Consider the following 40,470-nt stretch of genomic DNA (forward strand, 5'->3'; position numbering starts at 1 on the left):
GGGTCCCGCAGCGCGGCCCGCGCCCACGGCGACGCCAACGCCCACGGCTCCTGCTTCACCCGCGGCGCCAGCGGCCCGCCCCGGCTCGCCTGCGCCGGCAGCCACTCCCGCTCCGACAGCGACACCCACTCCAACGACGACACCTGCACCAACCGCAACGCCGGCTCCGGGCAGCACGCCGGGCGCACCGCCCGCTGGCCGTCCCGGCGCGCCTCCGCCCGCCGTACGTCCCGGCTCGCCTCCCGCGGCGGGATCGCCGGCCCCCGGAGCTGCGCCCGCCCCAACGGCAACGCCGGCCCCCGGCGGCACTCCGACGCCGCCGCCCGGCCGTCCGGGATCGGCGACCCCGGCTCCCGGCGCGGCCCCAGCTCCGACGGCTACGCCAACTCCTGGCCAACAGGGTGGAACGCCGCCCGCTGGCGCACCCGCTGCCGGAACTCCGGCTGCGCCGCCCCAGGCCGGCCTCCCGGCCCGGCCGACTGTCGTGCACGGCTCGCAGGCCGCAGCACCGCCGCCCGACAGGGCACAATACCAACCGCCGACGGTTACCCCGGCCTTCCAGGCCGCGCCGAGGGTCGCAGCACCGCTGCCGCCTCCGCCGCGTCCGGCGCAGCGTGACCTGACGCCGCTCGCGATCGGTGCAGGCGTGGTGGCCGGCGCCGTGATCGGTGCGACCATCGCCGACTACCGCAATCAGCGGCGGGAGGTCATCGAAGGCGGCCGCACCGTGTACACCGAGCCGGATCGCATCATCATCCGCGATCCAGGCGGGCAGGCCTACGTCCGCGGCAACGATCTCTATCGCTTCCGCTATGGCGCCCGCGACATCCGCACCGACACGGTCGGCGGCGAGACCCGCACCGTCGTGATCCGTCCCGACGGCAGCGAGGTGATCACCGTGGTCGGCCCGGACGGTTCGCTGCTGCGGCGTATCCGCAGGGACCCCGGCGGACGCGAGATCGTCATCATCGACAACAGCTACCGCGATCCGCGGTCGGTCGGCGGCTTCTATGTCGACGTGCCGCCGCCGGTCGTGAACATTCCCTACGATCGCTACATCGTCGACGCCCAGGAGGCCTCGCCGGACGTGATCTACCAGACCATGGTGGCACCGCCGGTCCAACGGATCGACCGGCGCTACACGCTCGACGAGATCCGCTACAGCCCCAATGTTCGCATGCAGATGCCGAGCATTGACCTCAACACGATCAACTTCGAGACGGGATCGTGGACCATCCCGCCGGATCAGGCGGCGAAGCTGCAGTCAATCGCCGACGGTCTCAACCGTGCGATCCAGGCCAACCCGCGCGTGGTGTTCCTGATCGAGGGTCACACCGACGCGGTCGGCAACGACGTCGACAATCTGTCATTGTCGGATCGCCGGGCGCAGTCAGCGGCTGAATTGCTGACGCAGCAGTTCAGCGTGCCCGCGGAGAACCTGACCTCGCAGGGTTACGGCGAACAGTATCTGAAGGAGCAGACGCAAGGGCCGAGCCTGATCAACCGGCGCGTGACCATCCGCAACATCACGCCGCTGCTCAATGGCGGTCAGGCCTCGCTGCCGCCGCCCCCGCCCGGCACCGCGCCGCCGCGCTGAGGCGAGATCACAAACGCAAATGGCCGGGAGCGATCCCGGCCATTTTTTTGTTTGTGTCGTCTCGTGCCCCGGACGCAGCGCAGCACGTTGCGCTGCTGAGCCGGGGCCCACAAACTATCGGCGCGATTCGATCGAGATTCTGGGTCCCGGCTCTGCGACGCACCGCTTCGCGCTGCATCGCGTCCGGGACACGAACAGCCTCACCCCTTGTCGTTCTCGAGCCGGAAGATCTGCGAGCCTTCGCTGCCCGACAGCAATCCCGTGTCGGTGTAGAGCTTCAGCTTGGTGCGCGTGTCGTTGATGTCGAGGTTGCGCATGGTGAGCTGGCCGATGCGGTCGGCCGGCGAAAAGGCGGCGTCCTCGACCTTCTCCATGCTGAGCCGCTCCGGCGCGTAGGTGAGGTTGGGGCTCTCGGTGTTGAGGATCGAATAGTCGTTGCCGCGGCGCAGCTCGAGCATCACCTCGCCGGTGACGGCACGCGCGACCCAGCGCTGCGCGGTCTCGCGCAGCATCAGGGCCTGCGAATCGAACCAGCGGCCCTGATAGAGCAGACGTCCCAGGCGCAGGCCGCTGATGCGGTACTGCTCGATGGTGTCCTCGTTGTGGATGCCGGTGACGAGGCGCTCATAGGCGATGTGCAGCAACGCCATGCCCGGCGCTTCATAGATGCCGCGGCTCTTGGCCTCGATGATGCGGTTCTCGATCTGGTCGCTCATGCCGAGGCCGTGACGGCCGCCGATGGCGTTGGCTTCGAGGAACAGCGCGACGGGATCGGAGAAGGTCTGGCCGTTCAGCGCGACCGGCTGGCCTTCCTCGAAACGCACCACGACCTTCTCGGCCTTGACGTTGCAGTCGTCCCGCCAGAACGGCACGCCCATGATCGGGTTGACGATCTTGATGCCGCTGTCGAGGCTTTCGAGATCCTTGGCCTCGTGCGTGGCGCCGAGCAGATTGCTGTCGGTCGAATACGCCTTTTCGGCGCTCATCTTGTAGGCAAAGCCCTGCGCCGTCATGAATGCCGACATCTCGGCGCGGCCGCCGAGCTCGTCGATGAACTGCTGGTCGAGCCAGGGCTTGTAGATCTTCAGGCCCGGATTGGTCAGCAGGCCGTAGCGATAGAAGCGCTCGATGTCGTTACCCTTGAAGGTCGAGCCGTCGCCCCAGATGTTGACGCCGTCCTCCTTCATCGCCGCGACCAGCATCGTGCCGGTGACGGCGCGCCCCAGAGGCGTAGTGTTGAAATAGGTGATGCCGCCGGTCGAGATGTGGAAGGCGCCGGACTGGATCGCAGCGATGCCTTCGTGAACGAGTTGCGTGCGGCAATCGACGAGGCGCGCCTTCTCGGCGCCGAACTCCATCGCCTTGCGCGGGATCTCGTTGTAGTCGGCCTCATCGGGCTGGCCGAGATTGGCGGTATAGGCGTAGCAGCGCGCGCCCTTCTGCTTCATCCAGAGCAGCGCCGCACTGGTGTCGAGGCCGCCCGAAAACGCGATGCCGACTTTCTCACCCTTGGGCAGGCTTTTCAGGATCGTGGTCATGGGGCTTCCAATCAGGGCTCAAAGGGCTGATGTCAGGACGGGTTTGACCGCGCGAATATCAAATTTCGCACGCCTCGGCACCCATTTAATGGCTCAAACGGACGGTTCAGCGCCCGTCTTGCGGCCAAACAGGCGCTGGCGGAGCCGGTAGCCGGGCCAGGCCAGCCGGGTCAGGGCGGCGTCGACCGCCTCGTCCGAGAACCGGGTTCGCGGCCAGCGGTAAATCAGCGCGTAGGCGAACCAGATCACGACGAAGCTGACGAGACCGGCGATCGCGACATCTGTGAAGAAGTGGCCGCCGAAGGCCATGCGCAGCCCGCTGGTGACGGCGCCGAACACCACCGCGCCGGCATAAGCGAGCGGCCGCCACGCCGGCGGCGCCAGCGCGGCCGGGGCCAGCGTCCAGAACGCGGTCGCGCCCTCGCCCGAGAAGAACGAGCAATTGCGCGCGCAGCCGCCGCGCGGATCCCACCACGGCACGAATTGCTGGTCGCCGGCGAACTGCGTCACCACCACTGGGCGCGGGCGACCCCAATAGGTCTTGAAGGTGAGATTGGTGAGAATGCCGGCTGACATGATGATCGTGACCAGCAGGAACACGATCGCGCGCCCCGACACCAACAAGGGACGGTCGGGTCTGATCATCTTGACCACCAGCGCCACAATCGAGGGCAACACGAAGGCCCAGGAAACCCACATCGCAGCGTCACGCGCAAAACCCGCCCAATCGTTCAGCTTGAGCGGAAAGGTCTTCGTCTGGGGATCGAAGAACAGCGACGCGAGCTTGAGATCGAGCTCGGGATAGAGGCCGAAAACGACGCCGATCACGAGCCACAGCGCCAGGGCGATGAAGAGTCCAGTCCGGTTCATGGCGCGCGGTTTAGCGGAGTGGGGCGGGGATGGAAACCCTCGCGACTGTCATTCCGGGGCGGTGCGCAGGACCAGACCCGGAAGCTCGAGATTCTCAGGTGCGCAATTGCGCGCCATAGTTCGGCTCTTCGAGCCACCCCGGAATGACCGTGCTAGCGCGCATCCGGCCGCGAATTCGACGGCAGCGGCGGGGGCGGCTTGCGCAAGGGCGGCGGAATGCGCCAGGCGCCGGCAGTGCGGCCGGCAATCAGCCAGTAGACGACACCGGCGACGATGCCCGCGCCGGTCATGATCTCGAGGTGCCGCCGCACGATACCTTCGAACTGCAAGGTGTCGGAGTGGAAGGGAACGAGGCCGAGATAGCAGGCGAGCCCGACAAGGCCACCGCCGACGGCGTAGGCCAGCGCGCTGCGAATGTAGAGCGCTTCGGTGATCGCGACGATCACCGCCGCCGGAACGAGCGCGAAGCCCGAGATGAAGATGAAGCCGAAGCCGAGCAGGATGTCGATCGCGCCCTGATCGACGGGACCGGCGCCGAGATCGGAAAATTCCGGAAACAGCAGCGCGACGACGACGATCATGCCGCCGACGAAGCAGGCGGCGAGAAAGCCGATGAAGATGACGACGAGGCGGCCGATCAGGGACATGAGACGGGCCTGTTGAATATCACCGTCATTCCGGGACGGTGCGTAGCACCGGACCCGGAATCTCGAGATTCCGGGTTCGCGCTTCGCGCGCCCCGGAATGACAGCCCATAAACATAGATGGCCGGGTCAAACCCGGCCACGACGCGCGTGGAGACCGTCGTCATCTCAATCCGTCATCGCCATGGCGCGCAGCGCCTGGCGCTCGCGGGCCGAGAGCTTTTCGGTCTCCGACTTGAGCTGGCCGCAGGCAGCGAGGATGTCGCGGCCGCGCGGGGTGCGCACCGGCGAGGAATAGCCGGCGTTGAAGATGTATTCGGAGAATTTTTCGATCTGGTCCCAGTCCGAGCATTCATAGGCGGTGCCGGGCCAGGGATTGAACGGGATCAGGTTGATCTTGGCGTGAATGCCCTTGAGCATCTTCACCAGCAGCTTTGCATCGTCGAGCGAATCGTTGACGCCCTTGAGCATCACATATTCGAAGGTGATGCGGCGCGCGTTCGAGGCGCCGGGATAGTCGCGGCAGGCCTGCAGCAGCTCCTTGATCGGGTATTTGCGGTTGAGCGGCACCAGCTCGTTGCGCAGCTCGTCGCGCACCGCATGCAGCGAGATCGCGAGCATGACGCCGATCTCCTCGCCGGCGCGCACGATGTTCGGCACCACGCCGGAGGTCGACAGGGTGATGCGGCGGCGGGAAATGCCGATGCCTTCGTTGTCGCCGACGATCAGCAGCGCATCGCGCACCGCGTCGAAATTGTAGAGCGGCTCGCCCATGCCCATCATCACGATGTTGGTGACGCGGCGCGTGCCGTCCTCGCGGTCGGCCCAGTCGTTCAGGCGATCCCGCGCGACCATGATCTGACCAACGATCTCGCCGGCGGTGAGATTGCGCACCAGCCGCTGCGTGCCGGTGTGGCAGAAGGAGCAATTCAGCGTGCAGCCGACCTGGGACGACACACACAGCGTGCCGCGATCGGTCTCGGGGATATAGACGCACTCGACTTCATGCGCCCTCTCGGCATTGTCGCCGCTCGGCAGGCGCAGCAGCCATTTGCGGGTGCCGTCGTTGGAGATCTGCTCGGCCACAACTTCGGGACGGTCGACGGTGAAGTGCTGCGCGAGCTCGCCGCGAATGCCCTTCGAGATCGAGGTCATGTCGTCGAAGCTCTGGGCGCCGCGGAAATAGAGCCAGTGCCACAGTTGCTGCACGCGCATCTTGCGCTGCGCCGGCGCGACACCGATCTCGCCGAGGCGGTCGGCAAGCTCGCTGCGCGACAGGCCGATGAGCGACGGCTTTGCCGGCGGCACATAGGTTTCGAGCGGAGTTTTCTCCACCAGGATTGCGTTGTGCGGCTCGGTCGTCGGTTGCATCTATGGACCTAATTGCTGTGGCCGTTTCGGCATGGTCCGAAGGACCAGACCTCAGGTGCGCAATTGCGCACCGGGGAACCTCGAGATTCCGGGTCGATGCTGCGCATCGCCCCCGGAACGACGGAAAAACGTGGAACCGGCCCTATATAGCAACCGGAACAGCCGATTGCGACCGTGGCTATCGCTTAGTCTTAAAGGCCTAAGCCTGCAGCCTTAACGCCGGCAGTCCTGCGCGATCTTGTCGAGCGCCTGGGCGAGGCCCTTCAGCGAGAACGTGTCGATCGTCTCCGTGCCCTTGGCCGAGACGCCCTTGACCACGAGATCGGCGGATTTGCGCATGGCTTCGACCATCCGCTCCTCCTCGGCCGCGTTCTTGATCCAGAGGCCGTCGCCCTGGGTGTACATCGCGAAGGCGGCGCCGCCGACCTCGACCGAGGATTCCGACCCCGGCTTCAGCGCGTAGCCGATCATGACCGAGACTTCGTTGTTCACCTTCTCCGCCGGCCGGGTCGAGACGAAGGCATAGGCGGGGTCACGCGGCCGATTCGGCGGATTGGTCTTCGACGACGAGGGTTTTGCCAGCGCGAAGCAGACCTTCTTGCCGTTGGGCGTCGCCGAATAGGCGCCCCAGGTGCCGAACTGGCCGATCAGGGTCGGCTCCGCGCCACCCGCAACAGCCGCAGCCGGGCTCGCTGGCTTGCTCTCGGGCTTTGCAGCGCTCTTTGCGGTCGTATTGGCCGCGGGCGCTGCCGCTTTCGGTGCGTTCTTCGGCGCCGGTTGCGCCGTCTGTGCCCGCGCGGAATCGGCGATTCCCCACGCTGCCACGCCCGTCATCAAAGCCAAAAATAGCACCCGCCACATGCTGGAGTGGTTCCCTCAATATTGTGACTGGAAGATGGCCCGGCCGCGCTTTGTCCCCGCGGCAGGGATAGCCGGGAAAGTCCAATTTGGGAAGGCAGTTAGCGCGTGGCGGCGACTAGGCCCGGGATCGCGCGGCGCGCTGGTCGGCCCATTGAGCGTCGGACCAGCCGAGCAGGTCCTCGGCACCGGAACTGCGCAAATGCGCGCCACCGTCGATCACCACCATCTCGCCATTAATGTAGCCGGCGCGGTCCGAGACCAGGAAGCTGGCGAGATCGGCCAGCTCGCCGTGCTCGCCGGTGCGCCCCATCGGATTGCGCGCGGTCCAGCCTTCGTCGCGGCCCTCGGGGCGGAGCTGCCCCGATGCACCGGCGGTCGGAAACGGCCCCGGCGCGATCGCGACGGTGCGGATGCCCTTCGGGCCCCACTCCACGGCAAGGCTCTTGGTCATCGCCAGCACCGCCGACTTCGCCATCGCTGAGGGAACAGTGAAGGCGCGGCCGGTGATGGTCGAGGTCGAGAGGATCGAGAGCACGACGCCGCCATGCTTGCCCTCGATCCAGCGCTTGCCGGCGGCGAGCGTGCAATACATCGCGCCATGCAGCGTCGGCGCCAGGATCGCATCCGCGGCACGGAAGGAGAGGTGCTCGCTCTGCGCGATGAAGGTCGCAGCCGCATTGTTGACGAGGATGTCGAGCGGCGCCTCGCGCCAGATCTGATCCATCATGTCGTCGACGGCAGCCCCGTCGCGGATGTCACACGCAATGGTGGTAACCTTGCCGCCGATCTGCCCGCGCATTTCAGCTGCCGTTGCCTCGAGCCGGTCGAGCTTGCGGCCGCAGATCACGAGTTCGGCGCCGAGCCCGAGGAAGCGCCGCCCCATCGCCGCGCCGAGGCCCGAACCACCACCAGTGATGAGGATGCGCTTGTCCCTGAGCAGGCCTGTTTCAAACATCGTTTGAATCCTTTCTCATCGAGCCGCACGACAACGAAGCAAAGACTCTCACCGCTCGTCGTCCTGGCGAAAGCCAGGACCCATTACCACAGCGAGGCGTTTGACGAAGATTATCCGTGCCGTGGCAAATGCGCAGTCCACTTCTATGCGCCTAACTTCGAGACGGGGTAATGGGTCCTGGCATTCGCCAGGACGACATCGGGGAAAGATCGGAGCGCAAGCAACAAAGAATCCGGATTGTCGGCCGTGCCTAAATCCGGCAAAACCGGACCAACTATAATTCCACTCGAAACGCTCTAGGTGCCGCCATGAAAGCCATTCTCTGCTCGCAATATTGCCAGCCTGACGATCTCGTTCTCGCTGACATACCGGATCCGGTGGCAGGCCCCGGCGAAGCGGTCATCGCGATCAAGGCGGCTGCGCTGAACTTCTTCGACATCCTGATGATCCAGGGCAAATACCAGATCAAGCCGCCGTTTCCGTTCTCGCCGGCCGCGGAAGTCGCCGGCGTGATCGAGAGCATCGGCCCCGGCGTCACTGATCTCAAAGTTGGCGATCGTGTCGTCGCGTCCTGCGGCCATAACGGCGCGCGCGAAAAGATCGCGCTGCCGGCGGCATCGATCGTGAAGATCCCCGACAATCTCGACTATGACCGCGCGGCCGGCATCATCATCATCTACGGCACCGCACTGCATGCGCTGGAAGACCGCGCCAGCCCGAAGCCCGGCGAGACGCTCGCGGTGCTGGGCGCGGCCGGCGGCACCGGCCTCGCCGCCTGCGAGCTCGGCAAGCTGATGGGCCTGAAAGTGATCGCCTGCGCCTCGTCGGACGAGAAGCTCGAATTCGCGAAGGCGCATGGCGCCGAGCTGACGCTGAACTACGGCAAGGAAGATCTGAAGGAAGGCCTGCGCAAGCTCACTGATGGCAAGGGCGTCGACATCATCTTCGATCCCGTGGGTGGCACTTACGCCGAGCAGGCGCTGCGTTCGATCGCCTGGGAAGGCCGTTTCCTGGTGATCGGCTTTGCCGCCGGTGACATTCCAAAAATGCCGCTGAACCTCGCGCTGCTGAAGGGCTGCGACATCCGCGGCGTGTTCTGGGGCGCATGGACCCGGCTCAACCCGGCCAAGAACCGCGCCAATCTCGAGAAGCTTGTGAAGTGGACTGCGGAAGGCAAGATTTCATCGCATGTCGACCGCACCTTCCCGCTGGCGCAAACGGCGGATGCGCTGAAGGTGCTCGCGGGCCGTCAGGCCATGGGCAAGGTGATCCTGCATCCGTGAGGATGTGGGCGTCGCCATCGCCATAGACACAACTGTCACCGCTCGAATCGCCGGCGTCGCTGAGGCTGCGCCGGCTTTTTCGTGCGCCATCGCCGGGTAAAGGGCCCTCAACCATTCCCGCCAAAATTGCGGTGCATTCCCCTGCCTCGCCGCAATCAAACCCAAATCTCTCCCGATTCGCGCAAACCGCCGTCGTTTTTTGGGCTGATTCAGACGGCGATTTACCGGCTCCAGTTTGCGGGGAACTTCTGGACAATAACAAAAAGACTGAAGCCGGGATTGCCCCTGCGTTGCGTTAGTTATGGGGAGCATCACCATGGAGACGACGGCGTACCGTCCGTCCGGGGAGTCGAGGGCGTTCGACTCCGACCGATCTGCATCACATCCGCCCACTGCGTCCTTTATCCGCGCGCGTGCCAAACGGGCCGATCTTCCGCAGGACGATCCAATTCCACTGTTCCTGTCCGATCCGCTCGGGGCGCCGAACCCACGCGAATATGCACCGCGCGAACTGCGCTCCCGATTTAGGATCGTCCCGCGCCTTTTCGCTGTAGTGCTGGCGACATCCGCCGTTGCGACCTTGGCCGTGTCGTTTCAGTCCGACCTGCGTAACTTCATGGCCGCCAACGCCGGCGGCGCAGCGTCCGAACAGGCCCCGGCTGCAACCACTCCAATTGCACGACAGACCCCGCTCAAGGATCCGGCCGGCGTGACCGACACGACGCTGGCGAGCGCCGACACACAGGACCTCCCTGCACCGCCGGTGCCAAGCCGCGAGGCGATAGCAACCGCCTATCAGGTTGCGCTGCAAGCGCAAGGACTGGTGCAGGCACCGGCGCCCGTCGCAGCACAACCTGCACCGCCTGAGCCGGTCAGGACGCTCGACGCCGACACGCTGGCAGGGTTGATGACGCGCGCGAAGAGCCTGTTGAGGGTCGGCGACATCGCCGCGGCGCGGCTGCTGCTCGAACGCGCGGCCAATGCGCAAGATGCGACGGCAGCACTTCTGCTGGCGCAGACCTATGATCCCACCGTGCTCGGCACCAGCGATGCGCGAAGTGTCATTGCCGACGCATCCGCCGCACGTGACTGGTACCAGCGGGCTGCATCACTCGGATCGGCGGAAGCGCGCCAGCGCCTCGTCCGGTTTCAGAACTAGAACTCTTCAGGGGACATCATGCGTAACGCTTTTGGAATGGCGCTTGCCGCCATCATGACGATCTATGCCTCCACCGCCGGCGCCGAGCAGGCCGAATACGATCCGGCCAAGGTCTCGGACAGCCTGAAGGCCATCTTCCAGTTCGGCTCGAGCTCGACCAAGCAGTCGCTGAACGCCAACACCGTCACGCTGATCACGGGCACGATCGGCGGCACCTATGTGCAATTCGGCGCCGACCTCGCCTCGGTGCTCGACGACGGCAACAAGATCCGCGTGCTGCCGATCGTTGGCCGCGGCTCGGTGCAGAGCGTCGCCGACATCCTGTTCCTGCAAGGCGTCGATCTCGGCGTCGTGCGGGCCGACACGCTCGACTATCTGGAGCGCAAGGGCTTTGCCAAGGACATCAAGAAGCAATTCACCTATGTGACGAAGCTCTACAACGAAGAGATGCAGGTGATCGCGCCGAAATCGATCGCGACGCTGAAGGATCTCGAAGGCAAGACGGTCAGCGTCGACCTGCCTAATGGCGGCACCTTCGTCACTGCCCTCACCGTGTTCGAGCGGCTCGGCATCAAGGCGAAGTTCGTCTATGTCGAGCAGCGCATCGCGATGGAAAAGCTGAAGGCCGGCGAGATCGACGCCGTCATCGTGGTCGGCGGCAAGCCGTACAAATCGGTCTCGACCTTCGGCAATGACGGCCGCTTCCATCTTGCGAAGGTCGACTATGCAAAGCCGCTCCAGAGCGACTATCTGCCGGCGACCCTGACGACCAAGGACTATCCGAACCTGATCAAGGAGGGCGAGAGCGTGGACACCATCGCGGTGCCTGCGGTGCTCGCGGCCTACAACTGGGCGCCCAACACCGAGCGCTATCGCAAGCTCGCGCTGTTCGTGGACGCGTTCTTCACCAAATTCCCCGCGCTCCAGAACACGCCTTTCCATCCCAAGTGGAAGGAGGTCTCGCTCGCGGCCCCCCTATCGGGCTGGAACAGATTGCCGGTGGCGCAGCAATGGCTCGACAAGCACGGTGTCGAGCCGGTGACACGGCAGCGATTCGAGGCGTTCCTGAAGCAGAGCCCCACGGCTGGCAACGTGTCCGACGCGGACAGGGAGACGCTGTTCAAGCAATTCCAGGCGTGGGACGCGGAGAAGGCGCGGGCGGAGGCGGGGAAGAAGTGAAAGGCGTCATTGCGAGGAGCGAAGCGACGAAGCAATCCAGACTGCCTCTGCGGAAACGTCTCTGGATTGCTTCGCTTCGCTCGCAATGACGAGCTTGAGGCAAGCGCCGTCCGCACACTCAGCCGTCATCGCCCGGCTTGACCGGGCGATCCAGTACTCCGTGACGCCGGTGATTAAATCGAGAAGCCGCGGCGTACTGGATGCCCCGGTCAAGCCGGGGCATGACAGCGGTGGATGTGGCTCAATCCGCTTCCCCCACCCCACGCTTCAGCGCGGCACGGGCGGCTTCGCGGTGCTCATTCGTGATGTGGCTGGCGACCATGCGGATGGCGGTGGCGAGCACGGCGGCATCGTCGGTGAAGCCGAGGATCGGCATGACGTCGGGGACGAAGTCGAACGGCAGGATGAAATAAGCGATCGCCCCGAGCAGCGAGGCCTGGACGTGGCGCGGCGTCTGCCGGTCGAACGCGCAGTAATAGGCCGCGAGCAGATCTTCCGCGAACGGCAGCTGCGCGGCGACACTCTTCAGCTTGCGCCAGAAGCGGCGGCGCACGCTCTCGCGATCCTCCGCGAGCCGATCGGCCGGCTCGAAGCCGACGCTGTGTTCGGCAGCCATGTTGGAAAACTCCCCGTCCCGCCGGGGCGGCAGATCGCCGCATCCGGTGCTGATCACAACATGGGGATGCGGCCGATCCCCGCAAGATCAGCCCGGCGTAAGCTTGGCCATGGCGTTCATCGCCTTGGCCAGCTCGATGTCCAGCGCGGTCACGCCGCCGGCGTCATGGGTCGACAGCACAATCTCCACCGTCTTGTAGACATTGCGCCATTCGGGGTGGTGATCCATCTTCTCGGCGACCAGCGCCGAGCGGGTCATGAAGCCGAACGCCTCGTTGAAATCCTTGAAGACAAAGGTTTTCCCGATGGCGTCCCGGCCCTGAACCTCGGTCCAGCCCGGTATCGCGCCCAGCGCCTGCTTGCGTGCTTCCGCCGTCAGCCGCTCTGCCATGATGGCCTCCGTTTTCAGGGGAACTTTACCCTAACACCGTGCTTACGCCCGGGTTCATGCGGAATTTGGTCCATCCGCTAACCATGACGGAGATGTAACCCCGCGGGACAAGAAATTTGCTACAATTGCGGGCGTAAATCGCCGGCCAAGATGAAACTGAGCCTGAAGCGTTTGTTTGGGAGATCGATGACCGGGGAATTGGACCTGGCCGGAACGCCCTCTCCGCCTTCGCCGCGATCCGCGGCGCGGAAGACGGCGCTCGTGTCTCTCGCGCTGGTGCTTGCAATCGTCGGCGCGCTCGTCGGCGGTTATTATTTCGCGATGCGGCCGGTGACGCTGAAGATCGCGGTCGGCCCCACCAACAGCGATGACGTCAAGGTCGTGCAGGCGCTCACGCAGGCATTCTCGCAGAACAAGAGCTATGTGCGGCTGCGGCCGGTCCAGACCGACGGCGCCACCGCCAGCGCCGAGGCGCTCGCAGCGGGCAAGGTCGATCTCGCCATCGTGCGCGGTGATCTCGACGTGCCGAAGAACGCGCAAGCCGTTGCGACCCTGCGCAAGAACGTCGTCGTGCTGTGGTCCGTGCCCGGCAAGGGCAAGAAGAAGGGCGCCAAGATCACCAAGATCGCGCAGCTCGCCGGCCATCGCATCGGCGTCGTCGGCCGCACCCAGGCCAACGTCAACCTGCTCAAGGTGATCCTCCAGCAATACGGCGTCGATCCCGCCAAGGTCGAGATCGTGCAATTCCCGGCCAATGAGGTTGCCGAAGCGATCAAGACGCAGAAGGTCGACATCTATCTCGCGGCCGGCCCGGTCAACAGCAAGATCACGGCGGACGCGATCGCGGCATCGGTCAGGGAGGGCGGCACGCCGACCTTCCTCGCCATCGATTCCGCCGACGCGATTGCGCAGAACCATCCGGTCTACGAATCCGCGGAGATCCCCGCCGGCACCTATGGCGGTTCACCCGATCGTCCGGACGATGAGGTCAAGACCATCAGCTTCTCGCACCACATCGTGGCGCGCAAAGGCGTGTCGGAAACCACCATCGCGGTGTTCACGCGCCAGCTTTTCGCCGTGCGCCAGCAGCTGGTGACGGAATTCCCGCTCGCGGCGAAGATCGAGACGCCCGACACCGACAAGGATGCGGTGATCCCCGTGCATCCGGGCGCGGCCGCCTTCGTCGACGGCGAGGAAAAGACCTTCCTTGACAGGTATAGCGATTACATCTGGTGGGGCCTGATGGCACTTTCGGCCATGGGATCGATCGGCGCCTGGTTCGCCGGCTACCTGAAGAAGGACGAGCGCGACAGCAACAGCCATCTGCGCGACCGCCTGCTCGACATGATCGTGGCGGCCCGCAAGAGCGAGACGACGGAAGAGCTCGACCAGATGCAGACCGAGGCTGACGACATCCTGCGCGATACGCTGCACTGCTACGACCACGGCGCGATCGACGAAGGATCGCTCACCGCCTTCAACATCGCGCTCGACCAGTTCCACGCCGCCGTCGCCGACCGAAAGACGGTGCTGCTGAGCCTGCCGCAGAACCTGCAACGCGCGGGCGCCCAATTCCGGGCCGCCGGCAACGCGTAACGCTTGCGCGCGTTATTGCTGCGTCACATTGTCTCAATATAGCGTTGGACTTCACCGTGGCGACCGCCTGGGCGGTCGTCTCACGCAATATCGAGACCGTCCCATGAACATCAAATTCTCCCGCCGCCGCTTCCTCGCCACCGGTGCCGGCGCGCTGGGCACGGTCGCGATGCCCTATCTCTCCCGCGCGGCCGACCGGCCGGTGGTGACCCACGGCGTGCAATCGGGCGATGTCACGGCCGACGGCGGCGTGGTCTGGGCACGCACCGACCGGCCCGCGCAGATGCTGGTCGACGTCGCGACGACCGAGTCATTCAAGGATGCCCGCGCGCTGCCGCCGATCGCGGCACTCCCCGAGAGCGACTTCACCGCGAAGATGCTGATCGAGAACCTGCCTGCTAGCCAGGACATCTTTTATCGCGTCCGCTTCCGCGATCTCTCGCACGGCGCGATCGAGGGCGAGGCGGTGACCGGTCGCTTCCGCACCGCGCCGGCCGATCGCCGCGACGTCAGCTTCGTCTGGGGCGGCGACGTCGCCGGCCAGGGCTGGGGTATCAATCCCGATGACGGCGGCATGTTCACCTTCTCCGCGATGCGCAAGCACCGTCCGGATTTCTTCCTGCACTCGGGCGACACCATCTACGCCGACGGCCCGATTCAATCCGAGGTGAAGCTCGCCGACGGCAAGATCTGGAAGAACGTCACGATCCCCGAGAAGGCCAAGGTCGCCGAGACGCTGGACGAGTACCGCGCCGCGCACAAATACAATCTCACCGACGAAAACCTCCGCGCCTTCAATGCCGAGGTGCCGATCTTCGTGCAGTGGGACGACCATGAGGTCACCAACAACTGGTCGCTGTCGAAGGAGCTGCCGGCCGCCTACAAGGTGCGCGACATTTCCCTGCTCGCCGCCCGCGCGGGCCGCGCCTTTCATGAGATGTATCCGATGCGCGAGAGCATCGTCGAGCCGGGCCGCGTCTATCGCCAGATCTCCTACGGCCCCCATCTCGACGTGTTCATGCTCGACGAGCGCAGCTATCGCGGTCCAAACGGCGCCAATCTCGAGACCGCTTACGGCCCGGCGAGCTACTTCCTCGGCCCGGACCAGATCGCCTGGCTCAAGCGCGGCCTGCTCAATTCGCGTGCGACCTGGAAGGTGATCGCCTCCGACATGCCGCTCAGCCTCGTCGTGTCGGACACGCCGAAGGGCGGCTCGGAGGCCTTCGCGCAGGGCGACGGCCCGGTGCGCGGCCGCGAGTTCGAGATCGCCGACATCCTGCGCTTCATCAAGATGGCGCCGATCAACAACACGGTGTGGCTGACCGCGGATGTGCACTACGCCGCCGCGCACTACTACGATCCGAACAAGGCGCAATTCCAGGATTTCGAGCCGTTCTGGGAATTCGTGTCGGGGCCGCTGCACGCCGGCACCTTTGGTCCGAACAAACTCGACAACACGTTTGGGCCCGAGGTGCGCTTCGTCAAGGCGCCGGGCAAGGACAACCAGAACCTGCCGCCGTCCGCCGGCATGCAGTTCTTCGGTCACGTCAAGATCGACGGCGCCTCCGGCCAGATGATCGTGACCTTGCGCGACCGCGCCGACGTCGCGCTATGGTCGACCACGCTCGATCCGAAGCAGGCCTGACCGCTATTTGGCGGCGCGCACCTTCAGCGCCGCCTCCAACGTGTCGCTCGAGCACGGCTTCTGCAAACGCGGCTGGCCGGCGAATTCGGGCGGAATACGCGCCTCCGCGCCGTAGCCGGTCACGAAGACGAACGGAATCTTCAGCGCGGCCAGCCGCTCGGCGATCGCAAAGCTCGTCTCGCGGATCAGCTCGACGTCGAGCAGCGCGAAATCGGGCACCTGCCGCGCGATGGCGTCCAGCGCCTGCGTCACCGACCCGACGGTCCGCACGCTCGTCACGCCAAATCCGAGCAGACGATCCTCGAAGTCGATCGCGATGATCGGATCGTCCTCGACGATCAGAACATCGGCAGGCCGGCCGGAGCCATTGGAAAGTGTCATGATCGCATCTTGTGTGTGGGGTTTCTGGGATCAGGACAGCCGCGACACGATGCCTGCGCGCAGCGCACCGGAGGGTTCCCGGAACGAAACCCACCACATCGGCGTTTTCCAGTCTGTCCACTTGTGCACACAGAGAATGGACGGAACTCGCTAATGTGGGAGGAGGATGGGAGTTCACGATGGATGCGCGTATCGGCAAGACAACCGAGGTCGAGAGCCGGCCGGCCAACAATCTGCTGAAGCGCTTGAGTCCGGCGGACTACGCCCTGCTCGCGCCGCACGTGACCGTCGAGGACTCCGCGGCGGGCGAGCTGCTCTATAATCCAGGCGATGACGTCCAGGTCGTCCACTTCCCCTGCGGACCGGCGCTCGCGACTTTTCTTGTCCCCAACGAGGATGGCCGCGACGTCGAGACCATCCTGGTCGGCCGTGAAGGCGCGGTCGGCGGCATCGTCAGCGAGGGATTCCTGCCGGCCTATACCCGGATCTGCGTAAAATTCGAAGGTCCGTTTGCACGCATTCACGTCGCCAAGCTGGAAGCGGCCAAGCTGCGCTCGGCGTCGCTGCGCCATATCTTTGCGCGCTATGCCGATTGCATGCTGGCCCAGATCTTCCAGTCCACCGCCTGCAACGCGATCCACTCGATCGAGCAGCGCACGGCGAAATGGATTTTGGCGGCGATGGAGCGCACCGGCGACGAGAGCAGCGTGCCGCTGACCCATGAACAGCTCGCGACGCTGCTCGGGGTGGGGCGCAGCTATGCCAGCCGGGTGCTCCAGTCGTTCAGGGCGGAAGGCGTGCTCGAGACCCGGCGCGGCTCGATCCTGGTCCGCAACCGCGACGGCCTGCGGCTGCGCGCCTGCCGGTGTAACGACGCCGTGAAAATGCATTTCGAAGAGGTGCTGCGGGGGGTGTACCCGACCGAAGAGCGGGAAGCCGGATAGCGGTTCCTGCTTCTTCCTTCTCCCCGTGCGGGAGAAGGTGGCGCGAAGCGTCGGATGAGGGGTTCTATCCTCGAACTTGCCTGCTGCGAGAGACCCCTCACCCGAGCGAGTCCGCGGCTTATGGCGGAGCTGCCCTCTCCCACAAGGGAAGAGGGCACAAAAATGCGCAGCCCACTGTTTTGAAGAGGACCGTGCTATAGTCTCCCCGCATGAGCGGGGCATTCCTTCACACCGTCTTCGACATCGCAGCGTGGCTGGCGGCGGCAGCTGCCGTCTACTGGCTGTCGCGACAACGCTTGCAGTTTCCGGCGCAATCCTTCGAGCTGCCCTATGTCGCCGCGCTGGTGTTCGGCGCGGGCCTCGGGGCCTATTTGTTCGGCTCCGCCAATCTGTGGCTGTCGGGCGAGCGCGGCATTGCGCGCTCGGTCGAAGGCGCGCTCGCCGGCGGCATCGTGGCGATCGAGCTCTACAAATGGTCCGCGGGGATCACGGTACGAACCGGCGCGCGTTTCGCGCTGCCGCTGGCGCTCGGCATCGCGATCGGCCGGCTCGGCTGCTATTTTGCGGGCCTGGACGATTTCACTTACGGCACGCCGACGGCGCTGCCTTTCGGCCATGATTTCGGCGACGGCATTCTGCGTCATCCCGTGCAGCTCTACGAGAGCGCGGCCATGGCCGTGTTCGCGCTGCTCTATGTGCTGGCCGTCTTGAACCGGAGCGCGTTTGTGATCACCAATGGTTTCTACCTGGTTCTCGTCTACTATGGAGCGCAACGCTTCCTGTGGGAATTCCTCAAGCCCTACGGCCCGCTGATCGGTCCCCTCACGCTGTTTCACCTGCTGTCGTTGTCCATTTTGCTCTACGCCGGCATCATGCTGGCGACGGCGCCCAAAGCGAGACCCATGCATGAACGCGCCGTTGCGTAAGTCGCGACCCTATATTTTCTGGGGCCAGACTCAGTCTCTCTGCGAGACCTGCCTTGAGCTGGTGCCGACCAAGATCCAGATCCTCGATAACGAGGTCTGGTATGAAAAGCGCTGCCGGGAGCATGGCGTCCAGTCGACGCTGGTCTCGACCGATGCCGCCTATTGGCGCCTGTGCAAGGATTTCATCAAGCCCGGCGACCGGCCGCTGCAATTCCAGCACCGCACCGAATTCGGATGTCCGTATGATTGCGGCCTCTGTGCCGACCACGAGCAGCATTCCTGCCTGGCGCTGATCGAGATCACCGAGCACTGCAATCTCACCTGCCCGGTCTGCTTCGCCGAATCCTCGCCCGCACGAACGAAATTCACCCCGCTCGCGACGGTGGAGAAGATGCTCGACGCGCTGGTCGCAAGCGAAGGCGAGCCCGATCTCGTGCAGATCTCCGGCGGCGAGCCGACGCTGCACCCGGATTTCTTCGCGATCCTCGACGCCGTGCGCGCCCGTCCGATCCGCCACGTCATGATCAACACCAACGGCCTGCGCATCGCCCGCGAGAAGGATTTCGTGGCGCGGCTCGCCGCGAACAGGCGCGGGCTGGAGGTCTATCTCCAGTTCGATTCGCTCGAACGCGACGCGCTGATCAATCTGCGCGGCGCGGATCTGCGCAAGATCCGCCAGCAGGCGCTGGAGAATCTGGAGCACTACGGCGTCTCGACCACGCTGGTCGCGACCATCAAGCGCGGCGTCAACGATGCCGAGATCGGCGATATCGTGCGTCACGCGCTGACCTGGAAATGCGTGCGCGGCGTTACGCTGCAGCCGGTGCAGGATGCCGGGCGCAACGAGGGCTTCGACAAGAATACCGACCGCATCATGCTGTCGGAGATCCGCAAGCGCGTGGTCGAGACCGGCGTGTTCGGCGACAAGGACATGATCCCGCTGCCCTGCAACCCCGAAAGCATCTCGATCGGCTATGGCTTGCGCAACAGCGAGAAGGTGCTGCCGCTGACCTCGCTGATTCCGCAGGAGCAGCTGGTTGCGGTGATGCCCAACACCATCAGCCCGGAAAAATATCCGATGCTGCGGGAAAAATTTGTCGATCTGTTCTCGCTGTCGTCAGGGCCGCTGAACACGAGCGAGCGCGTCTGCGAATTGCTGTGCTGCCTGCCGAGCTTCGAGGTACCGCAGGGGCTGTCTTACGAGAACGTCTTCCGCGTCACCATCGTGCAATTTCTCGACCGCTTCAATTTCTGCGTCGGCAACGTCAAGCGCAGCTGCATCCATTTCGTGACCGAGCAGGGCGCGATCATTCCGTTCGACACCTACAATCTGTTTTACCGGAACGGCAAGATCGACGGCATCCGCGCTGCGCTGGCTGGACGGACCTATCGTGAGACAAGGCAAAGCGAGGAAGTGCCGCGGTGAGCGATACCAGCTCTCCACCTCCGCCTGATCGATTTCAGCGGCAGGGGCCCTGGATAGATTCGCCCAGAGGATGTCTGACATTGTTTCTCGTCATTGCAGGAATTGTCTTGCTCCTGCCTGGGCTTTGCACGGGAGTCTTGTTTTACTCTGAGCTCAAAAAGCCGAATGCCACCTCCCATCCTTTTGTGATCGTTGTTTTGGGCATCGCCCTCGTGGGAGCCGCACTTACCGTTCTGGGCATTGTGATTGGAATAAAAAGCTTTGCGCGCCGCCGTTAACACGGGAGCTCCACCTTGAGCGATACGCCACGGCCTAACCTACCTCCCATTCCAACGGCCCATCAGGCACGCAGCGGCTGCCTGACCGCGCTCATGGCGATCTTCGGGATCATCCTGCTGCTGCCGGGCCTCTGCGCCCTGCTGTTCGGCGGAATCTCGATATCCGAAAGCGGCCGGATCGATTCCGACATCGCGCCGCTGGTCTTTCTGGGCGTGGTCGTCGGCATCGGAGGCGTCGCCCTGATCTGGGCGGCCATCAAGGGGCGAAAGGCCCCCATCCATCCCGGAACCCGGCCCTAAGCCCCGGGAATTCCCGGACAAAATTCAGTCAACCAACCAGCAAAGAACACATTGTTTTTTGGCGGTTTTTGCATATATTGCGCCGCAACGCATAGGGTGCCCGGTCGATATGGCCGGGCTTCCTTTTTGGGCGGAAAGCGCCGCGTTTCCAGTCTTCCAGCGTTGTTTCGAGAAGAGGTCCCGGTCTGGCCGGCGAGATCGCGCTTAACCCATTGTTCGAACGCAAAGAAGCTTACTCATGAACCTCCGTAACGTCGCCATCATCGCCCACGTCGACCACGGCAAGACGACCCTGGTCGACAAACTCCTCCAGCAGTCCGGCACGTTCCGCGAGAACCAGAAGGTGACGGATCGCGCCATGGACTCCAACGACCTGGAGCGCGAGCGCGGCATCACCATTCTGGCCAAGGCGGCCTCGGTGCAGTGGAAGGACACCCGCGTCAACATCGTCGACACCCCCGGCCACGCCGATTTCGGCGGTGAGGTCGAGCGCATCCTGAACATGGTGGACGGCGCCCTGGTGCTGGTCGACGCTGCCGAAGGCCCGCTGCCGCAGACCAAGTTCGTGGTCTCCAAGGCGCTCAAGGTCGGGCTCAAGCCGATCGTCGTCATCAACAAGGTCGACCGCCCCGACGCGCGCCCGACCGAAGTCATCAACGAGGTGTTCGACCTGTTCGCGGCGCTCGACGCCAGCGAGGAGCAGCTCGACTTCCCGATCCTGTACGGGTCGGCCAAGCAGGGCTGGATGGCCGAAAGCCCCGAGGGTCCGCAGGACAAGGGCATGGAGCCGCTGTTCGACCTGATCCTGCGCCACGTCGCGCCGCCGAAGGTCGAGGAAGGTCCGTTCCGGATGATCGGCACCATTCTCGAAGCTAACCCCTATCTCGGCCGTATCATCACCGGCCGCATCTCCTCGGGCGTGCTCAAGCCGAACCAGCAGGTCAAGGTGCTGCATGCCGACGGCAAGCTGGTCGAGTCCGGGCGCGTCACCAAGATCCTGGCGTTCCGCGGTCTCGAGCGTACCCCACTTGAGGAAGCCGAAGCCGGCGACATCGTCGCCATCGCGGGCCTGACCAAGGGCACCGTCGCCGACACCTTCTGCGATCCGACCGTCGAGGTGCCGCTGCCGGCACAGCCGATCGATCCGCCGACCGTGTCGATGTCGTTCATCGTCAACAACTCCCCGCTCGCCGGCACCGAAGGCGACAAGGTGACGAGCCGCATGATCCGCGACCGTCTGCTGCGCGAAGCCGAGGGCAACGTCGCGCTGCGCGTCGTCGAGGCCGCCGACAAGGACGCGATGGAAGTGTCCGGCCGCGGCGAATTGCAGCTCGCGATCCTGATCGAGACCATGCGCCGCGAGGGCTTCGAGCTCTCGGTGTCGCGTCCGCGCGTCGTGTTCCAGAAGGACGAGGCCACCGGCGGCGCCATGGAGCCGATCGAGGAAGTCGTGATCGACGTCGACGAGGAGCACTCCGGCGTCGTCGTGCAGAAGATGAGCGAGCGCAAGTCCGAGCTGATCGAGATGAAGCCCTCGGGCGGCAACCGCCAGCGCCTGGTGTTCTACGCGCCGACCCGCGGCCTGATCGGCTACCAGGGCGAACTGCTCACCGACACCCGCGGCACCGCGATCATGAACCGCCTGTTCCACGGCTATGCCCCGTACAAGGGCGAGATCCAGGGCCGCCGCAACGGCGTCCTGATCTCCAACGACCAGGGCGAAGCGGTGGCCTACGCCATGTTCAAGCTGGAAGATCGCGGCCCGATGATGATCGAGCCGGGCTGGAAGGTCTACAAGGGCATGATCGTCGGCGAGCACACCCGCGACAACGATCTCGAGATCAACGTGCTCAAGGGCAAGCAGCTCACCAACATCCGCACGACCTCCAAGGACGAAGCCGTGCGCCTGACCCCGCCGATCCGTATGACCCTGGAAAAGGCGCTCGCCTATATCGAGGACGACGAGCTCGTCGAGGTCACCCCGAAGTCGATCCGCCTGCGCAAGAAGCACCTCGACCCGAACGAGCGCAAGCGCGCGGAAAAGGCCAAGGAAGCGGTGGCGTAAGCTGCCGGTCTCCGTGGTGCCGTAGGGTGGGCAAAGCGCAGCGTGCCCACCGCTTGAAGTTCTGGACGACGATGGTGGGCACGGCGCAAGCGCGCCTTTGCCCACCCTACGAAACTGCCTCGTGCCCCGGACGCAGCGCAGCACGCAGTGATGCGCTGCTGAGCCGGGGCCCAGATACTCTCATCCTCCGCACATCACCTTGGGTCCCGGCTCTGCGCAGCAGCGCAAGAGCGCTGCAGCGCGTCCGGGACACGAGAGCTCCATACCTAGCCCCGCTTCAGCACTCTTCACGAACGTGCTAGAGCCCGCCCATGACCTCCCTGCCCTCCTCCGTCGACGTCGCGATCATCGGCGCTGGTGCCGCCGGCCTCGGCGCGGCACACGCGCTGGCGGGCTCGGGACTCTCCGTGATCGTGCTGGAGGCGCGCAACAGGCTCGGTGGCCGCGCCTGGACGGTGCAGGCCTCGCCTGAGGTCACCTTCGACGTCGGCTGCGGCTGGCTGCACTCGGCCGACAAGAACTCCTTCGTTTCGATCGCGCAAAAGCTCGACTTTGATCTCAACAAGGACCTGCCGCCCTGGCGCGAGCGCGCCTATGGCAACGCATTTCCGCAAAGCGAGCGCGACGATTTCACGCGCGCGATGGACCAATTCTACGAGCGCCTCTGGGAAGCCGCGCAAAAGGGCACGGACGAACCCGCGAACCGGAGCTTGGAGCCCGGCAATCGCTGGAATCCGATGATCGACGCGATCTCGACCTATATCAACGGCTGCGAACTGAAGGACATGTCGACGCTGGACTGGGACGCCTATGAGGATACCAACCTCAACTGGCGCGTCCGCCGCGGCTATGGCGCGCTCATCGCAGCCTACGGCGCGCCGTGTCCGGTGGCGTTGAACTGCAACGTCACGCTGGTCGATCATTCGGGCCAACGCATCCGCATCGAGACGTCGCAGGGCACGCTGACCGCCGACAAGGTGATTGTCACCGTGCCGACCAATCTCATCGCCGATGAAGCGATCCGCTTCTCGCCGCCGCTTCCCGCCAAGGTCGATGCCGCAGCCGGCCTGCCGCTCGGCGTCGACGACAAGGTGACGCTGGCGCTTGGCGATGCCGAAGCCTTTCCCAAGGAAGCAAACTTGCGCGGCGCCACCATGCGCACCGCGATGGGCACCTACCACATCCGCCCGTTCGGCCAGCCCTGCATCGAAGGCTTTTTCGGCGGCAGTTTTGCCCGCGAGCTGGAAGATTCCGGCGACGGCGCCATCGCCGCACAGAGCATCGACGAGATCGCAGGCTTCCTCGGCAACGACATCCGCCGCAAACTGAAGCCGCTGTACGAATCGCGCTGGGCGCATGATCCGTTTGCGCGAGGTGCCTATTCGCACGCGCTGCCCGGCCACGCCGGGGACCGTGCCGTGCTGGCGGCGCCGGTGGATGGCCGGCTGTTTTTTGCGGGAGAGGCGACGTCGCCGAGCTTCTTCACGACGGCGCATGGCGCGCGGGATAGTGGGGAGCGCGCGGCGGGGGAAGCGTTGGGGGCGATTGGGAAGCGCTATCCATGAGTCGTCCCGGCGAAAGCCGGGACCCATACCGCGTGATTTCTCAATGGACCACGCTTACCGCGGATTGACCCTCCACTTCCAGCCGTCGCCAAACCTCGCCCTGTGGTTATGGGTCCCGGCCTTCGCCGGGACGACCCTGAATTTGTGGCGCCGCTATCGGGCTATTCAATCACCCTCGCTCGCAAATCAGCATCCGGCACAAAGCACGCGTCATACTTCCCGAAGATGCGATAGCGGTTCTGCGCGATGAGGCTGTAGACGGGGTCTCGAAGCGGCTTCGGCACGGCGAACAGCGCGCTCACCCAACCCCAGCCCGGAAGCTGCGACAGCACCGTCAGCGCGGCATCCGACTTCATGAACACCTTGCCGCCGTGGACAACCGCGTTGGTATCGGGATCATCCGGATCGATGCCGAACGTGCGCGCGAGCTTCGCGCCATAGTCCGACTGGATCGGCGTGAAGCGAAACCGCTTCGCTGTGTCGCGTTTCGCCACAAAACGCACCCAGCGCGAGCAGAAGATGCAGATGCCGTCGAACAGGATCACGTCGTCGTCAGGCCATTTTGGCATCAGCGATTGTCCAGCATCAGAAGCGCCACCAGCATGAGCACGATCGCGGGCCCGGTCTTCACCAGTGCGCCGAGCGGCTCGATCCAGAGGTCGGGCGTGAGGATCGCCGCGCCGAACATATAGCCGAGCGAGGCGACGATGCCAGCAACGAGACCGATCGCCGCGGTGCGACGGAAGGCAACCAGCACGCCGATGCTCATGTCCATCAGGCTGGTGCCGATGGTGATGGGATCGACCAGCGCGGGCGGGAAGTTGTGCGCCGTCAGGATGCCGGCAGCGGCACGGTAGGACACGAACAGCGCGATGAAGCCGGAGACGAGCCAGAACACGACGAGGCTGGCGAAGATCAGGGCCTTGACCAGGAACAATCGCGCGAACCATTTGTCCTGAATGGTCGCGGGATGACGGCCGATCGTTTCGATCAGCGTCTTCGGCGTGATACCTGTCGCAGCGATCCAGGCCGAGGGATCACCTCGCACGCCGCGGCGCAGCTCGGCGATGGCCGTGGAGCGCATCGGCGGCATCCAGCCGAGATAATTGGCGAGATCGCCGATTTTGGCGCCGAGATCGAGCAACAGGTGCGGCATCGCGACATGCGGCCAGCCGGCCGTGCCAAACGCTTGGCGAAACTGCCTGATGACGCCGGCCATGGTGACCGGCTCAGCCTGCATCAGATCCCAGCTCACCGCCTTGACGGAGGCGTCGTCGATGTCGCGCGCGGCGAGCCAGGCGATGGTGGCCGAGATATCCTCGACGGAGATGGGCTGGAACGGCGTCGCCATCTCTTTCGCTGGCAGATCGACCGGAAAGGCAGCGAGCGCGCGGAGCATGGCGCTGCCGCCATAGGCGGATGGTGCGACCACGAAGCCGGGCCGCAGGATGGCGTGGGCAATGCCTGAGGCCGCGATCAGGCGCTCGGCTTCGCGCTTGGTCGTTGCGAAGGCGGTGCGATCGGCTTCGGCCGCTCCGGGGATCGAGATGTGCACCAGCCGGATCGCGCGGCCGCTGTCGGTGATCGCCGCAAGCAGGCGCGCGACGAAATAGCGATGCATGGCGCCTGTGTCGCTGCCGGGGCCATCCTGGAGCACGCCGAGACAGTTCACGACGACATCCACCGCATGCTCGCGCAACAGGCGCGTCAACGCAGGCGCGTCGAGCGAGAGGATCGGCAGCTCGATATCCAGCGCGCTCGTCTTCTGCGCCGGCGACAGGCTGCGGGCCACGCCGACCACGCGAAAACCCCGCGCGCGCAGATCATCGGTGACGAAGCGGCCGATCAAGCCGGAGGCGCCGAGCACCAAGATGGTTCGCTGGTTCATCGCTGCTCTCAAAACGGCTTTGCGATCATCAGCCACAGGATCAGCATCGTCGCGCCGAAGCCGGGGAAGCCGAACGCGAACCAGCGGCGGAACAGGACGAAGTATCGTTGCGGCAACGCAGTGTGTTGCTCGGCGGCCTTGCGCGCGAGATCGCGCATCTCGATCTGCATGAAGACGACAGGAATCCAGAACAGGCCGGCGACGGCATACAACACGAGCGAAGCGAGCAGCCAGCGCTCGGTGATCGCCGTCGCCGAGAGCATCATCAGCAAGCCGCCCGTGACCGGCTGGAAGAGCACGGCCGACAGCGTGAAGATTGCGTCGGCGATCACGACGACCGAAGCGGTGCGCGCGATGAACTCCGCATCGTCGGTGCGGTGCGCCATCAGCATGAAGAAGGCGATGCCACTTCCGGTGCCGAGGATGACGATGGCGCCGAGCACATGGAGATATTTGACCAGGAAATACAGCGTCATGGCTTCTTGGTCGCTGTTGGCTGGCCCTGGTTCAGCGCACGCGCGAGCTCGCTGCCCGCGGCTTCGACGCCGGCATCGAGTTCGATCATCCAGTGCCCCTCGCTGCCGACGGCCGGCAAGGTGCGGAAATCGACCTTGCCGCCAGCACCGCGAAACGCATCGGCCAAGCCCTTTGAAAACGCCGGCGCAAAATAGCTGTCATTGGCCGCAACGAGCCACGTGACGGGAATCCGCGCGCTCTTGCCGAACTCCGCCGCCGCCGCAAGCAGCGCATGTGGTGCGCAGATCCGGCCCGGCTCATCATTGGCACGGCCGCCGCGCCCCGGCGCAAACACGATGATCGTGTTGATGGTCTTCGGATCGGCATTGGCGAGCGCCAGCGCGCCCCAGCCGCCGGCGGAATGGCCGATCAGGATGGCGGCGTCCTTGCGGATGAAATCCTGCTTTCGCAAGAACTCCAGCGCGCGCGAAATCTGGTCGGCCGTTGCACGGCCCGCGCGCGCATAATCCGCCTCGTCGCAGCCGCCCTGATCCTCGACATAGCGGCCGCCGGTCGCACCATGGCCGAGCCGCTCCGGCACCAGCACGGCAAAGCCGCGCGCGACGAGATGCGCCGCAAGCGCGCGGTATTCCGGTTGCGGCATTTGCGCACGACGCAAGCCGTTCTGCGTCGAGGCGTGCGCGATGATTGCGAGCCGGAACGGGCCCACACCCGGCGGGCGAAACAGCAGGGCATGCGCGGCAATGTCGGTATCCGGCGACGGTACACGCCACACTTGCCGGCGAAACGGTTCGCCCTCCCCTCCCGACGCGCCAAGCGTGACCTCGGCGCACAGAGGCGGTGCAGTCAGCAGGGCCAGCACAGGCAGAAGCGCAAGGGTGTTGAGAAGCCGCATGAATTGCCGAGGGCGAACACGAACAGCGACACTAGGGCGCGACGAGATCGGGTTGAGTCGTCATCGTACTTTAGCTCTTTGTTTGAGCGTGATCTTTTCGGAGAGCCGCCTCACACTTTTCCGGATCACGCTCTGGTAGGAACGAATCAGTCTGGGCGGACTTTCTGCGTTGCCATCGCCGTTCATTCGTTGCCGCAAAGCAGTTTTGCACCGACGCCCGGCAGACCATCGCCATTCAAGGTGGCGGCTTGTCCTCTTTCGGTACAACATGGCTAAATACTGATGCAGAAAGTCCACACGTTAACCGATAATTAACGATAGGTCTTGCCGCCGACGCGGCGACTTGGTTTGATTGCGTCTATGAGCACAACCCTGATCGAGGTCCGGCCGGCCAAAGCTGCAGATGCAACTGCAGTGGCTACGACTCATGACGAAGCCTGGCGCTCCGCCTATCAGGGCATCATCCCCGGCGCCGAGCTGGAAAAGCTGATCAACCGCCGCGGTCCGCAGTGGTGGGACAGCGCGATCCGCAAGGGCAGCCGCGTCAGCGTGCTTGTGTTCGGCGACAAGATCGCGGGCTACGCCAATTACGGCCGCAACCGCGCCCGCAGCCTGCACTTCGACGGCGAAATCTACGAGCTCTATCTGCGCCCGGAATTCCAGGGCCTCGGCTTCGGCCGCCGCCTGTTCGCCTCCGCCCGCCGCGACCTGATGCAGAGCGGCCTGAAGAGCATGGTGGTGTGGGCGCTTTCGGACAATGACCCCGCGACGGAATTCTACCGGGCGCTGGGCGGCCGCATGGTGGCGCGCTCCTCGGAACGGTTCGGGCCGAAGTCGCTCGACAAGGTTGCCTTCGCTTGGACCAATTGAGCTGCTGAAGTCCGGCCGGCAGCGTTTCCCTTCCGTCGATACCGTTGCCATTTGAGCCGGTGATCGCTGGATTCATTTTTTCACAAAAACACGATGGATAGGCGGGCCAAGCCCGCGTATGACAGTGCCAAAATCGCTGCCGGGCGCGATTTTACCTCGGCAACAACGGAGCCTTGAATGCGTATCGATGCGATCTCGATCGGAAAGAACGTCCCACACGACATCAACGTCATCATCGAAGTCCCCGTGGGCGGCGAACCGATCAAATACGAGATGGACAAGGAGGCCGGCACGCTGGTGGTCGACCGCTTCCTCTACACGCCGATGCGTTACCCCGGTAACTACGGCTTCATCCCGCACACGCTGTCGGATGACGGCGATCCCTGCGACGTGCTGATCATCAACACCCGCGCCATCATCCCCGGCGCCGTCATGAGCGTGCGCCCGGTCGGCGTGCTGTTCATGGAAGACGAAGCCGGCGGCGACGAGAAGATCCTGGCGGTGCCCTCGTCGAAGCTGACGCAGCGCTACGACAAGGTGAAGTCGTACTCCGACCTGCCTGACATCACGCTCCAGCAGATCCAGCACTTCTTCGAGCACTACAAGGATCTCGAGAAGGGCAAATGGGTGAAGATCCTGCGCTGGGGCGGCCCCGAGGACGCGCACAAGCTGATCCTCGAAGGCATGGATCGCGAGAAGAAAAAGAAGGGCTGAGTTTTAGTGTCCCGGACGCGATGCGGCACGAAGTGACGCGTCGCAGAGCCGGGACCCATGCCGCCACTGGGCCCCGGCTCAGCAGCGCATCGCTTCGCGCTGCGCTGCGTCCGGGGCACGAGAGCTTCAACTGCTACACCGCCGGCTTCGGCAGCCCCGCAATCGCGCAGGCGGCACGCAGCGTGTTCACCAGCAGGCACGCGACCGTCATCTGACCGACGCCGCCCGGCACCGGCGTGATCGCGCCGGCCACAGTGAGCGCTTCCTGATAGGCGACGTCGCCGACGAGGCGGGTCTTGCCGTCTTCCTTGGGGATGCGATTGATCCCGATGTCGATCACGGTCGCGCCCGGCTTCAGCCAGTCGCCGCGCACCATCTCCGGCTTGCCGACCGCGGCATAGACAAGGTCGGCGCGCCTCACGAGCCCGGGCAGATCGCGCGAGCGGGAATGCGCGATCGTCACCGTGGCGTTCTCGTTCAACAGCAATTGCACCAGCGGACGGCCGACCAGGTTGGAGCGGCCGATGACGATGGCGTTCATGCCTTCGAGCGAGGCATGCACGCTCTTGGTCAGAATGATGGAGCCGAGCGGCGTGCAGGGCGACAGCGCCTCGAAACCGCCGGCGAGCCGGCCGGCATTGTTCGGATGCAGGCCGTCGACGTCCTTGGCGGGATCGATGGCGTTGATGACGGCCTCGGTGTTCAACCCCTTCGGCAGCGGCAGTTGCACCAGAATGCCGTGCACGGCGGGATCGCGGTTGAGCTTTGCGACAACGGCCAGCAAGTCGGCTTGCGAGACGTCGGCCGGCAGCTTGTGCTCGAACGACGCCATGCCGGCGGCCTGGGTCTGGGTATGTTTCGAACGGACATAAACCTCGCTGGCCGGGTCGTTGCCGACCAGGACCACCGCCAGCCCCGGCACCAGATCATGCTCGCGCTTGACGCGGGCGACCTCGTCCGCGACGCGGGCGCGGAGTTCCGCGGCAATGACTTTTCCATCGATGATCTTGGCGGTCATGTCAGTTCCCTCAATCTTTCGATTTGGCGGCTGCCGATTTGACTTGGGCAAGCTGGCGCAGGGTTTCGCCGAGCCGCGCCGGATCGCCGTCGACCGCGATCTGCTTCAGCCGCGAGGTGGCACCGGATAGCAGTTTTACGCTGGCCTTGGGAACGCCAAGCGATTTCGCCAGCAGCACCAGAACGGCCTTGTTGGCCTCGCCGCCATCGGCGATGGCGCGCACCCGCACCTTGAGCACGCTGCGGCCGTCGGCCAATTGCTCGATCCCGTCGATGTCGTCGCGGCCGCCGCGCGGCGTCACCCGCAGCGCGATGCTGATGCCTGCGGCCGAGTAACGCCAGGGTTCCCTGGAAGCGTCTTTGGCAACCAAGGCGCTCCAGCCCGCTTAGATCACGTTCGGGTAGATGTAATAAAGGATCACCCGCTCGATGAACATGATGAGCAGGATCAGGATGATCGGCGAGATGTCGAGGCCGCCGAGACTGGGCAGGAAGTTGCGAATCGGCGCCAGGAGCGGCTCGGTGATCCGGTACAGGAACTCCGCCACCGCCGACACGAACTGGTTGCGGGTGTTCACGACGTTAAAGGCGATCAGCCAGGACAGGATCGCGGAGGCGATCAGCAGCCAGACGTAGAGGTCGAGCACGATGATGACGATGTCGAGAACGGCACGCATGGCGTTTGAAAACTCTGGCTGCGGTCGGGATTGACCCCCGTTTGCTAGATATCGGTTCCCCCCGGCCCAAACAAGGGAAGTCGGTGCCCGGATGGCTAAAACCGGGTTACGGCCGTCCTTGACTTGACCTTGGCGGGGACTTAAATGGCGCCCGGTTGTCGGCCGCATTCACCAGAGCGGCCAGCAAACGGGGCCATAGCTCAGCTGGGAGAGCGCGTCGTTCGCAATGACGAGGTCGGCGGTTCGATCCCGCCTGGCTCCACCAGCCTTCGCAGGCTACGCCTGCTTCGGCTAGGCAAGCCCTCGCATAGCGAAGGCTGTCCCGCCATAGCCCGAAGGGCGGCGGCGGACTCTCCCGATGCAAGCCCCCCTACCTCCCCGTAAACCGCGGCGGCCGCTTCTCCATGAAGCTTGCGACCCCCTCCCGAAAGTCGCTGCCGCCCAACGCCACCATCATCTCGCGGTTGGCCTCGATGGTCGCCTCCGCCAGGGTCTGGAACGGCACCTCGTAGAGCTGGCGCTTGATCACGGCCATGGCGCTCGGCGAGACGAAATCGGCGAGGTCGCGCGCATAGGCGTAGGTCTCCTCGCGCAGCTTCTCGGGCGAGCAGAGCCGGTTCACCAGTCCGATCCGCAGCGCCTCGTCGCTCGAAACACGGCGCGCCGAAAGCAGCAGATCCATCGCGTTGGCGTGGCCGACGATACGCGGCAGCATCCAGCTGATGCCGTGCTCGGCAATCAGGCCGCGCCGCGCGAAGGCCGTCGTGAACACGGTGTTGTCTGCGGCAAAGCGCAGATCGCAATAGAGCGCGTGGACGAGACCAATGCCGGCGGTGGCGCCGTTGAGCATGGCGATGACCGGCTTCTTGATCGACGGATAGAAACCGTAGCGTGTCTGCCAGTCCGGCCGGCGGTTCATGTCGAAGGACGGCAGGTTCGAGGCACGCCTGACGTCATCGGGATCGAGCCCCTTCAGCGCATCCATGTCGGCGCCGGCACAGAAGGCGCGGCCCGCGCCGGTGAGCACGATGACGCGGACATTGTCATCAGCACTCGATGCTTCCATGGCATGGCGCACGTCGCGCTCCATGGTCGGCGTCCACGCATTCATGCGGTCCGGGCGATTGAGCGTGATGGTCGCGATCGTGTCGCTCACCTCGTAGAGAATATGCTCGTAGGCCATGACGCTCTCCCGTTGTCTGCCGGCACGCGTTCGCGCGCGCTCGTTTGCAGAGAGCCTAGCATATCCGGGAATGAGGCAGGGACTTGCGCGAAGGCGCGATCACTCGGCGGCTTGCGCCAGCACCGGCCGGCGCACCAGCCAGCCATTGATGAAATGATCGAGCCAGGCGCGTTCTGCGACATCGTAGACGGCACGATCCGCGAAGTGATGATGCCGCTGCCGCGCACCGGGCGCGCTGAAGCCGTCATAGCCGCGCGTGGTCCAGCGATGCATCATCGCGTAGGTCACATCAGGGTGAAACTGCACGCCGAAGGCATTGCCGGCGCGAAACGCCTGCACCGGAAAATCATCGCCTTCCGCAAGCAATTCGGCCCCTGCAGGCAGCTCAAATCCCTCGCGATGCCAGTGATAGACCTGTGCCGGCCAGGCTGGGCAGAGCGCGTGGCCCGCGGCGGTCGGCCGGATCGGATAGTAGCCGATCTGGGTCAACGCCTGCGCATGCGGGGCGACGCGGGCCCCCAGCTGCATCGCGAGCATCTGCGCGCCGAGGCAGATGCCGAGGAACGGCCGCTGTTCGCGGAGCGGAATTTCGATCCAGTCGATCTCGCGGCGGATGTAGTCGTCGGAATCGTTCGCGCTCATCGGGCCGCCGAACACCACGGCGCCGGCATGCCGCTCGAGCGTCTCGGGCAAGGGATCGCCGAAGCGGGGACGGCGGATGTCGAGGCGATGGCCGAGCGCGCGGAGCGCATTGCCGACGCGGCCGGGCGTCGAGGATTCCTGGTGCAGGACGATCAGGACCGGCAAGCTGCTCGTGGGAGCGGAGGCAGTCGCGCCGGGCGCCCTTCGCGGGAAGGGCACCACCTCTGCACCACCAAACCTGTCCGTCCGGAACGACATTGTCCTTGCGAAATCTATTGGTTCAGATCGCCAGCATAACTAAGCGATCGTTAATTTCGTGTGAGTTCGCGCACACAGCGAAATGAAAGCAAGCTCCGGGCCAATACGGACAGGTTCAGTGCAGCTTAAAGCGCGATGAGATGGGGTTGAATCGTCATCGCGCTTTAGCTCTTTGTTTGAGCATGATCTTTTCGGAAAACCGCTTCACACTTTTCCGGATCATGCTCTAGCGCTTGCGCATCTGGAACTTGCCGACCGCCGCCAGAATGAAGCCGCGCGGAAAAAACCGAAGCAGGAACGGCACGATCTTGATGCCGAGCCCGGGCAGGACTGCCCGTTTGTTCGCCATCAGGCCGCGATAGGCATCGCGCGCGACGTCCGCGGCGGAAACGTTGAGAATGGCCGAATCGAAGCCGGGGGCAAAACCGGCGCGGGCCTGAAACTCGGAAGGCACCGGACCCGGGCAAAGCACGGTGACGCGAACGCCACGCTTGCCGAGCTCGCAACGCAGGGCCTCGGTGAAGGAGATCACATAGGCCTTGGACGCGTAGTACACGGCCATGCCGGGGCCGGGCAGGAAGCCCGCGATCGAGCCGACGTTGAGAATGCCGCCCTTGTTGCGGATGAGCTGGTCGGCGAAGCGCAGGGACAGATCCGTCAGGGCGCGGATATTGACGTCGATGATGCCGAGCTGCTCGGCGCGGTCGCGCCTGACGGCATCGCCGAACACACCGTAGCCGGCATTGTTGACGAGATGATCGAGCTCGACATCCTCGGCCGCGAGCGCCGCCGTGATCTTCTCGCCGGCATCGGCGTCCTGGAGATCGCAGGTAATCACGATCGGCTTCTTGCCGCTCTTGGCAGCGAGCTCGGTCGCGAGCACCTCCAGCCGGTCCGCCCGGCGCGCCGTCAATGCCAGGCGATGCCCGTTGGCGGCGAACACGCGCGCCAGCTCTGCACCTATGCCCGCCGAGGCACCGGTGATCAACGTTACCCGCTCAGTCACGATCGAAGTCTCTTGAATTGAAGTTTTTGGTCCCGCAATGACGGAACTGGAGCATAGGCCGCGTGCGACAGGCAAGCGGCGCTGGCGGCATAGCCGCTTGAGCGGACGACAAGGAGGGCAGGAAACCCGGGGTTTTACGGGTGAATCCGTAGCCGTGACGGCCGGGCGCTACATTAAAGTTTCGTCATGTGGTTCGCACAACCGGCAATTCGCCGTGTCAGGACAGATCAGCCGCCGACGGCGCCGTCCTTGACCTGACTGCTGGCGCGGTCCGCGATCGCATGCTTCAGGTCGATCCGGTCGCGCTGGGAGATCCCGAGCAGGTCGGAGGCGCGCCAGACGACGTTGTCCTCGAACTCGCTGACCTGGCCGTCGGCATAGACCAGCTCCCACATCATCTGCACGATGCGCTTGCGCCCCTCCTCGTCGAGCGAGCGCATGATGACGCTGGTGAAATGATAGAGATCGACCGCCTCGCCCTCGACGTCGGTCGCATCGGCGATCAGGCGATCGGCGGTGCCGCGATCGAGCCCGAAATGGCTTTCGATCAGGCTGTGCAGCTTGCGCTGCTCGGTCGCCGTCGGCTGGCCGTCCAGCGACACCACGTGGACCAGCAGCGCGGTGGCCGCCAGCCGATAGTCGCTGTCGCCGAACGCGCGGTCCTGCGCCTGGGGGGCAACAATGTCGGCGATGAATTGGCGCAGTCCGTCGAGCATAGGGTCCTACCGAAATCGATGACGCCGCGGGGCGCGGCGTTACCAGCATTATATGAGCGGGAAACTCAACCTGCGCAACGTGCGTCAGTTCCGCGCGCTGCATTACGTTTCGGCAATCTGATTGCTGTTATTCGGTCCGGCGGCCCCATGGTTGTCGTCCCGGCGAAGGCCGGGACGACACAAGGTAAGATCACGGTATCTCGTACACCACCATCTTGTCGGCGATGCCGCGCAGTGCCGCTTGTTTCTGGATCGGCGTGATCGCGCGCTGCTGAAGTAGCGCGGCAACCGCCGGAGCGTCCGCCACCGGGCCGGTGATGTGGATCTCCTGCGCGGTGGACAGGCTCTGCACGCGCGCGGCGATATTGACGGTCTGGCCGAAATAATCCTGCCGCTCGTTGAGCATGACCGCGAGGCACGGACCTTCATGGATACCGATCTTGACAATGAGATCGTCGGTGCCGCGCCGCTTGTTGAGCTCGTCCATGGCCGCGCGCATCCGCAGGCCCGCGACGATGGCGTGCTCGGGACGAACGAAGGTTGCCATCACGGCATCGCCGATGGTCTTCACCACCGCGCCCTTCTCGGAGGAGATGATCTCGAGCAGCGCGTGGAAATGCGCGCGCACCAGATCGAAAGCGGCGAGATCGCCGACGCGCTCATAGAGCGCGGTCGAGCCCTTCAGATCGGTGAACAGGAAGGTCAGCGAGGTGATCTGCAGCCGCTGGTCGAGACTGAGATTGTCGGCCTTGAAGACGTCGCGAAACGTCTGGTTCGACAGCATGCGCTTGGCGGTGAGGAACGGCTTTCGCTTGCCGATCAGATGATGGAGCGCCTCGGCCGCGATGAACACCGACGGCAGCACGCGTACGCCGGCCTGGTTCTCCAGCGACAGCCGCAGCGGCCCCGGCCGCATGGTCGTGGTTCCCGTCGGGGCCTGCACCTTGTTGTACATGATGGCGAGCTGCTGACGGTCCTTGGTCGGCTCGCCCTGCACGTCGATGAAATGGGCGGCGTGGGTCACCGGCTCGAAGATGATGATGAAGTCGTTCGGCAGCTGGAGCGACATCGTCGCCTTCTCGCCGGCCGGCAACTCCATCGTGTCCAGCGTCACCTCGTTGGCCAGCGTCGCAAACGATTCCTTGTTGAAGTCGACGCCGGAGCTCCAGAACACCTGCTTGAAATACTCCCACACCGGGAGCGTATCGGGGTCGTGCGCGGCGATGCGCCGGACGCGCGGGTTCACGGTGAAGGAGACCTCGACCTGATCGTCGACTGAGGCCTTGTAGCCGCAGGCGCAGAGCGCGCAGTGATAGTCGTCGGGCTTGAGTGCCTTCAGCGTCGTGTGCGCCCCCAGCACGCCGCCGCAACCCGGGCACAGCACGTTCCAGCCGAGATCGAACAGCCCGAGCCGCGCCGAATGCAGGAAGGCGGAGATCGCGTGCTCTTCGTCGACGCCATGCTGCGTGGCGAAGTCGAGGACATTGACGCGGTTGAGCTCGTGATCCTCGCCGTCCTCGATGAGGCGCGCAATGGCATCGACCACCTTCGCGTCGGCGGTCTGCTTCAGAACGGAAAACTGGGCCTGGATGTCGCTCATGGCGGGCTCTACCTGGGTTAAATCACGCCATCGGCCAGACGAGCGCCTGTTACCGACGCGTGATGCGGAACATGGGTGAGTGATCCGGCTGCGTCGTGACGACGCCGAGCGGGATCACGGGATTGGACGTATCGGCGAGCTCGACACGGAACGCGCCGATCAGGCGGGCCAGCGCCAGCACGGATTCGGCTTGCGCGAACGGCGCACCGATGCAGACGCGCGGACCCGCGCCGAACGGCAAATAGGCGAAGCGGTCGGGTGGCTCCGCTGACATGAACCGCTTCGGAATGAACGCGTTCGGCTGATCCCACAGCTTCTCGTGCCGGTGCAGCAGCCAAGGCGCGATCATGATGATGTCGCCCTTGCTGATCTCGATTCCGGCCGCATTGTCCTTTTCTCGCGCGGCGCGGGCGACCAGGAACGCCGGCGGATAAAGTCGCATCGTCTCCTCGATCACGGCGCGGGTGAATTTCTGCCGATCGATGTCGGCGATGCTGTCGAGATGTTCGCCGCGCGTCTCGGACGCCACCTCCTCCTGCGTCTCCGGATCGAGCGCGAGCAGATAGAGCGCCCAGAACAGTGCCGTCGCCGTGGTCTCGTGACCCGCAAGGATCATGGTCGCGACCTCGTCGACGAGCTGCTCGTCGGAAAAGCCCTCGCCGGTTTCGGGATCGCGCGCGGCGTCCATGAGATCGAACAGATCGCGCGGCGGTGCGCCGTCCTTCTTGCCGGCGACACGCCGCTCGGCGATCAGCATCGCGACGAATTCAGTCCAGCGCTTGCGGAAGCGGGCGCGGGCAAAATCCATCGGGCTCGGCCAGGACACCGGCAGCACCATGTCGAGGAAATAGGGCCGTCCCAGCCGCGCAGCGTACTCCATGATGAAGTTGCGCAAGGTCGGGCCGTGCCGGTCCATGCCGAACGAGAACATCGTGCGCCCGGCGATCTCGAGCGTCATGCGCTGCATGATCTCGCGCAGGTCGATCGCTTCGCCTGTGTGCGCATCGAGCTTCGCGATGGTCTCGTCGAGCACCGCCGTCATGTGCGGAACGAGATTTGCGGTGGCGCGCGGCGTGAACGCCGGCGCAAGGGTACGGCGCTGAAACGTCCAGGAATGACCTTCCGCGATCAGAAGGCCGTCACCAAGCACGGGGCGCAGCATCCGGATGCCCGCCGGCGTACGCGAATAATTCTCGTAATTGCTGACCAGGACGTGCCGGATCGCATCGGGTCGGTTGAGGATGAAGCTGTTGCGGAAGAAGAAGCGACCCGGGATGATTTCTTCCTCGTAGGCACGCTGCCCCCAGGTCGCGATCATGTTTCGCCGGATCACCGCGAGCTTGCTAAGGAACGACATGTCGTCCGGCGCACGCGGTGGGGTCGGAGGGACGATGGGCCTACGCACGCTGGCGATATTCATGGCTCTCTCCCGCAGATGTGACGCAAGCAAATAGCTAGTAAGTCAGCTCGGCAATCGCAATCCTGTTCTCTGACGCCGGCCAGGCGCGTGCCACAATTCGTTCTTCGCCGAACTGGGCCACAATGTTACGCCCGATCTCTGCGGCCGGAAGCCGCAATGTTGCTGCCGCATCGGTGGGCACACCTGGCTTGACGTCGGCCGGCTCCTTGCCGTCGAACAGCACCACGTCCCGTGGCAGACCGAAATAGCCGCGCGGGCGCGACATGATCACGACCGCGCCGGCGTCCTTGTCCGGCGGCCCGAGCGGGCGCGCCGGCCTGAGGTGCACGACGTCGGACGAGCGCGGGAAGGGGGAACGATAGATGTGCGTGGTCGGCGCATCCGGCGCAGCCAGGACGAATTCGAGCGACCAGGTGGGATCAACCTGCGCCGGTCCCCAACGGCCGTCGGCGCCGGTCTTCGCGCTGTGCACCGCATTACCCTTGCGCTCCCCAGTGTCAGGATCGACGCGGAAGACATCGACGGCTGCGCCCACAACCGGGCGATTGGTCGGCGCACCACCCGGCGTGCCCGTGACGAGGCCGCTCAGCCTGACGCCTGGCTCCGGCACGATCGCAATGCGCGCGGGCTCGCGGCCGGCGATGAATTTGTAGATCTCGCGGAAGGCCCGCGGGTGAAACGCCACCTCGCGATGGTCGAGCGCGCCGAGCACGAGGTTGGTCGCGCCCTTCAGTTCCGGGCCCTCATTGGTGACGCCGATCGGCACGCCGGGCTTGCCGATGAAACGACCGTCGGCTTGGGCGTATTTGTCCATCCCGTCGCTGCGCAAGGTGAGGAAGGCCGTGCCGGGCGTCACCTCGCTCTCACCCTCGTTCAAGCCGCGCAGGAATGGACCGCGGCCGTTGAACTCGTTTCCGAGCTGGTCGTCGGTCGCGAACACGCCGTGATTGGGCGTGCCGCACAGCACGGCGTGGCTGACGTCGGTCGCACCACCATTCTTGATGACGTTGCGGATCGCATTGCCACCGCGCGAGCTGCCGACCAGCGCGACGCGCGCCGCACCGGTGCGGCGCTCAGCTCAGTGATGGCAGCAGTGAGCTCGCGGCGCTGGTCCTCGGCCGAGGAGCGGCCGGCCTGCTCGACCTTGTCGTCGCTCCGCGCCAGGGGGTCGGTGAAATTGATCGCCGCCATGCGTTCACGCGCGATGCCACTCGATTCCATCCGCCACATGGTCGTCATCCAGAGCGCGTCGTAGTCGCCGTTGCCGTGGACGAACAGGATCGGCGGCACCTCAGCGCCCGGCCCTGCGACGGGTGCGGTCTGGGCCATCGCGCCCGTCCGCAAACTCGCAATTGCGAAGGGCAAGCTGCTAGCCCCCAACAGGATCGTCCGTCGCGACAACGTCATATGTTCTTCCCCGCAAACCAACTCTTTGCACCGCTTATACCGGCCTAACCACTGGACAGCGAAGGACTTTCGCGGGCATCACTGAATTTGCCGGAATCACCCAAAGACCACTCCAAGCCCACTTCTGCCAGCCCATATGGAAGGGGATATGACCGAGCAGACGAACCGTCAGAAAATTGCGGCCGACGGCATCACCGCGCCGCTGCGGTACACCGTGTTCCGGCGCATCTGGCTCGCCAGCCTGCTCTCCAATCTCGGCCTGCTGATCCAGGGCGTCGGCGCGGCCTGGGCGATGACCCAGATGGCCGCTTCCGCCGACAAGGTGGCGCTGGTGCAGACCGCCCTGATGCTGCCGATCATGCTGATCTCGATGCCGGCCGGCGCAATCGCCGACATGTACGACCGCCGCATTGTCACTCTGGTCTCACTGTCGATCGCGCTGATCGGCGCGACCGCGCTCACCGTGCTGGCCGGGTTCAACCTCATCACCCCGGAGGCGCTGCTCACCTTCTGCTTCGTCGTCGGCAGCGGCAACGCGCTGTTCGGCCCCGCCTGGCAATCCTCGGTCAGCGAGCAGGTGCCCCCCGACGCGCTTCCCTCCGCGGTAGCGCTGAACGGCATCAGCTACAACATCGCGCGCAGCTTCGGTCCCGCGGTCGGCGGCGTCATCGTCGCTTCGCTCGGCGCGGTCGCCGCGTTTGCCTGCAACGCGATCCTCTATCTGCCGCTGCTGGTCGTGCTGCTGCTCTGGCGCCGCAACACCGAGCCCTCGCGCCTGCCGCGCGAGAAGCTCAACCGCGCGATGGTCTCTGGCTTCCGCTACATCACCAATTCGCCGCCGATCAAGATCGTGTTGTTGCGCACGCTGGTGATGGGCCTGATCGGCGGCGCCATCATGGCGCTGATGCCGCTGGTCGCGCGCGACCTGCTGCATGGCGGCGCGCAGACCTACGGCATCATGCTCGGCGCGTTCGGCATGGGCGCCGTGGTCGGCGCGCTCAACATCCATGAATTGCGCAAGCGCATGAGCGGCGAGGCCGCGATCCGCGCCTGCACCATCTCGATGGCGTTCGCGATGGCCGCGCTTGCCCTGAGCACGGAGCCGGTGCTGACGGCGACCGCGCTGGTACTGGCCGGCGCCGTCTGGATGGCCGCGGTGGCACTGTTCAATATCGGCGTGCAGCTGTCGGCGCCGCGCTGGGTTGCGGGGCGCTCGCTCGCGGCGTTCCAGGCCTCGATCTCCGGCGGCATCGCGATCGGCGCCTGGGGCTGGGGCCATCTCACCGACTATGCCGGTGTCGAGGTCGCGCTGCTGACGGCCGCAGGCCTGATGCTGCTCTCGCCGTTGCTCGGAATCTGGCTCACCATGCCGCGCGTTGGCGCCCGCAACGAAGATGCCGACGTGCTGGCCGATCCCGAGGTGAAATTGTCGCTCACCGGACGCAGCGGACCATTGGTTGTCGAGATCGAGTACAGGGTGTCCCAGGAAAATGCGCGCGCCTTCCACAATGTGATGCAGGACGTGCAGCTCTCCCGGCAGCGCAACGGCGCCTATGGCTGGTCGATCGCGCGCGATATCGCCGACCCCGAATTGTGGACCGAGCGCTATCACTGCCCGACCTGGTTCGATTACCTGCGCCAGCGCAACCGCTCGACCCTATCCGAACGCGCGCTGCATCAGCAGGCGATCGATTTCCACGTCGGACCCGAGCCGGTGCGCGTCCGCCGCATGCTGGAGCGCCCGTTCGGCTCGGTGCGCTGGAAGGACGAGACCCCGGACCGCGCGGGCGGCGAGGTGCTGCCGGTGGTCGCGACCGCGGCGGGGAGCAGCACGTAGGTTTTTGTCAAACACTCCGCCGTCGTCCCGGCGCAGGCCGGGACCCATACCGCGTGATGCATCGATTGATGTGCAGCTCGCCGTACCGCGCGCAGTACCAACGTCTAGTCTTCGTCAAACTTCGGCCTGTGATTATGGGTCCCGGCCCCCGTGCGCAATTGCGCACTAGGTGTGGAGCCTCAAGAGGTTGTCCTTGGACAAACCGAGCCTGCTGATCGGCGTTTGGGAGTCTATACCACCGTGGGGTCTGTGCCAGTTGTATTGGTGTAGCCAG

At 64.9% G+C, this 40,470-nt stretch carries 38 protein-coding genes, 1 tRNA gene and 2 pseudogenes; 17 read left to right on the forward strand and 24 right to left on the reverse strand.

Annotation, left to right across the window (positions count from 1 at the left end):
* Positions 1 to 1,597, forward strand: a 1,597-nt coding sequence (locus RAD15_RS41215) for an OmpA family protein (protein WP_458184427.1), incomplete at its 5' end; no start/stop codon positions are given.
* 200 nt (positions 1,598 to 1,797) lie between these two features.
* Here the strand turns inward: RAD15_RS41215 and argG are convergent.
* The 6 genes from argG to RAD15_RS41245 all read right to left on the reverse strand — a co-directional run bounded on the left by argG (position 1,798) and on the right by RAD15_RS41245 (position 7,836).
* Entirely contained in the window at positions 1,798 to 3,135 is a 1,338-nt protein-coding gene (gene argG, locus RAD15_RS41220; RefSeq protein WP_458184428.1) for an argininosuccinate synthase, read from the reverse strand.
* A gap of 93 nt (positions 3,136 to 3,228) precedes the next feature.
* A complete protein-coding gene (locus tag RAD15_RS41225) occupies positions 3,229 to 4,005 on the reverse strand; it encodes a phosphatase PAP2 family protein (RefSeq protein WP_458184430.1) in 777 nt (258 codons plus the stop codon).
* A gap of 152 nt (positions 4,006 to 4,157) precedes the next feature.
* Positions 4,158 to 4,652 carry a hypothetical protein gene (locus RAD15_RS41230; protein ID WP_458184431.1) on the reverse strand — a complete coding sequence of 165 codons (495 nt, stop codon included), beginning with the start codon at positions 4,650 to 4,652 and terminating at the stop codon, positions 4,158 to 4,160.
* Between the two features lie 165 nt (positions 4,653 to 4,817).
* The gene (gene rlmN / locus RAD15_RS41235) at positions 4,818 to 6,020 is read right to left on the reverse strand and encodes a 23S rRNA (adenine(2503)-C(2))-methyltransferase RlmN (protein ID WP_458184432.1); all 1,203 of its coding nucleotides are present in this window, start codon (positions 6,018 to 6,020) and stop codon (positions 4,818 to 4,820) included.
* Between the two features lie 213 nt (positions 6,021 to 6,233).
* Entirely contained in the window at positions 6,234 to 6,881 is a 648-nt protein-coding gene (locus RAD15_RS41240; RefSeq protein WP_458184433.1) for an invasion associated locus B family protein, read from the reverse strand.
* A gap of 115 nt (positions 6,882 to 6,996) precedes the next feature.
* Positions 6,997 to 7,836 (reverse strand): SDR family oxidoreductase, encoded by an 840-nt coding sequence (locus RAD15_RS41245; RefSeq protein ID WP_458184434.1) that lies wholly within the window; start codon positions 7,834 to 7,836, stop codon positions 6,997 to 6,999.
* A gap of 308 nt (positions 7,837 to 8,144) precedes the next feature.
* Here RAD15_RS41245 and RAD15_RS41250 point away from each other — a divergent pair, with 308 nt between their 5' ends.
* From RAD15_RS41250 to RAD15_RS41260, 3 genes are all read left to right on the forward strand, one after another.
* Positions 8,145 to 9,119 (forward strand): NADPH:quinone oxidoreductase family protein, encoded by a 975-nt coding sequence (locus RAD15_RS41250; protein WP_458184435.1) that lies wholly within the window; start codon positions 8,145 to 8,147, stop codon positions 9,117 to 9,119.
* 586 nt (positions 9,120 to 9,705) lie between these two features.
* The gene (locus RAD15_RS41255; RefSeq protein ID WP_458184436.1) at positions 9,706 to 10,278 is read left to right on the forward strand and encodes a hypothetical protein; all 573 of its coding nucleotides are present in this window, start codon (positions 9,706 to 9,708) and stop codon (positions 10,276 to 10,278) included.
* Between the two features lie 18 nt (positions 10,279 to 10,296).
* Positions 10,297 to 11,457: a TAXI family TRAP transporter solute-binding subunit gene (locus tag RAD15_RS41260; RefSeq protein WP_458184437.1), complete on the forward strand. Its 1,161-nt coding sequence runs from the start codon at positions 10,297 to 10,299 to the stop codon at positions 11,455 to 11,457.
* Between the two features lie 241 nt (positions 11,458 to 11,698).
* Here the strand turns inward: RAD15_RS41260 and RAD15_RS41265 are convergent, their stop codons facing one another.
* Both RAD15_RS41265 and RAD15_RS41270 read right to left on the reverse strand, forming a co-directional pair.
* Positions 11,699 to 12,073 carry a YkvA family protein gene (locus tag RAD15_RS41265; RefSeq protein ID WP_458184438.1) on the reverse strand — a complete coding sequence of 125 codons (375 nt, stop codon included), beginning with the start codon at positions 12,071 to 12,073 and terminating at the stop codon, positions 11,699 to 11,701.
* Between the two features lie 87 nt (positions 12,074 to 12,160).
* Entirely contained in the window at positions 12,161 to 12,463 is a 303-nt protein-coding gene (locus tag RAD15_RS41270; protein WP_458184439.1) for a 4a-hydroxytetrahydrobiopterin dehydratase, read from the reverse strand.
* A gap of 150 nt (positions 12,464 to 12,613) precedes the next feature.
* On the opposite strand from RAD15_RS41270, the gene RAD15_RS41275 reads away from it, so the two are divergent.
* Positions 12,614 to 14,059, forward strand: a complete 1,446-nt coding sequence (locus RAD15_RS41275; RefSeq protein WP_458184440.1) for a TAXI family TRAP transporter solute-binding subunit — start codon at positions 12,614 to 12,616, stop codon at positions 14,057 to 14,059.
* A gap of 103 nt (positions 14,060 to 14,162) precedes the next feature.
* Positions 14,163 to 15,704: an alkaline phosphatase D family protein gene (locus RAD15_RS41280; RefSeq protein ID WP_458184441.1), complete on the forward strand. Its 1,542-nt coding sequence runs from the start codon at positions 14,163 to 14,165 to the stop codon at positions 15,702 to 15,704.
* Between the two features lie 3 nt (positions 15,705 to 15,707).
* Here RAD15_RS41280 and RAD15_RS41285 read toward each other — a convergent pair whose 3' ends face one another.
* Entirely contained in the window at positions 15,708 to 16,085 is a 378-nt protein-coding gene (locus RAD15_RS41285) for a response regulator (protein ID WP_458184442.1), read from the reverse strand.
* Positions 16,086 to 16,264: 179 nt separating this feature from the next.
* Here RAD15_RS41285 and RAD15_RS41290 point away from each other — a divergent pair, with 179 nt between their 5' ends.
* The 7 genes from RAD15_RS41290 (at position 16,265) to RAD15_RS41320 (ending at position 23,589) form a co-directional block, all read left to right on the forward strand.
* A complete protein-coding gene (locus RAD15_RS41290) occupies positions 16,265 to 17,029 on the forward strand; it encodes a Crp/Fnr family transcriptional regulator (protein ID WP_458184443.1) in 765 nt (254 codons plus the stop codon).
* A 209-nt stretch (positions 17,030 to 17,238) separates the two neighbouring features.
* Positions 17,239 to 17,955: a prolipoprotein diacylglyceryl transferase family protein gene (locus tag RAD15_RS41295; protein WP_458184444.1), complete on the forward strand. Its 717-nt coding sequence runs from the start codon at positions 17,239 to 17,241 to the stop codon at positions 17,953 to 17,955.
* Positions 17,936 to 19,381 carry a radical SAM protein gene (locus RAD15_RS41300; protein WP_458184445.1) on the forward strand — a complete coding sequence of 482 codons (1,446 nt, stop codon included), beginning with the start codon at positions 17,936 to 17,938 and terminating at the stop codon, positions 19,379 to 19,381. Before RAD15_RS41295 ends, RAD15_RS41300 begins: the two co-directional genes overlap by 20 nt.
* A gap of 80 nt (positions 19,382 to 19,461) precedes the next feature.
* Positions 19,462 to 19,659, forward strand: coding sequence for a hypothetical protein (locus RAD15_RS41305; protein WP_458184446.1), 198 nt, complete (start codon positions 19,462 to 19,464; stop codon positions 19,657 to 19,659).
* A 15-nt stretch (positions 19,660 to 19,674) separates the two neighbouring features.
* Positions 19,675 to 19,959: a hypothetical protein gene (locus RAD15_RS41310; RefSeq protein ID WP_458184447.1), complete on the forward strand. Its 285-nt coding sequence runs from the start codon at positions 19,675 to 19,677 to the stop codon at positions 19,957 to 19,959.
* Positions 19,960 to 20,197: 238 nt separating this feature from the next.
* Positions 20,198 to 22,024 carry a translational GTPase TypA gene (typA, locus tag RAD15_RS41315; RefSeq protein ID WP_458184448.1) on the forward strand — a complete coding sequence of 609 codons (1,827 nt, stop codon included), beginning with the start codon at positions 20,198 to 20,200 and terminating at the stop codon, positions 22,022 to 22,024.
* A 311-nt stretch (positions 22,025 to 22,335) separates the two neighbouring features.
* Entirely contained in the window at positions 22,336 to 23,589 is a 1,254-nt protein-coding gene (locus tag RAD15_RS41320) for a flavin monoamine oxidase family protein (RefSeq protein WP_458184449.1), read from the forward strand.
* A 161-nt stretch (positions 23,590 to 23,750) separates the two neighbouring features.
* On the opposite strand, the gene RAD15_RS41325 is transcribed toward RAD15_RS41320, so the two are convergent.
* From RAD15_RS41325 to RAD15_RS41340, 4 genes are read right to left on the reverse strand one after another with little or no spacing between them, the layout of a single operon-like run.
* Entirely contained in the window at positions 23,751 to 24,158 is a 408-nt protein-coding gene (locus RAD15_RS41325) for a thiol-disulfide oxidoreductase DCC family protein (protein ID WP_458184450.1), read from the reverse strand.
* Positions 24,158 to 25,477 carry an SDR family oxidoreductase gene (locus tag RAD15_RS41330; protein WP_458184451.1) on the reverse strand — a complete coding sequence of 440 codons (1,320 nt, stop codon included), beginning with the start codon at positions 25,475 to 25,477 and terminating at the stop codon, positions 24,158 to 24,160. Before RAD15_RS41330 ends, RAD15_RS41325 begins: the two co-directional genes overlap by 1 nt.
* An 8-nt stretch (positions 25,478 to 25,485) precedes the next feature.
* On the reverse strand, positions 25,486 to 25,953 hold the full coding sequence (locus RAD15_RS41335) for a DUF2269 family protein (protein WP_458184452.1): 468 nt from the start codon (positions 25,951 to 25,953) through the stop codon (positions 25,486 to 25,488).
* Positions 25,950 to 26,849, reverse strand: a complete 900-nt coding sequence (locus RAD15_RS41340; protein WP_458184453.1) for a dienelactone hydrolase family protein — start codon at positions 26,847 to 26,849, stop codon at positions 25,950 to 25,952. Before RAD15_RS41340 ends, RAD15_RS41335 begins: the two co-directional genes overlap by 4 nt.
* Positions 26,850 to 27,209: 360 nt before the next feature.
* Between RAD15_RS41340 and RAD15_RS41345 the strand changes: the two genes are divergently transcribed.
* On the forward strand, positions 27,210 to 27,719 hold the full coding sequence (locus tag RAD15_RS41345; RefSeq protein ID WP_458184454.1) for an N-acetyltransferase family protein: 510 nt from the start codon (positions 27,210 to 27,212) through the stop codon (positions 27,717 to 27,719).
* Positions 27,720 to 27,896: 177 nt separating this feature from the next.
* Complete coding sequence (ppa, locus tag RAD15_RS41350) at positions 27,897 to 28,433, forward strand: inorganic diphosphatase (protein ID WP_458184455.1); 537 nt, start codon at positions 27,897 to 27,899, stop codon at positions 28,431 to 28,433.
* A gap of 133 nt (positions 28,434 to 28,566) precedes the next feature.
* Here ppa and folD read toward each other — a convergent pair whose 3' ends face one another.
* Genes folD through RAD15_RS41365 form a run of 3 tightly spaced genes read right to left on the reverse strand, consistent with a single transcriptional unit; the run spans position 28,567 to position 30,127 of the window.
* Positions 28,567 to 29,451, reverse strand: coding sequence for a bifunctional methylenetetrahydrofolate dehydrogenase/methenyltetrahydrofolate cyclohydrolase FolD (folD, locus tag RAD15_RS41355; RefSeq protein WP_458184456.1), 885 nt, complete (start codon positions 29,449 to 29,451; stop codon positions 28,567 to 28,569).
* Between the two features lie 10 nt (positions 29,452 to 29,461).
* On the reverse strand, positions 29,462 to 29,821 hold the full coding sequence (locus RAD15_RS41360; RefSeq protein ID WP_458184457.1) for a DUF167 domain-containing protein: 360 nt from the start codon (positions 29,819 to 29,821) through the stop codon (positions 29,462 to 29,464).
* Between the two features lie 15 nt (positions 29,822 to 29,836).
* A complete protein-coding gene (locus RAD15_RS41365; RefSeq protein ID WP_008539240.1) occupies positions 29,837 to 30,127 on the reverse strand; it encodes a YggT family protein in 291 nt (96 codons plus the stop codon).
* Between the two features lie 189 nt (positions 30,128 to 30,316).
* On the opposite strand from RAD15_RS41365, the gene RAD15_RS41370 reads away from it, so the two are divergent.
* Positions 30,317 to 30,392: transfer RNA gene (locus tag RAD15_RS41370), tRNA-Ala, on the forward strand.
* Between the two features lie 105 nt (positions 30,393 to 30,497).
* Here the strand turns inward: RAD15_RS41370 and RAD15_RS41375 are convergent.
* The 7 genes and pseudogenes from RAD15_RS41375 to RAD15_RS41405 form a co-directional block, all read right to left on the reverse strand.
* Positions 30,498 to 31,310, reverse strand: coding sequence for an enoyl-CoA hydratase (locus RAD15_RS41375; RefSeq protein WP_458184458.1), 813 nt, complete (start codon positions 31,308 to 31,310; stop codon positions 30,498 to 30,500).
* A 99-nt stretch (positions 31,311 to 31,409) separates the two neighbouring features.
* A complete protein-coding gene (locus RAD15_RS41380) occupies positions 31,410 to 32,210 on the reverse strand; it encodes a glutamine amidotransferase (RefSeq protein ID WP_458184459.1) in 801 nt (266 codons plus the stop codon).
* Positions 32,211 to 32,436: 226 nt separating this feature from the next.
* Positions 32,437 to 33,216 (reverse strand): SDR family NAD(P)-dependent oxidoreductase, encoded by a 780-nt coding sequence (locus RAD15_RS41385; protein WP_458184460.1) that lies wholly within the window; start codon positions 33,214 to 33,216, stop codon positions 32,437 to 32,439.
* Between the two features lie 227 nt (positions 33,217 to 33,443).
* A complete protein-coding gene (locus tag RAD15_RS41390; RefSeq protein WP_458184461.1) occupies positions 33,444 to 33,932 on the reverse strand; it encodes a tellurite resistance TerB family protein in 489 nt (162 codons plus the stop codon).
* A gap of 190 nt (positions 33,933 to 34,122) precedes the next feature.
* Positions 34,123 to 35,532 (reverse strand): DUF5939 domain-containing protein, encoded by a 1,410-nt coding sequence (locus tag RAD15_RS41395; protein ID WP_458184462.1) that lies wholly within the window; start codon positions 35,530 to 35,532, stop codon positions 34,123 to 34,125.
* Positions 35,533 to 35,581: 49 nt separating this feature from the next.
* On the reverse strand, positions 35,582 to 36,952 hold the full coding sequence (locus RAD15_RS41400; RefSeq protein WP_458184463.1) for a cytochrome P450: 1,371 nt from the start codon (positions 36,950 to 36,952) through the stop codon (positions 35,582 to 35,584).
* A gap of 34 nt (positions 36,953 to 36,986) precedes the next feature.
* Positions 36,987 to 38,359, reverse strand: a pseudogene (locus RAD15_RS41405) (hydrolase).
* A 148-nt stretch (positions 38,360 to 38,507) separates the two neighbouring features.
* Here RAD15_RS41405 and RAD15_RS41410 point away from each other — a divergent pair.
* The gene (locus RAD15_RS41410) at positions 38,508 to 40,196 is read left to right on the forward strand and encodes an MFS transporter (protein ID WP_458184464.1); all 1,689 of its coding nucleotides are present in this window, start codon (positions 38,508 to 38,510) and stop codon (positions 40,194 to 40,196) included.
* 165 nt (positions 40,197 to 40,361) lie between these two features.
* Here RAD15_RS41410 and RAD15_RS41415 read toward each other — a convergent pair.
* A pseudogene (locus tag RAD15_RS41415) lies at positions 40,362 to 40,470 on the reverse strand (IS481 family transposase); the annotation flags it as partial.

This window comes from Bradyrhizobium sp. 14AA, from assembly GCF_054185205.1.

What these genes read in the sequence shown, in the direction of transcription:
- RAD15_RS41325 (WP_458184450.1), bottom strand. Translation starts at nt 24,158, where the DNA reads ATGCCAAAATGGCCTGACGACGACGTGATCCTGTTCGACGGCATCTGC.
- argG (WP_458184428.1), bottom strand. Translation starts at nt 3,135, where the DNA reads ATGACCACGATCCTGAAAAGCCTGCCCAAGGGTGAGAAAGTCGGCATC.
- RAD15_RS41365 (WP_008539240.1), bottom strand. Translation starts at nt 30,127, where the DNA reads ATGCGTGCCGTTCTCGACATCGTCATCATCGTGCTCGACCTCTACGTC.
- folD (WP_458184456.1), bottom strand. Translation starts at nt 29,451, where the DNA reads ATGACCGCCAAGATCATCGATGGAAAAGTCATTGCCGCGGAACTCCGC.
- RAD15_RS41300 (WP_458184445.1), top strand. Translation starts at nt 17,936, where the DNA reads ATGAACGCGCCGTTGCGTAAGTCGCGACCCTATATTTTCTGGGGCCAG.
- RAD15_RS41280 (WP_458184441.1), top strand. Translation starts at nt 14,163, where the DNA reads ATGAACATCAAATTCTCCCGCCGCCGCTTCCTCGCCACCGGTGCCGGC.
- RAD15_RS41225 (WP_458184430.1), bottom strand. Translation starts at nt 4,005, where the DNA reads ATGAACCGGACTGGACTCTTCATCGCCCTGGCGCTGTGGCTCGTGATC.
- RAD15_RS41240 (WP_458184433.1), bottom strand. Translation starts at nt 6,881, where the DNA reads ATGTGGCGGGTGCTATTTTTGGCTTTGATGACGGGCGTGGCAGCGTGG.
- RAD15_RS41400 (WP_458184463.1), bottom strand. Translation starts at nt 36,952, where the DNA reads ATGAATATCGCCAGCGTGCGTAGGCCCATCGTCCCTCCGACCCCACCG.
- RAD15_RS41265 (WP_458184438.1), bottom strand. Translation starts at nt 12,073, where the DNA reads ATGGCTGCCGAACACAGCGTCGGCTTCGAGCCGGCCGATCGGCTCGCG.
- RAD15_RS41395 (WP_458184462.1), bottom strand. Translation starts at nt 35,532, where the DNA reads ATGAGCGACATCCAGGCCCAGTTTTCCGTTCTGAAGCAGACCGCCGAC.
- RAD15_RS41380 (WP_458184459.1), bottom strand. Translation starts at nt 32,210, where the DNA reads ATGTCGTTCCGGACGGACAGGTTTGGTGGTGCAGAGGTGGTGCCCTTC.
- rlmN (WP_458184432.1), bottom strand. Translation starts at nt 6,020, where the DNA reads ATGCAACCGACGACCGAGCCGCACAACGCAATCCTGGTGGAGAAAACT.
- RAD15_RS41275 (WP_458184440.1), top strand. Translation starts at nt 12,614, where the DNA reads ATGAAACTGAGCCTGAAGCGTTTGTTTGGGAGATCGATGACCGGGGAA.
- RAD15_RS41245 (WP_458184434.1), bottom strand. Translation starts at nt 7,836, where the DNA reads ATGTTTGAAACAGGCCTGCTCAGGGACAAGCGCATCCTCATCACTGGT.
- RAD15_RS41340 (WP_458184453.1), bottom strand. Translation starts at nt 26,849, where the DNA reads ATGCGGCTTCTCAACACCCTTGCGCTTCTGCCTGTGCTGGCCCTGCTG.
- ppa (WP_458184455.1), top strand. Translation starts at nt 27,897, where the DNA reads ATGCGTATCGATGCGATCTCGATCGGAAAGAACGTCCCACACGACATC.
- RAD15_RS41260 (WP_458184437.1), top strand. Translation starts at nt 10,297, where the DNA reads ATGCGTAACGCTTTTGGAATGGCGCTTGCCGCCATCATGACGATCTAT.
- RAD15_RS41295 (WP_458184444.1), top strand. Translation starts at nt 17,239, where the DNA reads ATGAGCGGGGCATTCCTTCACACCGTCTTCGACATCGCAGCGTGGCTG.
- RAD15_RS41290 (WP_458184443.1), top strand. Translation starts at nt 16,265, where the DNA reads ATGGATGCGCGTATCGGCAAGACAACCGAGGTCGAGAGCCGGCCGGCC.
- RAD15_RS41285 (WP_458184442.1), bottom strand. Translation starts at nt 16,085, where the DNA reads ATGACACTTTCCAATGGCTCCGGCCGGCCTGCCGATGTTCTGATCGTC.
- RAD15_RS41335 (WP_458184452.1), bottom strand. Translation starts at nt 25,953, where the DNA reads ATGACGCTGTATTTCCTGGTCAAATATCTCCATGTGCTCGGCGCCATC.
- RAD15_RS41270 (WP_458184439.1), bottom strand. Translation starts at nt 12,463, where the DNA reads ATGGCAGAGCGGCTGACGGCGGAAGCACGCAAGCAGGCGCTGGGCGCG.
- RAD15_RS41375 (WP_458184458.1), bottom strand. Translation starts at nt 31,310, where the DNA reads ATGGCCTACGAGCATATTCTCTACGAGGTGAGCGACACGATCGCGACC.
- typA (WP_458184448.1), top strand. Translation starts at nt 20,198, where the DNA reads ATGAACCTCCGTAACGTCGCCATCATCGCCCACGTCGACCACGGCAAG.
- RAD15_RS41390 (WP_458184461.1), bottom strand. Translation starts at nt 33,932, where the DNA reads ATGCTCGACGGACTGCGCCAATTCATCGCCGACATTGTTGCCCCCCAG.
- RAD15_RS41345 (WP_458184454.1), top strand. Translation starts at nt 27,210, where the DNA reads ATGAGCACAACCCTGATCGAGGTCCGGCCGGCCAAAGCTGCAGATGCA.
- RAD15_RS41250 (WP_458184435.1), top strand. Translation starts at nt 8,145, where the DNA reads ATGAAAGCCATTCTCTGCTCGCAATATTGCCAGCCTGACGATCTCGTT.
- RAD15_RS41330 (WP_458184451.1), bottom strand. Translation starts at nt 25,477, where the DNA reads ATGAACCAGCGAACCATCTTGGTGCTCGGCGCCTCCGGCTTGATCGGC.
- RAD15_RS41230 (WP_458184431.1), bottom strand. Translation starts at nt 4,652, where the DNA reads ATGTCCCTGATCGGCCGCCTCGTCGTCATCTTCATCGGCTTTCTCGCC.
- RAD15_RS41320 (WP_458184449.1), top strand. Translation starts at nt 22,336, where the DNA reads ATGACCTCCCTGCCCTCCTCCGTCGACGTCGCGATCATCGGCGCTGGT.
- RAD15_RS41410 (WP_458184464.1), top strand. Translation starts at nt 38,508, where the DNA reads ATGACCGAGCAGACGAACCGTCAGAAAATTGCGGCCGACGGCATCACC.